This is a genomic window from Asaia sp. VD9 (assembly GCF_037150015.1).
In the GTDB taxonomy this organism is placed as follows: domain Bacteria; phylum Pseudomonadota; class Alphaproteobacteria; order Acetobacterales; family Acetobacteraceae; genus Asaia.
Map to the genome: position 1 here is coordinate 57672 of NZ_JBBCQM010000012.1, position 43326 is coordinate 100997.

Annotated in this window: 36 protein-coding genes, 2 tRNA genes and 1 other RNA gene (1 of these 39 cut by a window edge); 9 read left to right on the forward strand and 30 right to left on the reverse strand. The window is 61.7% G+C overall.

The genetic code is table 11. The features are described from left to right. On the reverse strand, nt 1-669 hold the 5' portion of the coding sequence (locus tag WFJ47_RS13655) for an MFS transporter (RefSeq protein ID WP_336763728.1). 594 nt of this gene lie to the left of the window's left edge; 669 of the gene's 1263 nt are visible here — the first part of the coding sequence; it begins with the start codon at nt 667-669; the stop codon falls past the left edge of the window. 241 nt (nt 670-910) lie between these two features. Between WFJ47_RS13655 and WFJ47_RS13660 the strand changes: the two genes are divergently transcribed. The 9 genes from WFJ47_RS13660 (at nt 911) to WFJ47_RS13700 (ending at nt 7000) form a co-directional block, all read left to right on the forward strand. Beyond that, on the forward strand, nt 911-1264 hold the full coding sequence (locus WFJ47_RS13660; protein ID WP_127103559.1) for a tRNA-binding protein: 354 nt from the start codon (nt 911-913) through the stop codon (nt 1262-1264). Beyond that, complete coding sequence (gene gpt / locus WFJ47_RS13665; protein ID WP_127103558.1) at nt 1264-1746, forward strand: xanthine phosphoribosyltransferase; 483 nt, start codon at nt 1264-1266, stop codon at nt 1744-1746. Before WFJ47_RS13660 ends, gpt begins: the two co-directional genes overlap by 1 nt. A 65-nt stretch (nt 1747-1811) precedes the next feature. Next, nucleotides 1812-1888: transfer RNA gene (locus tag WFJ47_RS13670), tRNA-Pro, on the forward strand. Between the two features lie 21 nt (nt 1889-1909). Then, nucleotides 1910-1986 (forward strand) — tRNA-Arg (locus WFJ47_RS13675). A gap of 784 nt (nt 1987-2770) precedes the next feature. Continuing rightward, nucleotides 2771-3295: a hypothetical protein gene (locus WFJ47_RS13680; RefSeq protein WP_336763730.1), complete on the forward strand. Its 525-nt coding sequence runs from the start codon at nt 2771-2773 to the stop codon at nt 3293-3295. A gap of 319 nt (nt 3296-3614) precedes the next feature. Further along, nucleotides 3615-3920: a hypothetical protein gene (locus WFJ47_RS13685; RefSeq protein ID WP_127103556.1), complete on the forward strand. Its 306-nt coding sequence runs from the start codon at nt 3615-3617 to the stop codon at nt 3918-3920. Next, nucleotides 3917-4414: a lysozyme gene (locus WFJ47_RS13690; protein WP_336763732.1), complete on the forward strand. Its 498-nt coding sequence runs from the start codon at nt 3917-3919 to the stop codon at nt 4412-4414. Before WFJ47_RS13685 ends, WFJ47_RS13690 begins: the two co-directional genes overlap by 4 nt. 268 nt (nt 4415-4682) lie before the next feature. Continuing rightward, the gene (locus WFJ47_RS13695) at nt 4683-6617 is read left to right on the forward strand and encodes a GAF domain-containing protein (RefSeq protein ID WP_336763734.1); all 1935 of its coding nucleotides are present in this window, start codon (nt 4683-4685) and stop codon (nt 6615-6617) included. Beyond that, complete coding sequence (locus WFJ47_RS13700; RefSeq protein ID WP_336763735.1) at nt 6617-7000, forward strand: response regulator; 384 nt, start codon at nt 6617-6619, stop codon at nt 6998-7000. The genes WFJ47_RS13695 and WFJ47_RS13700 overlap by 1 nt, the downstream gene beginning before the upstream one ends. 26 nt (nt 7001-7026) lie before the next feature. Here the strand turns inward: WFJ47_RS13700 and WFJ47_RS13705 are convergent, their stop codons facing one another. From WFJ47_RS13705 to WFJ47_RS13845, 29 genes are all read right to left on the reverse strand, one after another. Beyond that, nucleotides 7027-8007, reverse strand: coding sequence for a DMT family transporter (locus WFJ47_RS13705; RefSeq protein ID WP_336763737.1), 981 nt, complete (start codon nt 8005-8007; stop codon nt 7027-7029). Between the two features lie 10 nt (nt 8008-8017). Beyond that, a complete protein-coding gene (locus WFJ47_RS13710) occupies nt 8018-9496 on the reverse strand; it encodes a PepSY domain-containing protein (protein WP_336763739.1) in 1479 nt (492 codons plus the stop codon). Nucleotides 9497-9869: 373 nt separating this feature from the next. Further along, entirely contained in the window at nt 9870-10445 is a 576-nt protein-coding gene (locus tag WFJ47_RS13715) for a nicotinamidase (RefSeq protein ID WP_336763741.1), read from the reverse strand. A gap of 51 nt (nt 10446-10496) precedes the next feature. After that, complete coding sequence (locus tag WFJ47_RS13720; RefSeq protein WP_127103536.1) at nt 10497-11444, reverse strand: HlyD family secretion protein; 948 nt, start codon at nt 11442-11444, stop codon at nt 10497-10499. 13 nt (nt 11445-11457) lie between these two features. Next, nucleotides 11458-11652 carry a DUF1656 domain-containing protein gene (locus WFJ47_RS13725; protein WP_127103535.1) on the reverse strand — a complete coding sequence of 65 codons (195 nt, stop codon included), beginning with the start codon at nt 11650-11652 and terminating at the stop codon, nt 11458-11460. Between the two features lie 34 nt (nt 11653-11686). Next, complete coding sequence (locus WFJ47_RS13730) at nt 11687-13738, reverse strand: FUSC family protein (RefSeq protein WP_336763743.1); 2052 nt, start codon at nt 13736-13738, stop codon at nt 11687-11689. 109 nt (nt 13739-13847) lie between these two features. Beyond that, the gene (locus WFJ47_RS13735) at nt 13848-15188 is read right to left on the reverse strand and encodes a hemolysin family protein (RefSeq protein WP_336763745.1); all 1341 of its coding nucleotides are present in this window, start codon (nt 15186-15188) and stop codon (nt 13848-13850) included. 85 nt (nt 15189-15273) lie between these two features. After that, nucleotides 15274-17328, reverse strand: a complete 2055-nt coding sequence (ligA, locus tag WFJ47_RS13740) for an NAD-dependent DNA ligase LigA (RefSeq protein WP_336763746.1) — start codon at nt 17326-17328, stop codon at nt 15274-15276. After that, the gene (recN, locus tag WFJ47_RS13745) at nt 17328-19043 is read right to left on the reverse strand and encodes a DNA repair protein RecN (protein WP_336763747.1); all 1716 of its coding nucleotides are present in this window, start codon (nt 19041-19043) and stop codon (nt 17328-17330) included. Before recN ends, ligA begins: the two co-directional genes overlap by 1 nt. 78 nt (nt 19044-19121) lie before the next feature. Continuing rightward, the gene (locus tag WFJ47_RS13750; RefSeq protein ID WP_408868662.1) at nt 19122-20000 is read right to left on the reverse strand and encodes an outer membrane protein assembly factor BamD; all 879 of its coding nucleotides are present in this window, start codon (nt 19998-20000) and stop codon (nt 19122-19124) included. Between the two features lie 79 nt (nt 20001-20079). Then, nucleotides 20080-21087, reverse strand: coding sequence for a UDP-3-O-acyl-N-acetylglucosamine deacetylase (lpxC, locus tag WFJ47_RS13755; RefSeq protein WP_336763749.1), 1008 nt, complete (start codon nt 21085-21087; stop codon nt 20080-20082). Nucleotides 21088-21254: 167 nt separating this feature from the next. Next, complete coding sequence (gene ftsZ, locus WFJ47_RS13760) at nt 21255-22742, reverse strand: cell division protein FtsZ (protein ID WP_336763751.1); 1488 nt, start codon at nt 22740-22742, stop codon at nt 21255-21257. An 83-nt stretch (nt 22743-22825) separates the two neighbouring features. Further along, complete coding sequence (ftsA, locus tag WFJ47_RS13765) at nt 22826-24226, reverse strand: cell division protein FtsA (RefSeq protein WP_127103053.1); 1401 nt, start codon at nt 24224-24226, stop codon at nt 22826-22828. Further along, entirely contained in the window at nt 24223-25404 is a 1182-nt protein-coding gene (locus tag WFJ47_RS13770; protein ID WP_336763753.1) for an FtsQ-type POTRA domain-containing protein, read from the reverse strand. The genes ftsA and WFJ47_RS13770 overlap by 4 nt, the downstream gene beginning before the upstream one ends. Further along, nucleotides 25401-26339 (reverse strand): D-alanine--D-alanine ligase, encoded by a 939-nt coding sequence (locus tag WFJ47_RS13775; RefSeq protein WP_336763754.1) that lies wholly within the window; start codon nt 26337-26339, stop codon nt 25401-25403. The genes WFJ47_RS13770 and WFJ47_RS13775 overlap by 4 nt, the downstream gene beginning before the upstream one ends. Further along, complete coding sequence (gene murB / locus WFJ47_RS13780; RefSeq protein ID WP_336763755.1) at nt 26336-27307, reverse strand: UDP-N-acetylmuramate dehydrogenase; 972 nt, start codon at nt 27305-27307, stop codon at nt 26336-26338. Before murB ends, WFJ47_RS13775 begins: the two co-directional genes overlap by 4 nt. Beyond that, a complete protein-coding gene (murC, locus tag WFJ47_RS13785) occupies nt 27304-28722 on the reverse strand; it encodes a UDP-N-acetylmuramate--L-alanine ligase (RefSeq protein WP_127103050.1) in 1419 nt (472 codons plus the stop codon). The genes murB and murC overlap by 4 nt, the downstream gene beginning before the upstream one ends. Before the next feature lie 50 nt (nt 28723-28772). Further along, the gene (gene murG, locus WFJ47_RS13790) at nt 28773-29888 is read right to left on the reverse strand and encodes an undecaprenyldiphospho-muramoylpentapeptide beta-N-acetylglucosaminyltransferase (protein ID WP_336763756.1); all 1116 of its coding nucleotides are present in this window, start codon (nt 29886-29888) and stop codon (nt 28773-28775) included. Continuing rightward, nucleotides 29885-31078, reverse strand: coding sequence for a putative peptidoglycan glycosyltransferase FtsW (locus WFJ47_RS13795; protein ID WP_336763757.1), 1194 nt, complete (start codon nt 31076-31078; stop codon nt 29885-29887). Before WFJ47_RS13795 ends, murG begins: the two co-directional genes overlap by 4 nt. A gap of 29 nt (nt 31079-31107) precedes the next feature. Next, nucleotides 31108-32487 carry a UDP-N-acetylmuramoyl-L-alanine--D-glutamate ligase gene (gene murD / locus WFJ47_RS13800; RefSeq protein ID WP_336763767.1) on the reverse strand — a complete coding sequence of 460 codons (1380 nt, stop codon included), beginning with the start codon at nt 32485-32487 and terminating at the stop codon, nt 31108-31110. A 7-nt stretch (nt 32488-32494) separates the two neighbouring features. Then, nucleotides 32495-33586 (reverse strand): phospho-N-acetylmuramoyl-pentapeptide-transferase, encoded by a 1092-nt coding sequence (gene mraY, locus WFJ47_RS13805; protein ID WP_127103047.1) that lies wholly within the window; start codon nt 33584-33586, stop codon nt 32495-32497. After that, on the reverse strand, nt 33586-34947 hold the full coding sequence (murF, locus tag WFJ47_RS13810; RefSeq protein ID WP_336763758.1) for a UDP-N-acetylmuramoyl-tripeptide--D-alanyl-D-alanine ligase: 1362 nt from the start codon (nt 34945-34947) through the stop codon (nt 33586-33588). Before murF ends, mraY begins: the two co-directional genes overlap by 1 nt. Further along, on the reverse strand, nt 34944-36422 hold the full coding sequence (locus tag WFJ47_RS13815; protein ID WP_336763759.1) for a UDP-N-acetylmuramoyl-L-alanyl-D-glutamate--2,6-diaminopimelate ligase: 1479 nt from the start codon (nt 36420-36422) through the stop codon (nt 34944-34946). The genes murF and WFJ47_RS13815 overlap by 4 nt, the downstream gene beginning before the upstream one ends. Nucleotides 36423-36425: 3 nt before the next feature. Next, on the reverse strand, nt 36426-38456 hold the full coding sequence (locus WFJ47_RS13820) for a penicillin-binding protein 2 (protein ID WP_336763769.1): 2031 nt from the start codon (nt 38454-38456) through the stop codon (nt 36426-36428). Nucleotides 38457-38583: 127 nt separating this feature from the next. Continuing rightward, entirely contained in the window at nt 38584-39582 is a 999-nt protein-coding gene (locus tag WFJ47_RS13825) for a hypothetical protein (RefSeq protein WP_336763761.1), read from the reverse strand. Beyond that, nucleotides 39579-40580: a 16S rRNA (cytosine(1402)-N(4))-methyltransferase RsmH gene (rsmH, locus tag WFJ47_RS13830; protein WP_127103043.1), complete on the reverse strand. Its 1002-nt coding sequence runs from the start codon at nt 40578-40580 to the stop codon at nt 39579-39581. The genes WFJ47_RS13825 and rsmH overlap by 4 nt, the downstream gene beginning before the upstream one ends. Then, nucleotides 40577-41047 carry a division/cell wall cluster transcriptional repressor MraZ gene (mraZ, locus tag WFJ47_RS13835; RefSeq protein WP_336763763.1) on the reverse strand — a complete coding sequence of 157 codons (471 nt, stop codon included), beginning with the start codon at nt 41045-41047 and terminating at the stop codon, nt 40577-40579. The genes rsmH and mraZ overlap by 4 nt, the downstream gene beginning before the upstream one ends. Before the next feature lie 464 nt (nt 41048-41511). Further along, nucleotides 41512-41909, reverse strand: an RNA gene (gene rnpB, locus WFJ47_RS13840) — RNase P RNA component class A. A gap of 101 nt (nt 41910-42010) precedes the next feature. After that, complete coding sequence (locus tag WFJ47_RS13845; protein ID WP_336763771.1) at nt 42011-43213, reverse strand: Hint domain-containing protein; 1203 nt, start codon at nt 43211-43213, stop codon at nt 42011-42013. Nucleotides 43214-43326 lie beyond the last annotated feature (113 nt).

Here is a 43326-nt window from a genome sequence, read left to right on the forward strand (position 1 = left end):
AAACGCGATGCCGCCAAAAAGCGATTCGAGGCTCATGGGAGAGCGGTTGCCTGCGTAGGGCTTCAGCTTGAGCAGTGAGGTCGAAATGAGCGCGATGCTGAAGCCGCAGGCGCAGGTCAGGTAGCAGAAATCCGCGCCCAGGCCGTAAAGCAGGCCGCCGAGAGACGGCCCGATGATGGAGGCTGTCTGAAACAACGATGCCGAAAGCGCCGCCGCGCGTGGAAACTGGGCGGGTGTGGCGATGGAGGGCAGGAAGGTCTGCTGGCAGGGGCCTTCAAACGAGCGCAGGGCACCAAAACACGCGACCAGCACATAAAGCGCCCAGGGGGCGAGCTGGCCCAACATTGTCGCAATGGCCATGACCACCGCCCCGAAGATCTCGATGGCCTGGCAGATCTGCACGATGCGCTTGCGATTATAGCGGTCGGCCACATGTCCCGAGATGAAAACCAGAGCCAACATGGGCAGAAATTGTGCGAGGCCAATCAGGCCGAGTGCGGTGACGCTGTGGGTGAGTGCGTAGGTCTGCCATGCTACGGCGACCGCCAGTACTTGAGCTGAAAGTGCGGAGAGCGTCCGTCCGGCGAGGAAGGGACGCAACCCGATGATGGCATTCAGCGCATCGGGTTGCGAGGCGGAAGAGGAGGGGGGAGATGAAGGCTCGGGCATCGTCTCTACTATAAGCAGAGCGCCTTCCCCTGCGCCACGGGCTGATCGGATAACAATGAGCAGGACGATACGCCCAAAGAGCGAAATCCCGCCCGCGTGTCGCCTCTGGTATGGGACGGGATGAGTCACCCTTTCGGCGCGGGAAAAACAATGGACCTCGAGACCAAGGTTTCGCGGTCCGACTAGGCTTCAGCCGGTTGGATGATTGCATTTCGTATGGCGCGCAGGCAGGGTCCGCAGGATGAATGCAGATCCTGACCTGTCCACCGAATCGTCCGTGTCGCCGGGCGCAGTGGAGCCGACCCAGCCCGATATCCGCGTTGGAACGATCGCCTCAGCGCTTGAGGAGGGAGAGAAAACCTTCCTCTGGATCGATTTTGGGGCGCATCTGGGTGTCCGCCGGGCAACAATGACCCTGGCGAAACGCTATCATGCCCCCCAACTGGTTGGCAGGCAGGTTTGTGCTGTGGTTAATCCGCAGCTGAATAACACTACCGTGAATCAAGTGCTGGCCCTCGGTATGCCGGATCGCTCCGGTGATATGGTCCTGATCTGTCCGGACCATCGTGTGCCAGATGGAGGAAAACTGTTCTGATGGCTACCAATTACGCAACCGTCACCTGGGACCAGCTGCATCGCGACGCACGCACCCTCGCATCGGCCCTGATGGCGCGTGGCGCTTTCAAGGGAATTGTGGCTGTGACGCGTGGCGGGCTCATTCCCGCTGCCATCATCGCGCGCGAGCTCGATTGCCGTCTGGTCGAATCCATCTCGGTTATCTCCTACGCAGGCGAGAGCGCGCAGGATCAGAAGGAACCTCGTGTGGTCAAGGCGCCGATCGCTGCGGGCGATGGCGAGGGCTTTCTGGTGATCGACGATCTGGTCGATTCCGGCGAAACGGCGAAGGTCGTGCGCGACGTGCTTCCCAAGGCGCATTTCGCGTGTCTTTATGCCAAGCCTAACGGCAAGCCGCATACGGACCAGTATGTGATGGAAGTGGCGCAGGATACCTGGGTTTTGTTCCCCTGGGATACGGCCCCGCTCTTCGTACCGCCGCTTGCACGTAACCTCGGATAATTCTTCACTTTTTTTGTGGTGCTGCCCTTTCACCCTGCCGCGAGTTGCGGTAGGGTCCGCGCGTTCGGGGCGTGGCGCAGCCTGGTAGCGCGCTTGTTTTGGGTACAAGAGGCCCCCGGTTCGAGTCCGGGCGCCCCGACCACCACCAAGGGTCTCGCGATACGCGCCCTTAGCTCAGTTGGATAGAGCAACAGCCTTCTAAGCTGTGGGTCGCTGGTTCGAATCCAGCAGGGCGCGCCATTTCCGGAAATCCTGATCTACTTCTACTCTCTGCGATTTTTCGCGTTTTCAGTTCGATGTCCTGAGCGAGCAAGCGATTGCAAGGCATTCTTCGATCATGGTGCCACGCGCAATCAAGAGATCGCGTTCCCACGCGATCTACTTGGGCCGCGGAGAGGGCCTCGCATGCCATGAACAGGCTGGTCGTTCGGTTGGGGCTGTCCGGTCGCGCGTGAGCGATAGGCTCATCGGCCACGGGTTCATCCTCTCTCCTGCATCTTCCGCATCTGCGGCCTCGATTCAGAGGAGTGATTTCGAGGCCCCGTCATCTCAAGCGGAGAGCGCGAGATTCAAAGGGCGGGAGACAGGCCCCCGCAGCGATTGACCCTCGCCAGAACGGAGGGCGATCGATCAGCGCTGTCTTCATGTGTAAGCCAAGTGGCGTTGCCCGTTCCGCGGAGCAGAGGTGTGCGCTTCTTGCACATACAGGTAACAAATACTGATTATTTGTGTTATGGTTGCCATTATTCGGGAATTTCCCGTTTGATACGCGGGTTTCTTTAGCAAGCCCTTCGGGCTAAAGCCCTTTTCCGAACACAACGAATTCCCTGCTCAGCAAGCCTGCGTGGCGCGCCTCAAACCGTCGCCCGCTGTCTCGCGCGCATATTATGCCTCGATCTCACCCTGCAGAGAAATTCCCCGGATAGGGGAGGCCGTTGCCAGGGCGTATGGCGGCACGTCTCATTCACGCAGGCTCAGAGCGATCACGCACCCTGTGAAAGCACGGTTGCAAGGAGAACACTCCATGACATGGCGACCCAGCGCCAATATCCTCCGGCCCGTCTACGGGACGTCAGGCGGCGCATGCCCGACAGCCAGACCCTCCCTGCTTTGGCCACCGGCGTCCCTTGAGGGGGGAGGAGATTACAGCGTCGACTTCGACGGGTTACTGGCGCCAGGGGAGTATATACTCTCCTTTTTGTTCGATGCTGGGACTGCAGCCGATCTGGGCTGGACGAACCTGTTCGGGACGATTGCCACAGCCTGGTTGCGATGGAAGGCGTCCGGGACGCGTATCGTGACTATTTGCGCGCTCACCAGCCACGGCAATACGCATCAGGTCGAGGTCGGGATCGTCATTTCCGCCCGCCCATCTCTGTTCCCTGTCTCTCTCCCCGAGGCACCTCAAACCCCCACACTGGTCCTGTCGAGCGATGCCATGGATCGCTGGTTGCAGACGCTTCCGACCGAGCCGCTCAGTGTGTCGGGAGGCTGGTACAATAATGCCGGTATCCCGACCCGCATCGGGGGAAATAAGGCGGGTAGGTGAGGGGCGGGTTCGTGAGAAGCCTGGGTTGATAGGCCCATGGCCCAAGGACTTTGCGTCAAGTTTCAGGTGTAACCCTATCAGGCATGTCCGCCGGGCGAGACGGAAGGAAGGGCGCATGAGGCGCTCTCCATCAGAGGCCAGACCGCATTCTTTAACCCCATGCCGGGGAACAAGGCTTGGCGTCATCGACCCTTCTGCACTGAGTTCACGAGAGTGAGCGGCGCTCCGGCTTCAGTGTCGTGCCTGACCTGCAAGAACAATAAGCAAACGTTAGTTCAAAAGCCGGGCCCTGTGCCCGGCTTTCTATTTTGGAGGCAAGATGAGCCCCCCTCTTGATTTCATCACTCGGGCTGAATTCGGTGAAAGGATGCGCACTGTGGATGCGGATCTCAAGACCGTGCAGCGCGATCTTATTCTCTTATCCGCACAGCATTCCGAAACGCGCCAGATGCTCAGCGAAATCCTCTCCGAGGTCAAAAGAACGGCAGAGGTTGCATCCCAGAACACACAGGAAACCAGAAATCTGCGAAGCATACGCTCCATGCTGATCGCGGGCGGATCAGGCATCGGCGGTGGTGTGGCAGTAGGCCTCTTCTCGCTTTGCCAGCATTATCTCTCACCATGAGCGGTATCGATGTTGCGGTCGCGTTGATTGTGCGTCCTGATTTCGAAGGGCTGCGTCTGAAGCCCTATCTTTGCCCGGCCGGGTACTGGACCATCGGGTATGGGGCACGGTTTCTTCCTGGTGGTCAGCCAGTGACGGCGAGAACGAGCCCCATCACAGCGGTTCAGGCTCGCCATATCCTCCGCCAAAATCTCGAGACCTTGGTGGGGCAATTGCGCGCATTGGTATCGGTGCCTTTGACGTCCTTCCAACTGGGCGCGCTTCTTTCCTGGCAGTTCAATATAGGCACGCAGGCTGCGCGCTCTTCCACGCTGATCCGCCTGCTCAATCTGGGGAAATACGAGGAAGCGGCAGCACAATTTGCGGTCTGGAACAAGGCGACGGTAAAGGGGAACCTCGTCTCGCTGCCTGGCCTGACCAGGCGTCGGCGCGTGGAAGCCGATGTTTTCAGGGGACTTGTCGAGGCAGCCTTTCTCGAACCTCCTGCAACATGATTCGCCGGAGTGGGGCTTCACCGGCGGTGAGATGGCTTGAGTTCGCCGGGCGCCTTGCCAGCCTTTGTCTCGGGTGACGCCTGGTTCATGGTTGGGGATTGAAAACTATTTCAAAGCACAGCGCTTCAGCGCCTTTTCTTATGCCAGCATGTGGGTAAGCTTGCGGTTTATATGGGGTGCGCGAAGCGGTGAAGGCAGGACAGATTCCGGCTTGCGCTTCGACATTTCTGCAGTCGTCTCAGTAACTGGGTGCCGTACGGATTGAAGCATGGTCGATGAGAGGACGAGCGCAGAGGGGCTGGCGGCCTATGACATCCTCGATACCCCGCCAGAGCGGGGGTTCGATGATCTCGTTTCGCTTGCGGCGCAGCTTTGCGATGCCCCGATCGCAGTCATAAGTCTGCTGGACCATGATCGTCAGTGGTTCAAGGCCCGCACCGGCATTCTGCTGGAGGGGACGAGCCGTGAGGAGGCGTTTTGTCGGCTTGTCGTCGAATCTGACAAAGCGGTCGAGATTACCGATCTTGCGCTTGATCCGCGTACGGCCAGCAACCCCCTTGTCACCGGCGAACCGTGCCTGCGCTTTTATGCTGGAACGCCGCTCAGGACACCTTATGGCACGCTTGGCGCGCTTGCTGTCGCCGATAGCCAACCGCGAGGAGCAGGGTTGGGTCAGGCGCGGCGCGCGGCGCTCGACAAGCTGGCCAAGCTCGCGGTCGACCTGCTCGAAAAGACACGCAGGACCCAGGCGCTGCTCGCTGCGCAAACGCGATGGCGCGGTCTCTTTCAGGGCATGGAGGAAGGTTTTTTCCTGGCTCGCGTCGTGCGCGATCATGCTGGGCAGGTAAGGGATTGGGAATATCACGAGGTCAATCCGGCCTGGGAACACCATGTCGGTATCCGCGCGATTGACGTGATCGGCAAGCGTTATGGTGATTTGTTTCACCAGACCGAGGCCGACTGGCTCGGCCTGGCGTCACGGGCAGTGGCCGATAACAAGGCCGTGCCGTTCCTGCAGCGCGTACAGGTCACAGGGCGCTGGTATTGCGGCAACTTCCATCCCGTCGGGCAGGACTTCTTCTCTGCCACATTCCGCGAGGTAACCGGGCAGATTTCGGCTGAGCGGCGTCAGACCGGGCTCGTTCGTCTGGGGGATGTGCTGCGTGACGAGCGTGATGTTGCGATCATGACCAGTCGGGCCATGGAGGTGATCGGTGAAGCCCTTTGCGCCGATCGCGCCACTTATGGCGAACTGGACCATGATATCGAGACGATCAACGTCGCCGAGGGCTGGTCGGTCGCAGGAATGCCCCCGATCAAGGGTATCTACCGCTTCGATGATTATGGCCATCTGCGCGAAACCCTGCTGGCGGGAAGGGCGCTGGTCATTGCCGATGTCATGGCCGACCCGCGCACGCGCGCTGAGAGCGCCGGATGGTTGGCGCTCAAGGCGCGCGGTGTCATCAATGTGCCCGTCAGGGAGGATGGACGCAACGTAGCGCTCATGCTGGTGCATTTCTCTCTGCCGCATGACTGGACCAGTGACGAGATTCACTGGCTCCATAATGCGGCAGACAGGCTGGAACTTGCCATTGCACGCCGGCGCGCCGAGGAACTGCAGAACGTCATCAATGGCGAGATCGCCCACCGTCTGCGCAATACGCTTGCCATGGTTCAGGCGGTTGCGCGCATGACGTTGCGCGATGCCCTATCCAAGGAGGAGGCAAACCGTTTCTATGCGCGGCTCCAATCTCTCGGACGGGCCCATGATTTGCTGCATTGCGACGATCAGCGTGCGGCCATTCTGGGTGAATTGATCGCGAGTATCATCGGGGATGCCGGGATGGGCGAACGATGCCGTCTTTCGGGGCCGGTCATCAGGCTCGGCTCACGCGCCGCCATGTCCACGGCCCTGCTCATTCATGAGATGACGACCAATGCGTGCAAGCATGGGGCGCTTTCTGCGGGGGACGGGACCGTCGAAATCGTCTGGGAGGTCGAAACAACGGAGACAGGCAACGAGCTTGTTCTGCTCTGGCGGGAGCGGAATGGCCCTCCGGCTTCCCCCCCGTTGCGGGGCGGATTTGGTTCGCGCCTGATATCCTTTGGTCTGATTGGAACGGGAGGCGTGTCTCTGCATTATGATCCAGAAGGTCTGTCGGCAAGCTTCCGGGCCGACGCAGAAAAGATCAAGAGGACGTAATGGCCCATTCGCTCGCTTTTGCCCGTCCAAGGGCACCGACCGTTCTCGTTGTCGAGGACGAACCCTTACAGCGCATGAGCCTTATGGATCTGGTCGAGGAGGCGGGATACGAGGTCGCCGAGGCGTCCGATGCGGATCAGGCCTTGATCATTCTCGAAAGCCGACCCGATATCCGGATCATTCTTGCCGATGTTGATATGCCCGGCAGTATGGACGGGCTGCGTCTTGCCGCGCTGGTTCGCGATCGCTGGCCGCCCATCGAAATCATTGTGACCAGCGGTCGCGGTGTTCCGCAACTCACCACCATTCCGGCGCGGGCGATGTTTTTGCCGAAACCGCTCAATGAGGAGCGTGTTCGGGACGCCCTGCACCTCTTCACCTGACAAGCGCCTCTTTGGCGAGCGGTGCATCAGGAGGCTTGGGTCTCCATTGATCGTGACATCGGTTTGCGATGCGCTGCCAGGCAGCAGAGCACACTGAGAACGATCGATCCAAACGAGGCGATTTCGAGCGGGTGCGGCACACGCTGGTCCCAAACAAAGCCGTAGAGCAGAGCAAACAGGGTTTCGAACAGGATCATCTGCCCGGTGAGCGTCAGCGGTAGCAGACGGCTCATCTTGTTCCACAGGGCATTGCCGCAAAGCGATGCGATGACCGCAACGCCTAGGGAGACTCCGGTAAACTCCATCCAGGCCATGCTTGTGTGGCGGGCGGGGTCGAGGATCAGGGCGATGGGAAGCAGCAGCAATGATTGTGCGCCTGTGACCAGACCGGTAAGCAGGTTCCAGTCATGTGCGCTTACGCCGTTCAAACGATCCAGGGCGCGACTATTCCCCACGGCAAAGCCGGTCCATGAGGCAAGCGCCGCGCAGGCACAGCCGAGGCCGATCAATCGTGCGGCCCCGCCAGACGCCGCAGCTGAGCCTGGCTGGAAAAGTGCCTGCCATCCGATGCAAAACGCACCGACCATGCAGAAAAACAGCGACGGCGCGAGATGTACGAAACGCGGGGCGTCGCGGTCGCGACTGCCAATGATTGTAACAGCAACGGGCATGAAGCCGATAACGAGCGAGGTCAGCGCGATACCGCCCTGCTGCACCGCCGTCGAGAGCATGATGTAGTAGAAGCTGTTGCCGAAAAAAGAGAGCCAGAAGAGCACGATCCAGTCTCGTCGGCGCAGGGTATGGCCCAAGCGCTTCAGGCGAGGGCTTACGAGCATGAGCGCGATAAGCCCGTAAAAGAGATAGCGGCCCGCTGCGAGATCAAGCGGCGGAAAATCGCGCACAAGCTCCGGCGCCAGAAAGACCAGCCCCCAGAGCGCGCCTGCACCAGCGCCGCAAAGCACACCGAGGGGCAGATTATGGCGGGGGGCTGATGGGGGTGTGATCATGCCTGACTATCTAGCGGGATGAACTTGTCCTGTCTTGAGGGGCGTTTCGCGATTTCCGCTGCGCGCGCCCTCGCCTCGCCCGATGACGCAGTCGGGTAAGTCCGATTGCGACACCCAGCAGGGAGAGCGAGCTCACCCCGACAAGAAGGGGCGTGATGAGAAAGAGCCTTGCGAAAGGGCGTCGAAGCCAGGCAAAAAAATCCAGGTCATGAGGCCCGTAAATGACCCAGCGCGTGGCCTTGGCGTTGCTCTCGGCAACGAGGACCGTGTTTCCGGTTCTCGAATCCAGATAGAGCCGGGTTTCATCGGGCCCGATAACACGATAGGCGGGAAAGTGCCGAAGGCGATGACGGGTCGAAAAATAGTAGGAGTCATCCTGGGTGATCTGGTCGACACGCGCATCAAGGCCACTTGTCAGCGCTCTTTCCTTCAAAGTGATTACCGAAGGTGTCGCGGCTTCGAGGGAGAGGGACAGGCGGGTCGAAGCGCCTGTTTCAGTCATGACAGACAAGGCAGGGCTGCCACCTTGCCCCGTCAGGACGACATCGCGGAAATGTCTCTCAGGGTGGGCAATCAGTGCCGCTATCGCCGTTCGCAGCTCCGCCATGTCGACGCTTCCCTCAAAGCGATCCACCCAGCCCGGATTAGGCTGACGGGCGAGCAACCCTGCGGGGTTCATCGTCAGCAGCCCTGTCGTGATCCATGACAGAAGCATCCCGCCGAAAACGAGACCGCAGAGGTGATGCCACAGATGCAGTCCGCGATAGGGCGAGACCCGATGTCCAGTATGCACACGCCGTACACCGATCCAGAGCCCGAGCGCGGTGAGGATTACGCCAAGGCAGGACAGGACAATGAGCACATTGGCCCAAAGCCTCTGATGGCGTTTGAGTAAGGATGGGTAGAGCCAGTGAGGGATAGGCCCCAGCCAGGACCAGAAGCGCGTTCGGCCCGTCGTGTCCTGCACCACATCGCCGTTGACCGGTGAAAGGTACAGCAGTCGCCGCGCCGACCCGTCAATGGCGTAGCGATAGAAGCCCTGCACATGATCTTTTGTGTTCAGTATCCACTGATCATTTCGGCGCAGTCCCTCGAAATGGGCCGCGCCCGGTGTGCCGGACAAAGCTGCATAGCGTTCGGCATCGGCTCGCAGGGCGAATGGAGACAGGGTGAGGGGGCGGCCGTTCCTCAGATCATAATGTGTGCTTGCGCCTGAGAGCGCCTGGGCTCCGAGGACCGGGATCCCACCAGCCATGGTGAGGCGCAGGCTGCGATAGCGATCCTCGAGCCGGGGTATTACCGGTGGATTTCTAAAAGTCAGGATCTCATGGGTAAGACCAACGCGTTCGGCCTCCGGCGCTGGCCATGTTTCCCAGAGCATGACAATACCCGAGAGGCACCAGAGACCCATCATCAGCCCCAGCGTGATGCCCAGCCAGCGATGAAGCAGGAACGCGTAACGCAGTCCCAGTTTACGCATCTGGCTCATGAAAGACACGCTCGGCCCAGACGCCCTATGCTGAGAGGGTCGCGGTTCCATCCTCCGCTCTGATGCCACTGCGCGCGCAAATCGAGGGCGGCGTCATGGGCGAGCATGAGTCCTCCTTGCGCGGTTCTGAAACGGTCAGGGCGTAAGGCGTGGCGCAACGGTTTCAATCTCGTTTTCATCACGGGTTAAAATAAAAACAGCTCCCGGGGACAGGCGGTGAGAAGCTCTTCTTCTTCGGGCCTGGAAAGGACCATGAGGGGGATCGGGACGCGAAATCGTTGCTTGCGCATGCCAGGTTTGCGTATCGGGCACTGACCGCCCGGCGGTCGGCGCCGTACATGTTTCTGAATACCGGTTACAGTCGAAGCGCGTTTCAATCAGTGGCGATCGTCACGCCGATCTTCCGCAACTCTTCCAGACAGGGGCGAGGATCGGCGGCTATGCCACGGCTGGCTGACAGCGCCAGGGTCGTATTGAAACCGAGCTGGCTCGCGTCTTGCGCCGTTGCCCTCACGCAGAAATCGAGCGCCAGTCCGGCCAGAAGCACATGTTCGATATCGAGCCCATGCAGCAACGCGTCCAGCCCAGTCGAGTGGCGTCGTTCATTATCGAAAAATCCCGAATAGGAGTCACAGGCCGGGTCAAGACCCTTATGGATGATATGACTTATGTGGCTCTGATCGAGCCCACTCGGAAAATCTGCCCCGGTAGTGCCTGCGACGCAATGGACCGGCCATGGTCCCCCTTCGGAAATGAAAGAGACATGTGCGGCCGGATGCCAGTCCCGTGTCGCAATGATCGCTGCAAACTCCTGTCGCACGAGCTGATTTATCGGTGGGAGGATCAGATCCCCCTCTGGTACGGCCAAGGCGCCGCCCGGCAGGAAATCATTCTGGACGTCAACGATGATCAGGGCCGTTCTGGCCGGGTTCTGCAAGGCGGGCACCATTGACAGGCTCCATGGGGTGCACCACGCGGGCGCTGGGACAATTCCCGTCCATCAGTGACCGATAACGTGGCGCATGTCATCGCCGAAATGATTCAGAGCGTCCTTGGCCGACATATGGCGCCTATGCCCATTCTCGGCGACGATGGTCACGGTTGCCGTCATGCCAGCCGCCAGATGCAGATCGGGTGGCAACTGGTCGATATGCACGCGCACCGGAATGCGTTGGGCGAGACGCACCCAGGTATAGACCGGATCGACGGAGGGCAGGCCCTGTGTGGCCGTGCTGGCGTTCATGCTGGAAATACCACGCGTGATGCTCTCCACATGGCCGAACACCGGATGATGCGCCCCCATGAGATCCATGCGCACCGGATCGCCGATCTCGATGTTGTGGACTTTGGTTTCCTCGAAATATCCGTCCACCCAATAGGAGGCGGAATCGATGATCTGGATATTCACATGGCCAGCCGTGGCAAAATCACCGGGGCGCATCAGGAGATTGGTCACGTAGCCGTCGATTGAACTGTGAACGATGGTGCGCTCGAGATCGATGCGCGCCTGTCGTAGCGCAGCTTGCGCCGCGTCATATTGCGCGTGGGCCTGCGCGGCTGCCGCGGCATATTGCTGCTTTTCTTCTCCTGATACGGCAACGCCCGGGATGATCCGTCGTCTCTGAAACTGCGACAGACGGAAATCGAGATCGGCCTTGCGTTCGGCCAGATTGGCTTCTGCGGTTGCTACGCGCACCTTGAAGTCGAAAGGGTCGATGACATAGAGCACGTCCCCCTTGTGAACGAATTCATTGTCCTGAACGCGTACCTCGAGGATCTCGCCCGAGACACGGGGGGCCATGTTCACCACCTGCGCGCGTACCTGCCCGTTCCGGGTCCAGGGGGCTGCGGTGTAATAGTCCCACAGGATCACGATGACGACCCCGGCAACGATGAGGATCGACAGGGTGATAAGCCATCTGATCAGGCGTGAGGCGCGAGCGAGCACGGGCAGGGTTCTTTCACAGGAGCCAGGTATAGAGGCCGAGCAGACAAACCAGCAGGCCGAACTGGGCGAGGGGCGGATTCCAGAAAAACCGCCAGAGATTGAGCCTGCCGAAACACCACCGTATGAGCGCGAGCGTCAGCAAGGCGAGAAAGAGATTGGCGATGAACGCCGAGACCAGCACGCCCTCGAGATCGACAACTTCACTCATCGATAGGCTCCCTCGAGGCAGGTCTTGACAGATCTCACCATCGGGCGCGTCCGAGGCCGAAATGGAGCAGGGTCGAACGGTTATCCTGCAAGGTGGACCGCACGGCTTCAAGGCTTCCTGCGCAGAGGATGGCGACTGCCCGCTCCCGCGGCGTCGCCTCCTGCGCAATCTGCAGGAACCGGGCGCTCAACTGGGGCAGTGCATGGGCGAGGGTAGGAAAACTGGCCGAATTGACCAGGCAATGCGCCTCTGCCGAAAGCGCGCCGAGGCAGGGAGCCTGTCTCGCCTCGTCCAGATAGTGTCGCACACGGGCGAGTGTTGTTGCGAGATCCTCGAGCATGACCAGACGATTGAACACGTAGCGATTGATCGGGCGTTCGGCATCCATGCGTTTCGTCCAGGTAAGGAGCTGCGCCAGACGATCATATTTCAGGCTGAGCAATGCTGCGCCTGCGGGTCTTCCATTGCCCCGGAGTTGCGCCTCAAGATCCTGACCGATGGTCGCGGCAATACGAAAGCGGCGGCTCCTGGGTGTCGGGGGGAAAAGGAGCACCAGGATGACGAAGGCGATGACGCCCGAGACGAGATAGAAGATATTGCGCGAAATAAACGCCAGAGGATCGTAATCCTGATGATTGCTGAGCCCGAGAATAACCGGGAAGAACGCGCCGTAATTGAAGCCAATGGCGCTTGTCCGACCATTCATGAGCATCAGGCATGCGAATATCGTGTGAGGCAGGAAGACCAGCGCCAGCGCGCCGAAGGCCGCGACATGCGGCAGAATGAAGTAATTCATGATGATGGCGACGAACACGGCGAGAGACAGGCCAAGTATGGCCCCCATACCGAATTGCGACGTATCGGCCGCCGTCGAGGCAAGCGTCAGAATGAGCGCCGCCTGGGAAAGCGCGGCCATGGAGGCCGGTTGATCGCTCGCGATGCAAAGCCCCGCCATGATGGAAAAGCCAAGCAGCACACGCAGGGCATTGACCAATGCAGCAACGTAATCCGGGTGTTGCGCGATCTGAGCCAGTTTCAGCGCTTCTCCGGCTGGCGTCGCATGCTGTAAGGTGTCGATCCCAGTGCTGATATGTAGCCGATTGCTCAACATTACGGCGCTGCGCTCGAGAAAATGGGCATCGCTGGCGTCAGGATGGTAGTCGGGCTCCTCCTTGCGCATCGCCTCGATCAGGGAGCTGACGGTCTCGTAGCGGTCGCTGTGATCCTCCCGCAATTCATGCCAGGCCAGAACGTGGCGGCGAGCAAGGGGGGTGATGGTCTTGTGGCGCAGGATATGGGCGATGGCCCTGCCCGAGCCGAGCACGGTCAGCATGCCGATGATGGCAAGACGCGCGCCCGCGCTGCGTCGCGTCGAGCGATCGATTTCCGTTCTCGCATAGGTGATCTGGGCCGAAAGGGAGAGGATATCGCCCGCCAGAGCCGTTGTTTCCATGGCATCCGGCACGGCTTCACCCTGCATCGCTTGATGACCGAAGTCGCGTATCTCGCGCGCTCTGGCTTCGAGACTATCGGCCAGTTTCTGCCAGGCTTTGGGTGAGCCTGTCAGCATATTGACGAACGCGACCGAGGCGATGCCGATTGCGACGCAGCTCGCTCGCGAAAGGGCAACATCGAAAACGTTCTGGGGCGTGTCGATGACGTTGATTGCGACCAGCGCAATCGTATAGCCAGCCAGAAGGGCGCCGTAGGAGCGGAAGTTCCGCTCGAGTGAGCCGATATAGGTGCAGCCAGCCAGCCAGAGCGCACAGCCGCCCAGCAACATGCCACGGTCCTGACTGAAGCAAGCAATCAGAAGAATGGAGGCCGCCACGCCGAGCGCGGTGCCGATCAGACGATAGAGTGCCTTGGACAGGGCCTGCCCGCGCAAAGGCTGGGTAATGATCATGACCGTGACCGCAGCCCCGGCCGGTGCGTCCAGCTGCGCCCAGAACGCTGTTGCGAGAGCGAGGCAGATAGCCGCCCAGCTGCGCAGCGAGAAACCGATCCAACCAGGAGGAAAGGGCGGATTGGGCAGATCGCTCGGCAGAGGCCACCAGCGTATGCGCGTCTGCGCCCCGTCGCTCATCCTGCTCCATCCGGAAAACTGACTCTGTGATGAAGAACGCCTCGTGGGCTGTGCAGGTCAAGCACGCATCGCCCGAAGACGGGTCCGGAAATCCTTTGTCAGATACGCTTCAGAAACCACCCGATTCAGGGGGCACCATGCGTGAGACCAGAAGCTGATTGATTCGGAACCCGTCCACATCGACGACTTCGAACCGATAGCCTGCGGCCTCGACACGGTCAGCCTTGCGCGCCATGCGACGCAGCCGGTGCATGACGAAACCGCCGATGGTATGGAACAGGTCGCGTTCAGCATCGAGATCGATATCCAGCTCGCGAAAGACATCGCCGATCGGGGCCGCGCCGTCGATCAGCCATGAATTGGCATCACGTCGAACGATTGCCTGCTCCTCGAACGGGCTTGCCAGGCCATCCATGAGCGCGCCCATGATGTCCTTGAAGGTAATCAGCCCGACGACAAGGCCATACTCGTTGACGATAAGCGCAAACCCGGCGCCATGGGTGTCGAACTGGGCGAGCGTGTCCCACAGATTCAGCGTGTCCGGCAGAGAGAGCGTATCGCGCCTCATGCGGAATATCTGGCTGCTGATCGGCTGGCTCGGATCAGCATGGGGCGGCACTTCATCGACCACGGCCACGAGCACGTCCTCCGCGCGTATCGATCCAATGACGTGATCGAGGCCGCCATCGCAGAGCGGATAGCGCGAATAGGGACGGATGCGCACCTTGTCACGCTGAGATTCGAGTGATTCCTGAACGTCGAGGAACACGATCTCGTCGCGTGGGGTCATGGCGGAGGTGACGGAACGATCCTGGAGGGCCAGCACGTTCTGGATCAGCTGATGCTCTTTTTCCTGCAACACGCCCGATGCCGTGCCTGCTGCTAGCATGGCGTTCAGATCTTCGGGGGTCACGGGCTCTACGGCGGAGGCGGCGGGAATGCGGAGCAGGCTCAGGAGCCAATCCGAGATGATCGAGAAAATCCAGACCGCCGGGTAAAGCACCCTGAGTGCGCCGGTGAGAAACCAGCCCACGCGCAGCGCTACCCGGTCAGGATTATTGAGCGCGATCCGCTTGGGCAGCAGATCGGCGAAAAGCACGAACAGACCGGTCACGATCACGAAGGCCAGGGTTGCAGCGGTCTTGGTCGCTACGCCCTGCGTCAAGCCAGCTTCAATAAGGGCCGTGCTGAAAGCAGGAGTCAGGAGTTCACTGGAAATCACGCCGCCCAGAACGCCCACCGCATTGAGGCAGATCTGCAATACCGTGATGACCTGGCCGCTGTTGCGCCGCAGTTTCAGAAAGGCCGAGGCCCGTGCATCGCCCTGATCGGCCAGCGCGCGCAGGCGGATATCGCGCGCTGCAGCGAACGAGATTTCAGACAGGGAAATCAGAATGGAGACGGCAATAGCTGCCACCATGGCCGCAAGGCCCAGAAGCAGCAACGTCATGCGCGTAGCTCCTCATAAACAGGGACAAAGGATAGCGTGAGCCCGTATTTAGGCCTTTTCTGCCTCCCTTGCCAGTATTCGTCCGTCACGGAGCGGGTGGCAGCCCGGCGATTTCCCGCCAGCCCGCCTCATCGCAAGTGTCGAGACCCAGATCCGCCGCTTTTTTGGCTTTTGATCCTGCTTTTTCGCCCAGCACCACAAGCCCGGTCTTCTTGGAAACAGAGTCGCTCACCTGTGCTCCAAGCCGCTCTGCAATGGCCTTTGCTTCCGGTCGGGTCATGCTGTGCAGCGTGCCGGTAAAGACGATGGTCTTGCCTGAGAGCGGTCCCGATTCCGGGCGAGATTCTTCTTCGATGGTAAGTTGCCCGCGCAGGTCTGCCAGTGTCTCGACATTATGCGGCTCGGCGAAAAACGCGAGAAGATCAGCCACGATGCTCTCACCGATCCCCATGATGCTGCCGAGCGCAAGTCGGTCGTCCGATCCGATCACGCGGGCAGCGTTCATGGCCTCAACCCAAGCCTCGTAGCTCTGATAATGGCGCGCCAGAAGCTGCGCGGTGCGCTCTCCGATCCGGCGAATCCCGAGCCCGAAGAGAAAGCGGCTGAAACTGATGCTGCGGCGCTGTTCGATGGCGCGCAGCAGATTACGCGTCGAGACCTCGCCCCAGCCTTCGCGACCGCGTATCAGCTCGGCCTTTTCATGGAGGCGAAAAATATCGCCCGGCTTGTCGATTAGGCCGATCTCATGAAACTCACGTATGGAACGCTCACCAAGCCCGTCGATATCGAATGCAGGTCGGGAGACGAAATGAATGAGACGTTCGACCACCTGCGCCTCACAGGTCAGTCCGCCCGTACAACGGCGCACGGCCTCGCCTTCTGGGCGCTCCGTCAGGGAGTCGCATACCGGGCAGCGTGTAGGGAAGACGAAAGCCGGGCTTCGGGGCGCGTCCTCGGGTACGGGGCCAAGTATCTGCGGAATGACGTCGCCAGCGCGCTGGACGCGCACGAGATCACCGGGGCGTACGTCCTTTCGGGAAATTTCGTCCTCGTTATGCAGCGTCGCTCTTGAGACGATCACCCCGCCGACATTGACCGGTTGCAGATGAGCCGTCGGGGTCAGAGCGCCGGTACGCCCCACCTGTATCTCGATCTTCTCAAGACGAGTGATGGCCTGCTCCGACGGGAACTTCCAAGCGATGGCCCAGCGCGGTGCACGGCCCACGAAACCTAGGCGGGTCTGTAGGGCGATAGCGTCGAGTTTGAAGACCACGCCGTCTATATCATAGGGCAGGGCAGCACGATCGCGCGCCAACGTGTCGATATACGCGGCGATATCGCTCGCATGGGCGATGCGGCGGGACAGCGGGTTGACGGGGAAACCCCAGGCCCGCAGTTGCTCGAGATAAGCCCAATGCGTGTCGGCGCACGCGGCGCTGGCATAGCCCTGGGCGTAGGCGAAAAGCGAAAGCGGGCGGCGCGCGGTCACCGCAGGGTCGAGCTGACGCAGCGAGCCCGCAGCCGCATTGCGGGGATTGGCAAAGCTCTTCTGCCCCTGCGCCTGCATCGTCTCGTTCAGCGTCAGGAAGTCGGGCTTGGCCATGAAGATTTCGCCGCGTATCTCGATTTCATCCGGGAATTTGCCTGTAAGCCTGCGGGGGATATCGGCAATGGTCAGCAGATTGGCGGTCACGTCTTCTCCGACCATGCCATCGCCGCGCGTTGTCCCACGTACGAGCGCGCCCCCGACATAGGTGAGATTGATCGAAAGCCCGTCGATTTTCGGCTCTGCGACAAAAGCAAGCGCATCCGCTGCGGCCGCATCAAGCCCGAGAAAGCGCGCAGCCTTGGTCACGAAGGCATCGAATTCCTCGGTGGTAAAGACATTGTCGAGCGAGAGCATGGGTACGCGATGCGCCTGCTTGCCAAACGCTGAATCCGGGGCAGCCCCGACGCTATCTGTCACCCCACCCTGGGTCTTGAGCTCGGGATAGGTTTCCTCCAGCGCGACGAGGTCGCGTCGCGTGGAGTCATATTCCGCATCCGAGACTTCCGGCGCGTCATTCTGATAATAGGCCGCGTTCCAGCGCGCGATGAGCGCCGCAAGCCGGGCGTGTTCTCTGGCGTGGATATCGTCCATTACTCTTGTTCCAGAAGACTGTCTGCTGCCGTGCGGGCGGCATCCGTGATGGTTTCTCCGGCGAGCATGCGGGCAATCTCCTCGCGACGCTCCTCCGCCGAGAGCTTCTCTGCCAGCGTCTCGGTGCGCTCCTTGCGGATGCGCTTGCTGATGCGCAGATGCTGATCGCCCCGCGCTGCAACCTGTGGGCTGTGGGTGACCACGAGCACCTGAACATCCTGTGCGACACGGTGCAGGCGATCACCGATGGAGGAGGCCGTGGCGCCACCTACGCCGGAATCAACCTCGTCGAATACGAGTGTGGGTATGGCGGAGCGCTCGGCCAGAACCACCTTGAGCGCGAGCATGAGCCGCGAGAGTTCACCGCCCGAGGCGACCTTGGCCAGAGGGCCGGGAGGCTGGCCCGGGTTGGCGGCGATCAGGAAAGACGCCTGCTCCTTGCCTCGCAGGTTCCAGGCCTCTGGTTCAAGTGGGGTGAGCGCGACGATAAAACGCGCGCGTTCGAGGCGGACGGGTTTGAGCTCGGCCATGACGGCTGTCTCCAGACGGCGCGCGGCGCGCGCCCGGATCTGGCTCAAAGCCTCGGCTTCAGTCGCAAAAACCTCGCGCGCTGCCTTTGTCTCGGCCTGGAGTTGCTCGATACGCGCATTTCCGGAATCGAGCGCCTCGAGCCGCGCCTGCAGGCTGGCCAGCAAGGCCGCGAGCTCATTGACCCCGACACCATGCTTGCGCCCGGCGGCACGCAGGGCAAAGAGGCGCTCTTCGGTCTCTTCAAGCAGTTTGGGGTCTGTGTCGGCGTCGGCGGCAAGGCGCGAGAGCAGGGTTTCGGCTTCGGCCAGTGCCTCTTCCGCCTTTTCGAGGGCTGCCAGAGCTTCCTGCGCCTGATGCTGCTGGGCCGAACTGGGCGCAGACTCATCCCCCGGCGCCGGAAGGAGACGCGCCAGCGTGCGGCTGGCATTGCGCAGGGCGGCGGCGGGTGTAGCCGACCGACGGTCGCGTGGTGTCAGCTCGGAGAGAGCCGCGGCAATAGCCTCGCCCCGGCGCTCATTCTGCTGCAAACCGATGCGCAGAGACGCGAGCTGCTCTTCCTCATCCTCCTGCGGCGCGAGGGCGGACAGATCCTCAACCGATTGCCTCAGCCAGTCTTCTTCGCGTCGCGTGGCCTCCATTTCCGACTGGGCGGCGGCGAGGGCAGCCGTCGCCTCGATCCAGCGGCGGTACCCGCGTGCAACAGCGTCCCGCGCACGGCGATCGACGCCGAACGCGTCGAGCAGATCGAGATGGGTGCTCTGATCGGCCAGACCCATCTGGTCATGCTGCCCCTGAATCTCGACCAGCAGCGCGGCAATACGCCGCAGTAGTCCCACCCCGATCGGCTGATCATTGACATAGGCCCGTGAGCGCGAGTCTGTCGTGACTGTTCGGCGCAGCACGAGGGGCTCGTGAGGGTCATCGAGGGCGATGCCTTGCTCGGCGAGAAGCTGATGAACGGGATGCCCATCGGGTATCTCGAAACAGGCTGACACGGCCGCCTGGTCGGCTCCGGCGCGTACCAGACCGCCACTGGCGCGATCGCCCAGGGTCAGGCCGAGTGAGTCGAGGAGGATGGATTTGCCTGCGCCTGTCTCACCCGTCAGTACCGTAAGCCCGGGATGGAACGGCAGATCGAGCCTCTCGATCAGGACGATGTCGCGTATCGAGAGGTGAGTCAGCATGGAAGGGGGGCCCGATTATTCAGCGTGGAAATCGCGCAGCCGGGCAGAGACCATAGCGGCGCAACAGTCTCGGCCGGATCAGAAGACCGAGTGCCACATGCGGCCGAAGAAGCCACGCTGCGTGGAGCCGGGAACCACACTGTGATCGGCGAGCAGGTTGCGGTTGCGCAGCATATTGTAGCTGTAACGATACCACTGGCTGTTCGGGTAATTATACCCGAGGACCGATGCGGCCTTGCGGGCTTCATCGACAAGACCAAGCTCAAGATTGACTTCGACGATACGCTCGAGCGCTTCGGCAACGTGATTGGTCGTCTGGAAGTCCGCCACCACGCGCTGGTAGCGGCCAAGCGCGGCTTCGTAATTATGCTGTTGCTGGTAATAACGCCCGACGAGCATTTCCTTGCCTGCCAGATGGTCGCGGCAGAGATCGATCTTGAGCTGGGCATCGCGCGCATAAGCCGTTTGAGGGAAGCGTGTAACAACTTCCTCAAGCGCATTCAGTGCCTCAACGGTTCCCTGCTGGTCGCGCTGGACCTCGGCAATCTGCTCGTAATAGCAGAGTGCGCGCAGATAATAGGCATATGCGGCGTCAGGGCTGGTTGGATGCAGCAATAGATAGCGCTCGAGCTGCTGGACGGAGAGCGCATATTCGCCCTGCAGATAATAGGCATAGCCTTCCATCAGCTCGGCATTACCAACATAGCCGGAATAGGGATAATTCTGCTGCAGCAGCTCGAATTCGCCGCTCGCCAGGGTGTAACGCTTTGAATGCAGCGCATCGATACCGTAATTATACAGTGCCTCGGCGCTCGCGACTTTGGGTGCCTTGACCTCTTCCTTGTTCGAAAAGAGGGAGCAGCCGCTCATGAGCAGAAAACTGCTCGCCATTGTTGCGGCAGCGAGACGCTGACGCTTGCGCGCAGGAGGTACGTTACGTTCTGTGTTCTGATGCATGCCGACTCTTCCACTGACGAACGGTCTTATATCACGCCTGACCATTCGCGGAAGACCTGGGCGCACGAGATCGTTTCTCTTACGCCGTTGCGCGCAATTCCGTTCTCGACGATTCTTCACTACCGACGAAACGCCAGTTCTCGGCGGAGGCAAACAAGGCTCTCAGCAGCTTGTTATTAAGCGTATGCCCCGATTTATGGCCCATGAAACCGGCTTGGAGCGTATGCCCGGCCAGATAGAGATCGCCCACGGCATCCATGAGCTTGTGGCGCACGAATTCCTTGGGATGACGCAGCCCGCAGGGATTCAGAACCGTTTCGCCTTCGACCACGATCGCGTTATGCAACGATCCACCCCGAGCGAGCCCCATCTTCTGAAGCGCCTCGATTTCCTTGCGCTCGACGAAGGTACGGCAGAAACCGACTTCCTGACGAAAACGCTCCAGGTTGAGTGGCATGGCGTGGCGTTGCTGGCCGATCACCGACGCCGAGAAGTCGATGGACATGGCGAGAGCAAAGCCGGAACGGGCCGGGCGCAGCTCGGCGAAAGCACCGCTCTCTTCCTCGACATGGACAGGGCGCAGGACTTCAATGACGGCGCGCGGCAACTCCAGAATCTGGGTGCCAGCGCACTGGATGAGAAAATCGAACTCCGCAGCGGAGCCATCCAGAACGGGAGTCTCCGGGCCGTCGATCTCGATACGGGCGTTATCGATGCCATTGGCATGAAGCGCCGCCATAAGATGCTCGATCGTGGCAACGCGGATCTCCGGGGTGCCGGAATTTGCGATGACCGTGCTGAGACGAGTGCAGACAACATTGTCGTAGCGCGCGGCGATAGGCGCTGAGCTGGTCAGATCAACGCGCTCGAAAACGATGCCGTGGCCTGCCGGTGCTGGGTTGAGCGTCATGCGTACCTGTGCACCGCTGTGCAGGCCGATACCTACGCAGGTGATAGCCTTCTTGAGCGTGTTCTGAAGCGGGGTACGTGGCGCGTTGCCGGGAAGGATGGAGAAGGAGGAGGGCGTGGAGGAGAGCGGGAGAGGCACGATCGATGCTTTGAACGGTGTTTCGGCCGTGATCTGCATGATGAGAGGCTCTCCTTGGTTTGGGCCGGTTTCAGCCCGGATCCTGCGGAAAGCTGTAACCGCTATGAGGGAGAGCAGACCAGTCAATGTTTATTGCCAAGTATTACGGCCTAAGGTCCTGAAACTGAAGTCGATTTTCAGTTTCAGGATGTAACGTAACGCCCGCCTCAGCGTCCCTGTTCGCGTCGCAGGAAAGCCGGAATATCAAGGCCGTTCTCGTCACCAGCGTCATGAGACGCGCTCACCCGTGGTATCTCCTCACGTTCCACGACGGTCGGTTCATTGCGCGCCGGTTCGTGATGAGTCGGCGTGGTCGAGGAGACAGGGCGCCCGCGCAGGGCGCCGGTCACGATTCCGAACAGGCTGCGCGGCTGGGACTGGGGTTCTGGCGCCGGACGCTGTCCCTGATCCGAAAAGAGGCCTGCGCGCGGTGACGGCGCATGGGGCTGAGGCTGTTTCGCAGCCTGCTGCGGTACCGTATGCGGCGAGGGAGCCGCCGAGGCGCCACCCTGATTATCCAGCGTGTAGTGAGGCTGCTGACGAGGCACCGAGGCGTAGGTCGAGGCGGGCTGGAACGGGGGTTGAGAGCCGCCGCCCTGAGTCACCTCGGCACCGTCCGGGGTAACGGGCGCTGGCTCAGATGTCTCGGCATGGGTCTCGACGATCTCAGGCTCAGGCACACGGCTGCCATCGATACCGGTTGCGACAACCGATACGCGCATCCGCCCATTGAGCGATGGATCGATGGCCGAGCCCCAGATCACGATGGCATCATCCGACACCTCCTGGCGGATGCGCTCGACGGCCTGATCGACTTCATACAGCGTCATGTCGTCGCCGCCGGTGATGTTGATCAACAGGCCACGCGCGCCGGACATCGAGGAGTCTTCGAGCAGCGGGTTGGAGATTGCGCGATTCGCGGCTTCAAGCGCTCGATCCTCGCCTTCCGTTTCGCCCGTTCCCATCATGGCCTTGCCCATTTCCGCCATGACGGTGCGGATATCGGCGAAGTCGAGGTTGACCAGGCCGGGGGCCATCATCAGATCGGTCACGCCACGAACGCCCATATAGAGCACTTCGTCTGCCATCTTGAACGCTTCACGCAGCGTCGTATGCATGGTGGCCATGCGAAAGAGATTCTGGTTGGGGATGACGATCAGGGTATCGACATATTGCTGAAGTTCGGCAATGCCCGCTTCAGCAGCTTTCTTGCGGCGCCCGCCTTCAAAGCCAAAAGGTGTGCTGACGACGCCCACGGTCAGGATCTTGCGCTCGCGTGCCATTCTCGCGATCACCGGAGCCGCGCCTGTGCCCGTGCCACCGCCCATTCCCGCCGTCACGAACACCATATGCGCGCCGTCGATGTGGCGCGCGATCTCATCGGCGGCTTCCTCGGCGGCAGCCTTGCCGATTTCGGGCTTTGCGCCTGCACCGAGACCCTGGGTGAGGTGCGGGCCAAGCTGAACCCGACGCTCGGCGCGCGAACCGGCAAGAGCCTGCGCATCGGTATTGGCCACGACAAACTCGACGCCCTGAAGCTGCATCTCGATCATGTTGTTGACGGCATTCATGCCACCGCCGCCCACACCGATGACGGTGATACGGGGAGAAAAATCAGAATAGTTGTATTGCGGGGCAGTGAGATTGAGCGTCATGGCGTGATCCGAATAGGGCTGAAATCAGTCTCGAATGGCAGGAGAATGACTATAGAGCATGTACTACATAGGTTACTTTTTCCTCACGCGCGACCCCTAATGAAATGCACGAGGCGCTTTAGCATGCCTCCCGCGCGCGGCTCGGGGGCATCGGCGTCATGGAAGCTGCGATCAGCACCTGCAGCCCAGGCCAGCAGCCCCGAAGCGGTGGAGAAACCGGCAGAATTGGCCCCGATTTCAGGCAGGCCGACAATGCCCAGGGGACGGCCCAGTCTGACGGGACGATCCAGAATACGCGCCGCCATGGGGCCGACACCGTCGAGCAGAGACGCCCCCCCGGTCAGGACCACACGCTCGCGCCCGGTCCGACCAAATCCCGCGTCGTCGAGCCTGTCGCGGACCAGTTCGAGTGTCTCCTCGATGCGCGGACGAATGGCGGAAACGAGCCGTGCCCGTGAAACGGTGGTCAACGATCCCGCTGCTTCGCCGATTTTCTGAAGCGTGATCAGTTCGCTGCTGTCCTCGGCCGAAAGCTCGGCTGCGCCGTATTTGGTCTTCAGGCGCTCGGCTTCATCCAGCGATGTCGAGAGCATGCCCGCCAGATCGCGAGTGACATGCAGCCCCCCCACGGGCAGGAATGCGGTGTGGCGCAGCATTCCCTCGCCGAATACTGCGACCGAGGTCGTACCCCCGCCCATATCGACCACGGTTGCACCAAGTTCGCGCTCATCAGCGTCGAGTACCGAGAGTCCTGAGGCAAAAGCTGCAGAGACGAGATTGGTCATCTTGAGTTCTGAGCGCATCAGCACGGAATCGAGTGTACGAACGGCGGCCGTGGCCGCGTCAACGACATGCAACCGTGCGGTGAGCTGTTCGCAGACCTGCCCACGCGGATCGACGATGCCGTAAGTATCGTCCACCGCGTAGCCGATGGGCAGGGTGTGGATGACCGTACGTCCTTCGGTATAGGCGCGTGCCTGACCCTCGGCCACGACACGGCTCATATCGGCTTCTCCGACTTCACGGCCGCCGATCGGCATGCGCGCATTGAACAGCCGGCTCTCAGGATGACCGCATGAGAGATTGACCGTGATATTGTCCAGTCGTCGGTCAGCCGCGTCTTCCGCCTGCCCGACAGTGGCCCTGATAGCCTGTTCGGCCTCCTTGAGATCGACGATATTGCCGTTTCGTATCCCGCGTGAGCGCCGCCATCCATAGCCGAGAACGCGTAACGTGCCATCGGCCTCTCCCCGCCCGATCAGGCAGGTCATCTTGGTCGAGCCGATATCGAGCACGCCGAAAACACCAACGCGCCAATGCCGCGGCAAAGCGGGCTCATCAGCCGGGGGCAATGCCAGGATATGGTCTTCTGACCGCTCCTGATTGCGTCGCCCCGTGCTTACTGGCAGCAGGGCGCGACTGCGGACGGTGCGACGGCGCTTCTTGCGGGGAGCTTCCGGATCGGTCGTGACGAGATCGTTCATTCTGCCGGGGCTCCATTGAGTGGCTGAGGGGCGGGCAAGGGGCGTTCCGCATCCTGTGGCGGAACCGGACGGGTCGCTGAGGGGCTTTGGGTCGGATGCGGTGCGGGAATCATCCGGTTGTTCCCTGCATCACCCGCAGTCGAGGGCGTTCGCTCCTTCATCGGTCGCATCGCCGGGCCGCGGCCCTGATCGGCACCTCTGTCGGTTTCCGAACGGCCACTCACCGGTTTCCTGGCCGGAGAGTCGACGCGGCTCTTCCCGCCATCGGTAGCGGAGGAAGACGGTTTAGGCGCCGTATCCGAATTCACCGTGCCATCGGCAGGCTTGCCGTCGCTGTTCTCGGCTGCGGGTGCGTTCTGATGAATGACCATGCGGTCGGGAAGGCGCATGTCGATCGATACGACCGGGCGTTCCAGCAGACGAAATTGTGCCTGATACTGCGCCAGGCGGGCCAGTGCTGCCTGTTCCTGCCCTTCAGGCAAAAGCACGGAGGCGCCATCGCGCAGGGTCAGATTCCAGCGCCGCTGGCCGATCCGGACCGCGGCCACCACGAAATCCTTGACCACTGGATTGGCCGTCATCGCATCTACAAGGGACGATGCGGCGACATTCGCCCCTTCACCCACCACAAGCGGCAGGCGAATGAAGGCCTGACCGTTCTTGCCTTCAAGCCCCTGATCAGGAACTTTCTCTCCTGCGCGGTTGATCAGGATGAAATGGCCATGATCCTGCCAGACGGCAATCGGACTGCGCTCGACAATGCTCACGATCACCGTATCGGGCATATGGCGCGACACCATGGCATGATCGACAAAGGGCAGAGTGTCGATCCGGTCGCGCGCCGCCGAGACCGAAAACCCGAATATTGGCTGGCCGACCGACGTGCCGAGCGCCTTCATCAGATCTTCTTCAGGAGTGAGATTGCGGCCCTCGACACGAATGGTCTTGATCTGGAATGGCAGGTACTGGACCAGTTTCGCGCGGTAAGGTGCGAAACGGGATTCCGAGCTCGACAGATGCAACGCCGAAATTCCGAATCCCGCCAGTCCGAGCAGGATGAGAAAAGCGACGAACAGACGCAGCCCGCGCTTGTGCCGGCGCATGAACAGCGCGAGACGGGCAGGCCTGTCCTGCTGCACCGGGCCGCGATAAGGCGCGTCTGGCCGTCTGTTTTTCATGCAGGGCGTTTACCGCGTGTCGTCAGGGCGTCACGCACCAGCCAGTCGCAGAGCTCGGGGTAGGAAATGCCGCAATAGGCTGCCTGCTCGGGCAAAAGTGAGGTTGCCGTCATGCCGGGCTGCGTATTGACCTCCAGCAGGATCAAGCGGGCGTTGTCCTCGTCATAGCGGAAGTCGGAGCGTGAGGCACCGGAGCATCCCAGCGCCTTGTGCGCCGCTTCTGCACAGCGCAGGGCCTGTTCGAAAATCGCCTCAGGGACTTGCGCCGGAACATGATGCACCGAGCCGCCAGGCGCGTATTTGGCATCGAAATCATAGAAATCACCCGTCGGCGAGGCCGCCACGATATCGGTCACGGTCAGGGCGCGATCACCCAGCACCGCGACGGTGAGCTCGCGACCGGGGATGTATTCCTCGACCAGCGCCTCATGGCCATAGGCCCAGCCTGCGGCGATGGTCTGGCGACGATTGCTCCCTGTGCGTACGATCTCGACCCCGAAGGACGAGCCTTCGGCAATAGGTTTGACCACATAGGGTGTGGGAAGCGGATCGGCGTCCGCCAGCTCCTCCATGGTGACCACACGCCCTTCTGCCACGGGCAGCCCGGCAGCGGCAAAGACCCGTCGCGAGGCATCCTTGTCCATCGCGAGAGACGATGCGCGTATGGAGGAATGGGTATAGGGCAGGCCCATCCATTCAAGCACGCCCTGAATGGCGCCATCTTCACCCAGCGGGCCATGGAGTGCGTTGAACACCACATCGGGTGACGCAGCGCGCAATGCCCTGATCGTCTCCACCAGATCAGGACCGGCATCGACACTCACCACGTCATGACCGGCCTCGACAAGAGCCTGCGCCACGCCCGCGCCGCTACGCAGGCTGACCGGACGCTCGCTGGAAATTCCTCCCTGCAGGACGGCAATTTTCAGGCTCATGGCGTTTCCTCCCGGCGCAATTCGTCGACTGATGGTGTGTCTTTTTGCTGAGCGTGGTCGTGCAAGACTTCCCCAGCTTTTCTGCCCAGTCGCTTGATCTCCCAGTGCAGCGCGATGCCGCTATGGTCGAGCACACGCTGGCGCACGAGATCGCCAAGCGTCTCCAGATCCGCGCTCGTGGCCTCGCCCAGATTGAGCAGGAAGTTGCAGTGTTTTTCGCTTACCTGCGCGCCGCCCTGGATGAGTCCCCGACATCCGGCCTCGTCGATCAGTTGCCACGCCTTGTGCCCGTCCGGATTGCGAAAGGTCGAGCCGCCTGTACGCGATTTGATGGGCTGCGAGGCTTCGCGTGCCTCCTTGATCCCGGCAATATGGGCGCGGATCTGCGCCTTGTCGCCCGGCTGGGCCCTCAGGCGCGCGCGCAGCACGATGGCCCCCTGAGGCAGCACGGCATGGCGATAGGTGAAGGCCAAGGCGGGATTATCGAGTTTCGTGATCGATCCGTCCGGCAGCAGGACCTCTGCCCAGTCGAGCACGGCGTTGATATCGGAGCCATAGGCCCCGGCATTCATCACCACCGCCCCACCTATCGACCCCGGAATTCCGGCGAGGAACTCCACGCCCGCCAGACCGGCACCTGCGGCCTGCTCGGCCACCATCATGTCGAGCGCCGCAGCCCCGGCGATCAGCCCGTCCGGTTCGATCACGATCTCCGCAAAGCCGCCCGCCAGACGCACCACGAGTCCATCCAGCCCGCCATCGCGAATGATGACATTCGAACACGCCCCGAGCACGGTAACCGGGGTATGCGGGGGCAGGGCGGCCAGGGTTTCGGCCAGATCCTGCGCATCCTTGGGGACAAAGAGGGCCTCGGCATTGCCGCCGGTACGAAACCACGCGCGTGGGCCGAGCGGCGCATCGAAGCTCAGCCTCCCCCTTGGGGTAAGATCACGAAGCGCGGTGCTCATGATGCCTTGCCATTCAGCGCGGCGAGCTGCCCAGGCAGGGCCTGCGCCCAGTTGGTAATGGTGCCGGCGCCGAGGCAGACCACGAAATCACCGGGCTTTGCGATGGCATTGATCATCTCGGCCAAATGTTCCGGGCCGGGCAGCGGCACGACCGAGCGATGGCCGCTTGCGCGGAGCCCCTCGATGAGGGAGTCGCGGCTGATCCCCTCGATCGGGGCCTCACCCGCAGCGTAGACGTCGGTCACGATCACCGTGCCGGCATCGTTCATGCAGGTGCAGAAATCGCTGAACAGGGCCTCGAGGCGCGAATAGCGATGGGGCTGCACCACGGCAATCACGTCGCGCGCACCAGCCTGACGTGCGGCGCGCAGAACTGCCGCGATCTCGACCGGATGATGGCCGTAATCGTCGATTACGGTGATGCCGTTGAAGTCGCCACAGCGCGTGAAGCGACGCTTGACGCCACGGAAACCGGCCAGAGCCAGGCGGATCGTCTCGTCATTGATGTCCATCTCGCTCGCGACCGCAATCGCGGCGAGCGCGTTGAGTACATTATGCTGCCCGAGCATCGGCAGGCGGAACGGCCCGGCCCTGCGCGTCGTCTTTTGCGTGCGGCTCGTGATGACGACTTCAAACGTCGCGCCCAGACGGTCGGTGATCAGCTTGTCGGCGCGCACATCGGCCTGAGGGCTGAAGCCATAGGTCACCACGCGATGATCGGACAGGCGCGGGATCATCTGCTGGACGGCTGGGTGATCGATGCAGAGCACGGCAAAACCATAGAACGGGATATTGGACACGAACTGATCATAGGCGGCCTGCATGGCCTCGGCCGTGCCCCAGTGATCCAGATGCTCGGGATCCATATTGGTGACGACCGCAATTACGGCCGGAAGACGCAGGAAGGAGCCGTCGCTCTCATCGGCCTCGACCACCATCCAGTCGCCCGAGCCCATACGCGTATTTGTGCCATAGGCCTCGATGATGCCACCGTTGATGACCGTGGGATCGAGCCGGGCCTGCTCAAGCACGCAGGCCACGAGGCTGGTGGTAGTGGTCTTGCCATGGGTGCCGCCGATGGCCACGGCCCAGCGCAGACGCATCAGCTCGGCCAGCATTTCGGCGCGACGCACGACGGGGATCAGCCGAGCCCGTGCGGCAAGCACTTCAGGATTGTCCTTCTTGACCGCCGTCGAGGTCACAACGACCTGCGCCGTCCCCAGATTGGCCTCATCATGACCAATCGCCACGATGATGCCGAGCTTGCGCAGGCGCAGGACGTTGGCATTCTCGCTGATATCGGAGCCCTGCACCTTGTAGCCCAGCATATGCAGCACTTCGGCGATTCCAGACATGCCAATACCGCCGATGCCGACGAAATGGATGGTGCCAATGGAAAGGGGAAGTGCGCGCATGGACCAGGCTTTCAGAGAAACAGCAAAGGATCGGTTGACGAGGTGACGTGTCAGGAAACGGGGGAGCGGTAATCCACTATGCGGGCTTCGACAAGGTCGGCCAGCAGGCGGGCGCTCTGCGGATGGGCGAAGCGTCTTGCCGCAGCCGCTGCCCCCGCAAGTCGCTCAGGGTCGTTCAGCAGCGGGGCCAGGAACGCGGCAAGGGCATCGGGGGTGAAATCCTTCTGGCGGAACATCCAGGCCCCGCCTTCATCGACCAGTTGGGTCGCATTTGCCCCCTGCTCATCAGAAGCGGCAATCGGCAAGGGGACGAGGATCGACGGCTTTCCCGCAATCGTCAGTTCCGCCACTGAGGAGCCGCCAGCACGGCCGATGACGAGATGCGCCTTTTGCAAAAGAGAGGCCACGTCGGAGAAGAATGGCGCCAGAACGCAATCGATGCCCGCCTTGTCATAAGCGGCCTGTACCTCTGGAATATCCTTGTTATGCACCTGCTGGGTTACATGGAGCCTGGCTTTGAACCCCGGCGGTAGCTGCGCCAGCGCCGCAGGCACGGTGGTCGAGAATACGCGGGCCCCCAGCGACCCACCCCAGACCAGAAGATGGAGCGCGTCGCCCGGTGGCGTGTAGGGCGTGTCCAGCAGGGCCTCGATCTCCGGGCGCACCGGCATGCCGGTGAGCGCCGCGCGCAGACCAAGCGGCAACCTTGCGACGGTGGGAAAGGAGGTCGCGATGGATGTCGCGAAACGTGCCAGGAGCGCATTGGCCTGACCCAGAACCGCGTTGCCTTCGTGCAGGATCACGAGCGGGCGTCTGGAGCCAGGCAGGAAGCGGCTACCAAGAATGGGCGGCACCGAGGGGTACCCGCCGAAACCGATCACGGCGACCGGGTTGATTTGACGATGCAGTGCCCGTGCGGCCCAGGCGCCGCGCAAGAGCGCAGTCATACCGCGCAGCTTGGTCGTGATGCCCTTTCCCGCCACACCGGTGCCCTCGAGCACATATTGTGGCCGGTCCTTGAAGATGCCGCTGGTGCGTTTGCCTGCCCGTTTGTCGGTCATGAGCACCAGTTCATGACCGCGCGCGGCGAGTTCGGTCGCGAGGGCTTCTGCCGGGAAGAAATGGCCACCCGTTCCCCCTGCAGCGATCACGATTGGACGGGTCATGAATTCGATCCTTCCCGAAGCGAGGTCCAGTGGCCCTGACTCGCGTAAGTGGAACTGATGGGGCTGGCCAAAACCTGATGCCGTGTCAGCGCCAGCACCATGCCAAGCGTAAGGGCAATGGAGAGAGCCGACGAGCCTCCGTAGGAGATGAGCGGCAGCGTCATGCCCTTGGTTGGAATCAGATGCAAGGTCGAGCCCATATTGATGAAAGCCTGCAGGCCAAAGCCTGCGACCAGGCCTGAGGCGGACGTAATCACGAAAGGATCGCTCTCGCGCATCAGCTTGAGCAATGTGCGGACCACGATCACGACGAAGATCAGGATGATGAAGAGGCAGATGAAAAGCCCGTATTCCTCGCCTGCAACGGCAAAGACGAAGTCGGCATGGGCGTCAGGCAGTAGATCCTTGACCCGTCCCTCGCCGGGGCCGCGCCCCATCATTCCGCCATTACCGAAGGCGCGCAGGGCGGTGTCGATCTGGTAGTGATCGCCCACATTCGGATGCAGGAAGCGCTCGACACGTGATCGAACATGCGGGAAGGCCACATAGGCGCCTGCGAAGGCTGCGATCATCGCGCCAACACCCGCACCCACGAAAATGACGGGCAGACCATTTACGAATAGCTGGATGAAGAACACCATCGTGATGACGGACAACATCCCGATATCGGGCTGGGATTTCAGAAGCAGCAGAATGAGTCCGAAACAGCCAAACGCAATCAGCATGCCGGGAAAACGCATCGACCCGAAGATGACCCGGCGGCGCTGCTCCGCCAACAGCCATCCCGTGACCACGGCGAAGAAGGGCTTGAGGAATTCGGAGGGCTGAACCGACATCATGGGAAGCGCGATCCAGCGACGCGCCCCCTTGATCTCCACGCCATGGACAAGCGTCATGAAAGTCGCCGCAAGGGCGATGACCCCACCGATCAGGGCAAGGCGCCTGACCGCTGGGCGGGAAAGCCCGGAGACGCCAAGCACCACGGCCCCTGCGAGAAGCAGGAAGATGACCTGTTTGAGAATGAACATCTCGCGCGATGCGCCGATGCGCACGGCCACGGCCGGGCTTGCAGCGAGCATGAGAATATAACCGAACGCGATCAGAATCCCGACGCAGCAGAGCGTGACGCGATCGACATTGCGCCACCAGCGTCCGATTCTGGACGTATCGACACGTGAATGCCCTGCCATCTTAACTCAATCCCCCAAGGCCCTGCAGATCAGGGCGATCCTGTTTCACGCCGTGCGTCCACTCGGTCCAGACGTGACAGGATATCGATAAAATGCGCGCCACGCGCCTCAAAACTCGCAAACTGATCGAAGCTTGCGCAGGCAGGGGAAAGCAGAACGACAGGCACGCCGAGCGCCTTGGCGGTTTCGAGGCTGGCCATGGTGGCGGCTTCGAGCGTTTCGACGCTCTCACAGGCTACGCCGTGCGTCTCCAGAGTCTCACGAAGAAGGGGCGCATCGCGACCGATCAGATAGGCCTTGGCAATCCGGTCAAAAAGGGGCGCCAGAGCCTGGATCCCGCCGGACTTGGCAATGCCCCCGGCAATCCAGATGATCCTGTCATAACAGAGCAGCGCCTTTTCTGCGGCTTCGGCATTGGTGGCCTTGCTGTCATTGATGAAGCGTATGCCATCGATGCTAGCGGCCAGAGCCTGTCGATGGGGCAGGCCGGGATAGCTGCGCAGCCCATCCGTGATCATCTCATCCGAGAGACCGAGATGGCGCGCCATGGCCTGGGCAACCAGGGCATTTTGCAGATTATGCTTCCCGGGGAGGGCAGGAGCTTCTTCGAGTGCGGCAGATATTCCGCGTACGGTATCCGGATTATCGACCGAGACGAGGGTGACAGTCAGACCCTTCGCAATCAGTTCCTGCGCCTGAGCGCAGCAAGGGGCGTCATCCACCCCGATAACCGCCAGATCGCGAGGGGTCATGTTGTCGAAGACATGGCGTTTGGCGCTGGCATAACCCGCCATTGTGCCATGGCGGTCCAGGTGATCCGGTGTCAGATTGAGCAGGCAGGCCGTCGAGGCGTGGAAGCTCTCCAGCCGTTCGAGCATGTAGGATGACATTTCGATCACATACACGCCCTCATCGGGCAGGAGCGGCAGGGCAAGGGAAGCTGTACCGAGATTGCCTCCTGCCGCGACAGGCACACGGGCTTTCTCGAGCATATGCGCCAGCAGCGCCGTAGTGGTGGATTTGCCGTTCGTGCCGGTCACCGAGGCGAAACGCGCCAGCGAACCCGCTTTGCGCACGGCGCGATAGAGGATCTCTGCATCCGACAGGACGGGCACCCCGGCTTGCTGGGCAAGCAGGGCAACCGGATGCGGAGCAGGCAGATGATGCGGGATACCCGGTGAGAGGATCAACGCTTCGAAACCCGTCAGGTCCTCAAGCGGGGCCGCGATGAAGCGGGCAGCGTTCCCGTCGCGAGCGAAATCGTTGGGTCCGGGTGGGGCTTTGTCGTCCCATGCCTGCACTTCCGCCCCCATGGCGAGAAGCGCTGACACGACGGCCGCGCCGTTTCGGCCGAGGCCCAGCACGGCAAAGCGCGAGCCAGCAAAGAGATCGGAGGGGAAGGCGCGTATCGTCATCTTAGCGCAGCTTCAGCGTCGCAAGGCCGGCCAGCCCCAGCAGGATAGAGACGATCCAGAAACGGATGACGATCTTGGGCTCCTGCCAGCCCTTCTTTTCGAAGTGATGATGCAGTGGCGCCATCAGAAAGACGCGGCGCTTGGTGCGTTTGTACCAGAAGACCTGGATCACGACAGAAAGCGTCTCCACCACGAAGAGACCGCCTACGATGCAGAGTACCAGCTCATGTTTGACGGCAACGGCGATGGCGCCCAGTGCCCCGCCTAGAGAGAGCGAGCCCGTATCACCCATGAACACGTCAGCGGGTGTCGCATTGAACCACAGAAAGCCGAGCCCAGCCCCGATGAGGGCCGCGCAGAACACGCCGAGTTCCCCTGTGCCTGGAACCAGATGAAGCTGCAGGTAGTCGGCAAAGACGCGATTGCCGACCAGATAGGCGATCAGCGCGAAAACCAAAGCGGCAATCACCACCGGCACGATGGCCAGCCCGTCCAGGCCATCCGTGAAATTTACGGCATTGCCGAACCCGGTCATGACGATCATGGCAAAGAGCGGGAAGGCAAAACCCAGCGGCAGGAGGAAATCCTTGACGAAGGGAAAGGCCACCATGTTCCGCAGTTCGGGCGGCATGAGGCTCTCCATCCAGTACCCCGCGATCAGAGACGCGGCAAACTCGCTTCCCAGACGTGCCCGCTTGGACACGCCTTTCGTGTTGCGCTTGGAGAGCTTGAGATAGTCATCCGCAAACCCCACCGCACCGAATGCCGCTGTGACGAACATCGCCGCCCAGACAAAACCGTTGGTGAGGTCGGCCCAGAGCAGGGTCGAGGCAAAAAGCGCAATCAGGATGAGCATTCCACCCATCGTGGGCGTGCCGGCCTTCTCGAGAATATGCCGCTCGGGACCGAGCGTGCGTATGGGCTGACCCTCGCGCTGGATGCGCTTGAGCTGGGCAATGAAAGGGCGGCCGAAGACGAGCGAGATGACGAACGCCGTCAGACAGGCCCCGCCCGAGCGGAAGGTCAGGTAATGGAAAAGATTGAAGAAACCGCCATGGGTCGTGTCGTGAATGGCAATCAGATTATACAGCATCAGCCCGACACGCCCCCAGCAAGAAGAGGGGTGACAATGTCGCGCATGCGACTGCCAAGACTGCCTTTTACGAGAACCACGTCACCGGCTTTCAGATTGGATTGGACGAAGGGGGCGAGAGATGCCGCGTCTGGTTGCCAGACGCCACGCTTTTCTTCGGCAAGCGCGTCAAAAACATGGCGCATATGCGGGCAGCAGCAAAAAACCAGATCCGCATGGGCCATCAGATCGGGCAGGAGGGCCAGATGCTCGCGCTCGGCGAAATCACCCAGTTCGCGGATATCGCCCAGTACGGCGATACGACGCTTGGCTGGCATGAGCGCAAGGGTCTCCAGCGCTGCGCGTATCGACAGAACAGAGGCGTTATAGCTCTCATCCAAAAGTGCGGCCTGACCGCCCAGGATGGGTTGCACCTGTCCGCGCCCGGCGCCGGGGCGCCAGATTGCGAGCGCTGCTGCCGCCTTGTCGAGGGATAATCCGAGCGCATCGATCGTGGCCAGAACCAGCCCCGCATTGCGGATGAGGTGGCTTCCAGGTGCGGAAAGCATGATGTCACGGTTCATGAACTTGAACCGCGAGCCTTCCGCTCCGGTTTCGAGCGCTGTCAGCCGATAGCTGGCGTGTGCGCTCAGCCCGACGCGGGAAATCCGGCAGCCCGACCGCGCGGCGGCGCCGGCAAGAATGGCCTCCATGCCGGTATCATCTGGTACAATGGCCACGCCCTGCGCCGAGAGCGCGCCGATGAGATCGGATTTTTCCTCCGCAATGGCTTCTACACTGCCCATATGGCCCAGATGGGCACTGCCTATGGTTGTGATGACAGCGATATCGGGTTGCACCATGGCAGCGAGTGGCGCGATCTCGCCGCGGTGGTTCATGCCGATCTCGGCCACGCAGAAGGCGGTATCACGCGGCATTCTTGCCAGGGTGAGGGGCACCCCCCAGTGATTATTATAGGAAGCGATGGCGGCATGGGTGGGCCCGATGGAAGCCAGCGCGCAATGCAGCATGTTCTTCGTGGTGGTCTTGCCGACCGAGCCGGTCACCCCGACCATTTTCCCGGTAAAGCGCGCCCGTGCGGCATGGCCGAGGGCGCGCAGCCCTTCCATCGTATCGGCCACACGCAACAGGCGCGGGTCGGAGACATCACCGGCCTCATGCACCATGACACAGGAAGCGCCCTTTGCCAGGGCCACCGCCACATGGGCATGGCCATTGCTGTTCTCTCCCTGCAAGGCGATGAACAGGTCGCCAGGCTCGAGACTGCGCGTATCGATGGAAATGCCGGTCACCACGATCTCGGCGTCGAGCATGCCATGCGTCGCGGCACGCAGTTCCGCGCTGGTCCAGAGGGTGTTCATGGGGCGACCCCGGCCAACTCGCGAATGACGGCACGATCGTCGAAGGGGGTGGTGACACCGGCCACCGTCTGACCGCTTTCATGACCCTTGCCAGCCACAACGACCACATCGCCCGCCCGCGCTTGCGCAAGGGCTGCGGCAATGGCTGCGCGACGATCGCCGATTTCGAGGGCGTCGGGGCAGGCTGCCCTGATGGCGGCGCGTATGCTGGCGGGGTCTTCGCTGCGCGGATTGTCGTCGGTGACAATGGCCAGATCGGCCAGCCTTGCGGCAATCTCTCCCATAAGAGGACGCTTGCCCCTGTCACGATCTCCGCCCGCGCCGAAGACGACGATCAGGCGGTTTGAGGCGTGAGGGCGCAAACTGTGCAGCAGGTGCTCGAGCGCGTCCGGCGTATGGGCATAATCCACGTAAAGACCGGCCCCGTTATCGAGCGTTGCCGCAAGCTCGGCCCGCCCACGCACACCGGTGAGCCGGGGGAGTAGATCCAGCACAGCGCGCGCGTCCTCATGCTGCTCAAAGGCCATGGCGGCGGCCAGAAGCACGTTATCAACCTGGAAACGTCCGGTGAGTCCAAGTTCGATTTCAGGCAGAGCTTCGCCGAAGAGCGAAAGAGAGATGATCTGCCCATGGGGCAGGGGTGTTGCGCGTAGCAGGCGCAGGGTTTCGCCCTGCTCGCCCACGCACCGCAGTTTGAGCCCACGGGACTGCGCCAGTTCGCGGAGGGCGGACACCGTTACCGCATCCATGTCCGCATTGATCGCGGCGACTGCGCCCTGTGGCAGGAGGCTGGAAAAAAGGCGCAGCTTGGCAGCTCGATAGGCTTCCATCGTGCCATGATAATCAAGGTGGTCGCGCGTCAGATTGCTGAACCCGCCTGCGTGAAGCGCGACGCCATCGAGACGATTCTGCTCGAGCCCGTGCGATGACGCCTCTAGTGCTACATGCTCGATTCCGGCAGATTTGAGCCGGGCAAGCGTTTGAACCATGGAGACCGCATCAGGCGTTGTGAGCGGGGGCGGAGCCTCGACCGGGACATCGCTGATGAGACCGAGCGTTCCGATACTGGCCGACATCGTGCCGGACAAAGACCAGAGCTGGCGCAGGAAATCAGCCGTGCTGCTCTTGCCATTCGTACCGGTGACGGCAGCAATGCGCGCCGGCTGCGGCCCCGCCAGCGCTCTGGCAAGCACAGCAAGATCATGGCGCGCCCCCTGTGAGGCGACCAGCGGCACGTCTGCTGCGACGGTCGTCGTTTCCGGCAGCAGAAGCGCGGCTGCTCCCTGGGACAGGGCCTGGGGAATGAAGCGTGCGCCATCGGTCGCGACGCCGGGCAAGGCGGCGAAGATCATGCCGGGCCCTACGGCGCGGCTGTCAGCGGTGATCCCTGTGATTTCGGGGTCGGCCGTTGCTGAATCGACGGCGAGAGGCGGGACCGGGAGTCCGGCCCGCTTCAGGAGTTCGGAAAGGCGCATGGCTCAGCCTCGTTCAGAAGAGTGACGCGCGGCGCGCTCGGTGGCCTTCGCAGCGAGCTTGGCGGCTTTCTCGGCAGCCTTGGCGGCGTCTTTTTCCGCCTTTTCCTTTTGCGCAGCGATGCGCGGATCACCCGGATCGTTGCCGGGGCCAAGGGCGCGTTTACCCGGCGGAATGCCGGGTTCGAGCGGTATGGCCATTTCGGCATCAATTTTTGCGGCGTTCTTCGTGTCGGGAAACAGCCCGAGCATCGGCCCGATACGTGCAATCAGCTTTCCTGTCGTCGGGGCGGCGTTCCAGCCAGACGTCACGAAGCCGTGGGTCTTGGGGGTGGGGTGTGGCGAATCAAGCATGACATAGACGGCATAGCGCGGCGCATTCATCGGGAAAATCGAGGTAAAGGCCGAGATATTGACGTGCTTCAGATATCGGCCATTCGGTCCGACCTTTTCAGCCGTACCGGTTTTGCCGCCTACGAAATAGCCGGGTACTTCCGCGCTGCGCGCCGTGCCCTGCGTTACGTCAAGACGCAGCATCTTGCGGATGAGCCTCGAATTTTCCTCCGATACGACCCGGTCACCCTGAGGCTGCGGCGGCGGGGCGGGGGCATCGCCCGAGGCATCGCTCTCGGGCCTGAAGGCGGCGGGTACAACAGGGGCGCCCGCAGGTGCGGCCGCACCCGTCGTGCCAGATTGTGTTCCGCCGGGTGCATTCAGGGGGGCACCGCCGGGCGCGGTCGCACCGGGGGGGAGGGCCTCCTCATCCGGTTTTGCGCCGTCATCCTGTTCGCGTGCCACGAGAGTAGGCTTGATCAGAATGCCGCCATTCACCGTGGCAGCGGTGCCGCGCACGATAGAGAGCGGTGGCTCAGCCACGCCGTGACCGAAGCCGACCGTCATGACAGTCGAAACGCCCCAGTTCTTCGAAGACGGCACGATGGGACGCCCGGCTTCCGGCAGTTCGATCGGCACGCGATTGAAGAACCCCATATTGCGCAGCCATTCCTGCTGCCGTTTTGCGCCCACGTCGAGAGCGATATGCGCGGCAGCCGGGTTCGATGACTTGGCAAGAACGTCGGGAAGGGCGAGCCAGGGCGCGAAGTGATCGGTCTTGATATCCGAGATGGTGAAGCGACCGATATGGATGGGGATGGTCGAGAAGCGATCCCAGATATGGGCCACGCCATATTCGATGGCCATGGCCGCGGTCTGAAGCTTGAAGGTCGAGCCCGGTTCGTACATGCCCGTGACGGCGCGGTTGAACCGTGCATCGGCAGGCGCATGGCCGAACTCATTGGCGTCGTAATCGGGCAGGCTGACCATGGAGATGATCTCGCCCGTATTCACATCCATCACGATGGCCGCAGCCCCGATGGCCTGAAACTCGTCCATGGCGGCCTGGGTCACTTCCCGGGCCACGGCCTGGATACGCACGTCCAGCGACAGACGCAGCGGGGTGCGATCCTTGTTGAGACGCTCGTTGAAATAACGTTCGATCCCGGCGACGCCGTGATCGTCGATATCCACCCCGCCCAGAATCTGCGCGGCGGTGCGGCCCAGCGGGTAATGACGTCGCTCGCTCGCTTCGAAATAGATGCCCGGAATGCCCAGATTATTGATGGCGATTTCCTGCACGGGCGAGATATCACGGGCGATATAGACAAACTGCTTCTTCAGCGAGAGTCGGCGTGTTGTCTCTGCCTCGTCGAGCTGGGGCAGTACGGATTTGAGCTTCTTCGCTGCATCCGGGGCGTCGATCAGCTCCATCGGATTGGCATAGACCTGAGCCACAGGCAGAGAAAGGGCGAGGGTCTGCCCATTACGATCGACGATGCTCGCGCGATGCACATCCGGTAACGAGAAATCGCCTGCGATCTGCCCTTTCGGGTCGCTTTTCGGAATTTCAGGCACCTGTGAAGCGATCTGTCGCTTCTCGGGGGCCATGGGCATGAAAACGGTGGCGAGGCTCAGTTTGCCTGCCACGAGGCCGAAAAGGACCAGAAACCCGAGCCCGACCCCGATCAGTCTTGTGTGCATCTGGTCGAGCGACGCCCTGACCCGCTTGGTGCTCTTGCCTTCAGGACGCGAGGGCGCGCCACCGGAATGGCCCGACCTGTTGGGGGGAGGTGTCCTGCCAGCCATGCTCAGCCGCTTTCATATCCGCTCAATTGGCAAGAGGCGTAGGCGGTGGCAGAGCATCACCATAGCCGGCGAGGGATGAAGAAGATCCGGAATCGCTTTGCACATGATGGGGCTTGGGTGCCTGCATGGCAATCTCCGCGTTGCCATGCGTCACATGGGGGGAAGCGCTGACATGGGCACTGTGCCATGAGGTGGCGGGCGTCGCCTGCGGACGATTGCCCCGAAAGCTCGCCAGACGAACGGCCAGATCGGTATCGCCTGTGCCGGCCGCGCCGGGACGCGTTGTGGCATGAACGACGGCATCATAGCGATGGCTGTGATGGGCTGCCTGCCCAAGTTCATCAGAGACCATATGAGGGCGGCTGCTCTGCTGGGCGAGTTCGACCACAGGGCGTTGGGTGGGCGCGTGCAGGGCATGAGGCGCGGCCGTGGCTGCATGGGCAGGAGGCTGGGCGCGCGGGGTAGCCGAGGCAAGGGCGACACGTGCCGGTGCGGTCGCGGCAGGGGCGATGACCGGCGGGGCGGGCAATGCGGGTGCAGAGCGGTGACGAGCGGGCTCGGCGCTCGCCACGAGGGCTGCCGTATCACGTGCCGCCGGAGCGGATGGGGTCGGGGCCACAGTCTTCGGCTCTGCGGGCTTGACCGCGGGGGCGACGACACTCGGAGCGGCGGGGGCGTTCGACACGGCGATGCTCAGGCTCTCGCGCGGATCGCGGAAGGCAGGTTTCGAACTGGGCGCAGGCAGCCCCTCGATCATGCTCGCCAGGCGCACATATTGCGTGGGAGCCATGGGATGAAGCTGCCCCAGGAAACGCCCGGAAAGCGCACTGAGGCGGTCCGGCTGGTTGAGTAGCGCCCATTGGGTCCGCAGCATCGCCGTTTGCTGTCTGACGCGTTCGGTCTTTTGCACCACATTTGTGATGTTCTGATCGAGCACTGTCGTTTCATGCTTCTTCGTATAGAGAAACAGTCCCGAACCACCAGCAAGAAGCGCGCAGAGAAGAGTGAACGGCCGGATCATGAGAGAGACCCCCTAACAGAGGCTGATGGTGCGGTACGAAGAAGGCTACGCAGTTTGGCGCTGCGCGAACGGGGATTGCGACTGATCTCGTCATCCGAGGCGAGGACAGGGCGGGTATGGGGCAGGACGTAATCCGGCGTGACAAAGCGCTCGGCCATGGGTTCATGGCGTGACGGGCGGCTTACCCGCCCCGCGGCCTGGGCAAAGGCGCGTTTCACGAGACGATCTTCCAGGGAATGGAAGGTCACCACCACAAGGCGGCCATTTTCGGCTAACAGGGACGGCGCCTCATCCAGAGCGCGCTGTAATTCGCCGAGCTCATCATTCACCGCAATTCGCAATGCCTGAAAGGTGCGCGTGGCAGGATGAATGCCCGATTTGTCGGGACGCACGACACTGCGCACGACATCGGCCAGGCGCGCGGTGGTGAGGATCGGTTCTTCCTGACGCGCACGCACGATGGCACCGGCGATCCGGCGCGAAAGACGATCTTCACCGTAATGGTAGATGATATCGGCCAGCTCGGCCTCTTCGGCCTCGTTCACCAGATCGGCAGCGGAGCGACCCGACTGCGCCATACGCATGTCGAGCGGGCCATCATGCCTGAATGAGAAACCACGCTCGGCTTCGTCGAGCTGATAGGAAGACACGCCAATATCGAGCACGATGCCGTCGAAAGGGGCAGCGTCACCGAGGAGTTCCGCCATGGCACCGAACGTGCCCTCTACAGGTATCAGACGATGCGCGGGGGCGTCGGCTGAAAGGGCCGCGGCGAGGGCTTCGGCACGCGCAATGGCGGTGGGATCGCGGTCGATCCCCCAGACGCTGCATGCCGCGCGGGCCAGAATGCCCCGCGTATAGCCGCCTCCACCAAAGGTGCCATCCACGTAACGACCGCTCTCATGCGGTGCGAGGGCGTCGAGGACTTCCGGCAGCATCACGGGGACATGGCCAGGGTCATGGCCGGTCAGCAGAGCAAGGGGAGAGAGCGCATTCATGACGCCACCCCGTTCGGCGCAGCGGCGCGGCTGGTCATGCGGCGCGCACGGGCGCGTGCCTCTTCGCGGCGTTTGGCGCCAGCCTCAGGCTCCCAGATCTGGAATACGCGTCCGAGACCCATGAAGGAAATCTCGTCGGTGAGATTGGCGTGACGCTTGAGCACATCCGGCAGAATGATGCGGCCTTCCTTGTCGGCATCGATCGGATAGGCGTCCGCATAGAGACTGGCGGCGAGGTCGTCATGGTCATCGGAGAAGATATCAAGTGACTCGACAGGACCCGCCAGCGTGGCAAAGGCGGCACTCGGCCATGCCTCGATGCAGGGATGCAGATGGGAGGGACGCAAGATCACGAGGCTCTCATCGGGCTGGGCCTGCGCCCTGAGGGCGGCGCGGAAGGAGGCCGGAATGGACACGCGGCCCTTGGCGTCGAAACGGTTCTGATGCGTGCCGAGAAACACACTCACGCCGTTCGATGCCTCCTCTTTCCGCTGGAGTAATTGCCGCTGATGTTTCGCTCCCGGCACGGGACAAGGCGCTGCGCTTCATGTCAGAAGGACCGTCCGGGATAGATTTGGGATATCATGGGATTTCATGGGACGTCAAACAATTCGCGCGCAAAAACCGCAGAATTTCGGAGTTTTTTTGAATGCGGCAATTTGCATGTTCTTATTATGTTCTTGTGGGCAATAAAAAGAAACTGCCCGGACATCGCAATACATCGTTTTTGTTATGTTCTTATTAAGGCATGGCTGCGGAACATTGCGGCATGATTGTGGCGCAAAATGCCCTTCGAGCCGGATTGGGCCACGTTATTCGGGCGTCATATGTCATGATTCGGCTGCCAGATCCTGCCGCCGCTTCAAGCAGGAAGTCTCCTAGATTGAGGGGGCAACGAAGAGAGCGATCCATCGCGCTCCGACACGCGGGTAATGTCAGACGGTCTGTAAGCCGGGTTCTGTCCGCCCTGAGGCGGGGCGATCATTCCTCTGGGACCGGTCTTGCAACCGGCCTCACGCAACCAACCCGAATGACAAGGCGGGAGAGCCTCTGATCCCATCCCGAGGGATGGATCCGCCATTCCTATTCGGTCTTGCTCCCGATGGGGTTTGCCCTGCCTCCCGCGTTACCGAAGGAGCGGTGCGCTCTTACCGCACCGTTTCACCCTTGCCTGCAGCCCGAAAGCCGGGCAGGCGGTTTGTTTTCTGTGGCACTTTCCCTAGGGTCACCCCCGCCGGCCGTTAGCCGGCATCGTTCTCCCGTGGAGCCCGGACTTTCCTCCATCACGACGGTTCTCACCGGCGCAGCAGCGATCGCCCGACCGTCTGACGGGCGCAACCTGACCGATGCGCTCCCCAGGGTCAAGCGCCACACCGGGAATTTATCCTTCATTCCACCTCTAATAAGTTTGCCCTGACCGGCGAGCCTGGTCAGGCAGCTGCGAGATGGGCAGGGAAGCGCGTCGTCCCCAGGGGGCAGGGCGCTGAATCGAGGATCGTGATCATCATAGTCCCGCCATGCGGGCCAACGGGAAAAGGAAGGGGGATGAAAGCCGCGCCCGAGGTCCAGCGGCATGCCGATGTATCGCGCGGATGCCATCCTTCCAGCGCTTCGTCGTCAAGATGCACGACAATATCACGTGTGCCCTGGTCGTCGGTGAGCGTTATCCTCCCGACAAGAACGCCCAATGTCCGCCTGTCATCGATGAAGGCGCCGATATCGACCGCAGGGATGAAGCAGCGTGCATGCAGGATCACGGTGCGCGTATCGGCAGGGAGGCCGAAAGCGACCGTCGTCCCGCCGGTGAAGCGGGGCGGGAGGACATGCCCGTGTTCCGTGCTCATACAGAGCCCGGCAGCGCGGGGATCACGCGGGTCGCGTTGACGCGAAAGCGGCGCAATATGACCGTAACGAACATGGAGAGACGCAACGAAGGGCGGCGTTACATCGACCGGCAGCGGGATAAGCGCAGCGCGGCTTGCCTGAGCACCCTCAGAGGTTGTTCGCTCTTCCGCCGGGTTCGGCTGTGCCGGGAGATAACTCTCGACGGGCAAGCCATTGGCGAACAGGACCTCATGCCTTTCCAGTTCGAGATTGTAGTAACGATAGGAGGCAGAGCCTGTCTCGTAGATGACTGAGTTTTTGTTGACCAGCATGCGGGCAGGGACGCATCGACCTTGAAGATACAGGCAATGTTCAGGAGTAAGCCGCAGATCCCGATGGGGGGCACCCTCACCAAAAGCGTGAGCGCAAACCCGCACAGGATGGTTGGACCAGCATTCCGCAAGGAGCGGATTGGGGGTCTGCTCCCCTTCATGGACGGCGACGATCGGCACCGCCTCGCGGCTCTCATCGCGAAGGACCGTGACCAGATCTCCCGGGCGCAACGTCTCGACGCTACGCTCACCATTCGGAGTGGCAATGAGTGTGCCGGGCAAAAAACACGGCGCGGCGCGCGTGTAGGTCACGCCCTTGTTGCCGTTATAGCTGTCGGCATTTGAAAACGCGTTTCGATCATAACCGAGACCGATATCCAGGCGTATCGTCTTGGTAAGCTGAGTGATCGTCAATATCCCGGTGGCGGGGTCGTAGCTGAAGCTGTTCGACCCGTTTCCATTCCAGATGGGGTGGATGGCTCCCGATCACGGCATCTATAGTGCCAAAGGTGAGGACGCCATCTTTGCGTACCTCTGATAGTGGAGCCATCCGAGATGACGATTACCACGATTGGTTTGGATCTGGCCAA

What these genes read in the sequence shown, in the direction of transcription:
- WFJ47_RS13660 (WP_127103559.1), top strand. Translation starts at nt 911, where the DNA reads ATGAATGCAGATCCTGACCTGTCCACCGAATCGTCCGTGTCGCCGGGC.
- gpt (WP_127103558.1), top strand. Translation starts at nt 1,264, where the DNA reads ATGGCTACCAATTACGCAACCGTCACCTGGGACCAGCTGCATCGCGAC.
- WFJ47_RS13680 (WP_336763730.1), top strand. Translation starts at nt 2,771, where the DNA reads ATGACATGGCGACCCAGCGCCAATATCCTCCGGCCCGTCTACGGGACG.
- WFJ47_RS13685 (WP_127103556.1), top strand. Translation starts at nt 3,615, where the DNA reads ATGAGCCCCCCTCTTGATTTCATCACTCGGGCTGAATTCGGTGAAAGG.
- WFJ47_RS13690 (WP_336763732.1), top strand. Translation starts at nt 3,917, where the DNA reads ATGAGCGGTATCGATGTTGCGGTCGCGTTGATTGTGCGTCCTGATTTC.
- WFJ47_RS13695 (WP_336763734.1), top strand. Translation starts at nt 4,683, where the DNA reads ATGGTCGATGAGAGGACGAGCGCAGAGGGGCTGGCGGCCTATGACATC.
- WFJ47_RS13700 (WP_336763735.1), top strand. Translation starts at nt 6,617, where the DNA reads ATGGCCCATTCGCTCGCTTTTGCCCGTCCAAGGGCACCGACCGTTCTC.
- WFJ47_RS13705 (WP_336763737.1), bottom strand. Translation starts at nt 8,007, where the DNA reads ATGATCACACCCCCATCAGCCCCCCGCCATAATCTGCCCCTCGGTGTG.
- WFJ47_RS13710 (WP_336763739.1), bottom strand. Translation starts at nt 9,496, where the DNA reads ATGAGCCAGATGCGTAAACTGGGACTGCGTTACGCGTTCCTGCTTCAT.
- WFJ47_RS13715 (WP_336763741.1), bottom strand. Translation starts at nt 10,445, where the DNA reads ATGGTGCCCGCCTTGCAGAACCCGGCCAGAACGGCCCTGATCATCGTT.
- WFJ47_RS13725 (WP_127103535.1), bottom strand. Translation starts at nt 11,652, where the DNA reads ATGAGTGAAGTTGTCGATCTCGAGGGCGTGCTGGTCTCGGCGTTCATC.
- WFJ47_RS13730 (WP_336763743.1), bottom strand. Translation starts at nt 13,738, where the DNA reads ATGAGCGACGGGGCGCAGACGCGCATACGCTGGTGGCCTCTGCCGAGC.
- WFJ47_RS13735 (WP_336763745.1), bottom strand. Translation starts at nt 15,188, where the DNA reads ATGACGTTGCTGCTTCTGGGCCTTGCGGCCATGGTGGCAGCTATTGCC.
- ligA (WP_336763746.1), bottom strand. Translation starts at nt 17,328, where the DNA reads ATGGACGATATCCACGCCAGAGAACACGCCCGGCTTGCGGCGCTCATC.
- recN (WP_336763747.1), bottom strand. Translation starts at nt 19,043, where the DNA reads ATGCTGACTCACCTCTCGATACGCGACATCGTCCTGATCGAGAGGCTC.
- WFJ47_RS13750 (WP_408868662.1), bottom strand. Translation starts at nt 20,000, where the DNA reads ATGCATCAGAACACAGAACGTAACGTACCTCCTGCGCGCAAGCGTCAG.
- lpxC (WP_336763749.1), bottom strand. Translation starts at nt 21,087, where the DNA reads ATGCAGATCACGGCCGAAACACCGTTCAAAGCATCGATCGTGCCTCTC.
- ftsZ (WP_336763751.1), bottom strand. Translation starts at nt 22,742, where the DNA reads ATGACGCTCAATCTCACTGCCCCGCAATACAACTATTCTGATTTTTCT.
- ftsA (WP_127103053.1), bottom strand. Translation starts at nt 24,226, where the DNA reads ATGAACGATCTCGTCACGACCGATCCGGAAGCTCCCCGCAAGAAGCGC.
- WFJ47_RS13770 (WP_336763753.1), bottom strand. Translation starts at nt 25,404, where the DNA reads ATGAAAAACAGACGGCCAGACGCGCCTTATCGCGGCCCGGTGCAGCAG.
- WFJ47_RS13775 (WP_336763754.1), bottom strand. Translation starts at nt 26,339, where the DNA reads ATGAGCCTGAAAATTGCCGTCCTGCAGGGAGGAATTTCCAGCGAGCGT.
- murB (WP_336763755.1), bottom strand. Translation starts at nt 27,307, where the DNA reads ATGAGCACCGCGCTTCGTGATCTTACCCCAAGGGGGAGGCTGAGCTTC.
- murC (WP_127103050.1), bottom strand. Translation starts at nt 28,722, where the DNA reads ATGCGCGCACTTCCCCTTTCCATTGGCACCATCCATTTCGTCGGCATC.
- murG (WP_336763756.1), bottom strand. Translation starts at nt 29,888, where the DNA reads ATGACCCGTCCAATCGTGATCGCTGCAGGGGGAACGGGTGGCCATTTC.
- WFJ47_RS13795 (WP_336763757.1), bottom strand. Translation starts at nt 31,078, where the DNA reads ATGGCAGGGCATTCACGTGTCGATACGTCCAGAATCGGACGCTGGTGG.
- mraY (WP_127103047.1), bottom strand. Translation starts at nt 33,586, where the DNA reads ATGCTGTATAATCTGATTGCCATTCACGACACGACCCATGGCGGTTTC.
- murF (WP_336763758.1), bottom strand. Translation starts at nt 34,947, where the DNA reads ATGAACACCCTCTGGACCAGCGCGGAACTGCGTGCCGCGACGCATGGC.
- WFJ47_RS13815 (WP_336763759.1), bottom strand. Translation starts at nt 36,422, where the DNA reads ATGCGCCTTTCCGAACTCCTGAAGCGGGCCGGACTCCCGGTCCCGCCT.
- WFJ47_RS13820 (WP_336763769.1), bottom strand. Translation starts at nt 38,456, where the DNA reads ATGCACACAAGACTGATCGGGGTCGGGCTCGGGTTTCTGGTCCTTTTC.
- WFJ47_RS13825 (WP_336763761.1), bottom strand. Translation starts at nt 39,582, where the DNA reads ATGATCCGGCCGTTCACTCTTCTCTGCGCGCTTCTTGCTGGTGGTTCG.
- rsmH (WP_127103043.1), bottom strand. Translation starts at nt 40,580, where the DNA reads ATGAATGCGCTCTCTCCCCTTGCTCTGCTGACCGGCCATGACCCTGGC.